We start from the raw sequence: 57,166 nt of genomic DNA, 5'->3' as shown, positions 1-57,166 counted from the left end.
GACGTGATGGACTTTCTCGCCAGGCAGGGCTATGCGTGTACTGCCTCGGAGAGCAATTGCTTTATGGTCGATGTGAAGCGCCCGGCAGCAAGCTTCAAGGATGAGATGGCCACCCACGGCGTGTTCATCGGCCGCAGCTGGCCGGTGTGGCCAACCTGGTCGCGCATTACCGTGGGCACCGATGCGGAAATGGCGCGCTTCAAACACGCGTTCGTGCAGGTGATTGCCGGCAAACGCGGCCCGTTGCCGGTGCCGGGCAGGGAGACTGCCGCGGCCGATCCGATGGACGCGTTTTTCCGTTACGCGTAAGGCCGGCATGCGACGGAGCGCTCGGTCGCAGACGGCCGAGCCATCGGCCACCTTGGTCGATGCGCCCGCTGCGCAGCTGATGCGGGCGTGATGTGCTGCTGATTGCGTATCGGCTACTCTGGCACTGTCGGCCTATCACCATTACCGCCGCATCCGTGCGCCGCATCCGCTGTGCCGCAACTTCCCAACGCAGGAGTGTTCTCTTGAAGCTGTTTTCCACGATTGCCGTGTGTGCGCTGGTGCTGATGGCGCCGACGGCATGGGCACGGATGTGCGCGGTGACCATCACCGGCAACGATCAAATGAAGTTCGACCAGAGCGCGATCAAGCTTGCGCCCGAGTGCACGCAGGTGGAGCTCACGCTCAAGCACTCCGGCAAGATGGCTGCCACCGTGATGGGGCACAACTGGGTGTTGACCAAGTCTGCCGATTTCCAGGCGGTGGCCAATGCCGGCGTACGTTCGACCATCGCCGACAGCTATCTGCCCAAGGCCGACGCGCGCGTGATTGCGCATACCAAGGTCATTGGCGGCGGCGACAGCACCACGGTGAGTTTTCCCACCAGCAAGCTGAGCAAGGGCGCCGACTACACGTTCTTCTGCTCGTTCCCCGGTCACTGGGCGATGATGAAGGGCACGCTGACGTTCGGGTGATGCATTGGGGCGGCCAATGCTGTCAGGCCTGGCCGCCACACGTGCAGCCTGTGTTGAACATGGGAGACAGGCGGATTCGGGTCAGTGACGTTGCAGCGGCTGGTCTGCATGCTGGTCGCTTCCACGCAACAACCCGCGCTGCAATGCTTGCGCAAGCGCGCTTTCGCGGCTGCGCGCGTCGAGCTTGCGGTACAGGTTTTTCAGATGGAATTTGACCGTGTTTTCCGACAGGTGCAGGCAGCGCGCGATCTGCTTGTTGGAATAGCCGCGCGCCAGTTGCGCCAGCACTTCCAGTTCGCGCTCGCTGAAGATGTCGCCGGCCGGGTCGTCGTCGCCGCTGAGGCGTTCGAGCAACGCCTGGATGGTCAACGCACGCGTGGTGCCGCCCACGGTCTGCGGGTCGTGCTGGCGTAGCGAGCGCAGCATCGCCTTGGCGGGCAAGCCCAGTTCTACGATCGCCTGCCAGCTTTGCGTGAGGGCGACATGGTCCAGCGCGCTGTACAGATACGGCAGGGCGGCGACCAGTTCGCCGCGTTGCTGCAGGACCAACGCGATACATGCGCGGGTGCGTGCCAGATGGCAGACATTGTCGTTGGCAAGGCACGCCTGCTCGATCTGCCCGAGGATGCTCAGCGCTGCGCTGCTGCGCCCGGCCAGGCGATGCCAGCGCGCCAGCGCGAAGCCCATCGCCGCGCGATCGTGCCAGCGGTGTGGCGAGCGCAAGGTGTGCGCCAAGCCGGATTCGCCGCCGGTACGTGCGATCAGCACATCGATGGCAGCGTTGCCTGGATGTTCCAGCAACAGCATCAGCCGCCATGCCGCAGCCAGTTCCGACAAGCGCGCCAGCTTGCGTCCGTGTGCGATCTGTTCGATATGCTCCAGCAACAGCAACGCACTGCGTCCACTGTGGTCGCGCACCCGTTCCAACCCCAGCGCGGTGCCGTATCCGGCGGCCAGCACGTCCATGCCGCCATCGTGTTGCTCCAGCAATTCCAGCGCCGGATGCAGCAGGTCGGCTGCGTCGTCATGGTGGCCGCGTTCGTAGTGCACCTGCGCAAGCAGGCACTGAGCGGCGGCTTCCAGCACCCGATCCGGTTGCGGGGCACGTGCGCACCAGCTCAGTGCCTGTTGATAGCAGGCTTCCGCATCGCTGAGCCGGCCGCGATAGAACAGGCTCTGCCCCAGCGACAACGTTGCCTGGCTGGCACCGATGTCGCTGCCGCCGCGCTGCATGGTGTCGCGCGCGTTGCGCGCGTAGCGCTCGGCAACCGCGAAAGCGCCTTGCGCAATCGCGGTGGTGGCGCAGATGCAGAGCAACATGCCGCGGCCGAGATGGTCGTCTTCATCCAGTGCGCCGGCCTGTGCGGCAATCTGGGTCAGGCCATGCGGATTGCCGCAGATTTCATCCAGACGGTCGCGCAGCAGCGCCACGACCACGGTGTAGTCGCGCTGCAGCGGTTCGCGTAGCGCAGCCGGAAAATCGCGGAAGCGTTCCAGCAACAGGCGCGCGTGGCTGAATTCGCCCAGCCTGATGTGCAGATGCGCCTGGGTGAGATTGAGCGCGGGCGTATCGCGGATGGTGCGGTGGTCGAAATGGCGTAGGAGTGCCCGCGCTTGGTGCGTGCCGTGAGTCAGCAGCAGCTGCCAGGTGCCGGCGCGTGCGATGTAGCTGGCGGCAAGATCGCCGCAGTCGCCGCGCCAGGCATGCCGCACCGCTTCGGCAAGATGCTGATGATCACCGAACCAGCGCGCTGCGCGTTGATGCAGCTGCACGCTCTGCCCTGGGTGTTCGCGGTCGAGCAATTGCTGCAGAAAGTCGGCAAACAGCGGGTGGTAGCGGAACCATTCGCGCTCGCCATCCAGCGGCACCAGCAGACCATGAAAATGCTCCAGCCGCGCCAGCAAGCGGCCACTGTCGGCGCGCTGGCGCACCGCGTCGGCGAGCGCGGCGTTGAAGCGTTCCAGCAGGCTGGTGCGCAACAGCAGCTCGCGGGTGTCCGGGTCCAGATCGTTGACCACCTGCTCTGCCAGGTACGCCGCAATCTGCGCGCTGCGCCCGGAGAACCGTGCGGCGACGTCCTGCTGACGTTGGGTATCGCCTTCCAGCCACAGCCGCGCCAGTTGCAGCGCCACCGGCCAGCCTTCTGTGTAGCGCCGCAGTTCGTCCGCCACTGGAGCGGGCACGTGCGGGCCCAGCAACGCCTGCGCTTCGGTGTCGTCGAGCGCCAATTGCGTGCTGCCGATGCGGCTCAGCTGCGCGTGCAGATCCAGTCGCGCCAGCGGTAGGTTGGGTACGCGGCGGGTCGCGAGCACCAAATGCAAACGCCCACCACCGTGTTCGGCCAGGCGTAGCACCAGTTCGTCCACAGCGCTGCTGCAGAGTCGGTCGTAGTCGTCGAGGATCACGCTGATGCGGCGGGGCGCCGCGCGCAGCGCGCGAATCAGCAATGCGACCGCGTCGCGCGGGTCGTGCTCGCGGTTGTGCAGCACGGTGGCGCACAGCGCGTGGTCGGCGCCTGCGTGCTGCAGCGCCAGCGCAAGATGGCCGAGAAAACGCCGGGCGTCGGCATCTTCTTCGTCCAGCGACAGCCATGCCACCGCGCCCTGCTCGCGCGTACTCAGGTGCGCGTGCCACTGCGCCAGCAGCGTGGTCTTGCCGAATCCGGGCGGGGCGAGCAAGAGCGTCAACGGACGTGCCTGTGCCTGATCCAGCGCAGCCAGCAGTGCGCCACGCACCACCGCGCCGGGGCGCGGCAACGCAGGCTCCAGCTTGCCGGCAAGCAGCCAATCGGGAATCGCAGGGTCGCGCGACGGTGACGGGCGCGGGGTGAGCAGCGCAACAGGCTTGAGCATGAGGCGAGGGCGGCCGTATCGAGCGTCGACAGCGTGCCGGCTCGACACGCTGCAGATCGGGGTGAAACAGCGGCAATGCAGCGTAATCACCTGATTCGGCGACGACGGTGCAGCGGCTGCGTCGAGGGTCCCCACCCATGCCCGTCCCTGAGCACCTTTCAGAAACATATGACAGCGACAGGACAAAAGCAAAGTGTGCTGCGCCGAGTCGAGGACTTCACCGCGGCAGATGCGCCTGCTTGTGCGCAGGTGAAGAAACGCTAGAGGTCGCCTGGTACCGGTGGCGCGCGTTCGGAGGCACCGCCACACAGCCTTGCGGGCACGCGGTCACGCGCACCGCAAACCCTCAACGCCCCGCGCTAATTGCGCACCGATTCCCAACTCCCCATTCCCGATTCCCAGCCGATCAGCGCGCCACGTCCGCAAACGCCTCGCGCGCTGCCGCCAGCGTGGCTTCGATCACCGCCTCGTCGTGCGCACTGGACATGAAGCCGGCTTCGTACGCCGAGGGCGCCAGGTAGACGCCCCGCTGCAGCATCGCGTGGAAGAATCGGTTGAAGCTGGTGATGTCGCACGCCGTGGCCTGTGCGTAGCTCTCCACGACGTCGTCGGTGAAGAACAGCCCGAACATGCCGCCAACCTGGTTGGTGGTCACGGCAATGCCGGCTGCGCGCGCGGCATCTTCAAGGCCTTCGCACAGCATGCTGGTGGCCTCGCTCAAGCGCGTGTGGAAGCCCGGCTCCTGCACCAGCTCCAGCATCGCCAGGCCTGCGGCCATGGCCACCGGGTTGCCCGACAAGGTGCCGGCCTGGTAGATCGGCCCGGCCGGAGCAACCTGCTCCATCAAGTCGCGGCGGCCGCCGTAGGCGCCCACCGGCATGCCGCCGCCGATGATCTTGCCGAAGGTGGTCAGGTCCGGGGTCACGCCGTAATGCGCCTGCGCACCACCGAGCGCGACGCGGAAGCCGGTCATCACTTCGTCGAAGATCAGCAACGCGCCGTGCCTAGTGCACAGCGTGCGCAGATGCTGCAGATAGCCGGCCTGCGGCGGAATGCAGTTGGCATTGCCGACCACCGGCTCGATGATCACCGCCGCCACCTCCGCACCGATCTCGTCGAACAGCGCGGTGGCGCCCTCGAAGTCGTTGAAGCTCAGCGTGGCGGTCAGCTCGCTCAGCCCTGCGGGTACGCCGGGCGAGGTCGGTACGCCCAGGGTCAGCATGCCGCTGCCGGCCTTGACCAGGAACGAATCGCCATGGCCGTGATAACAGCCTTCGAACTTGATGATGCGATTGCGCCCGGTGGCGCCACGCGCCAGGCGTACCGCCGACAGCGTAGCTTCGGTACCGGAGTTGACCATGCGCACCATCTCGCAGGAGGGCACCAGCCGGGCGATGGTCTGCGCCATCGTCACTTCGGCTGCGCACGGTGCACCGAACGAGAGCCCGTTGCGGATCGACTGCTCGACCGCTTCGCGCACGGCCGGGTGGTTGTGCCCGGCAATCATCGGCCCCCACGAGCCCACATAGTCGATATAGCGGTTGTCGTCGACATCGAACAGATAGGGGCCATCGGCGCGCGCCACGAAGAACGGCTCGCCGCCGACCGACTTGAACGCCCGTACCGGCGAGTTGACGCCGCCCGGTAGCAAAGTCTGCGCCTGGGCGAACAGGGCGTGGGAGCGGGAATGGTTCATGCGCAGATCCTTGAGGAGTACCGATTGGGGGCATCGACGCCCGGCAGCGGGCATCGCGTCCGCCATTGTCAGGCCTGCGGCCGCGCGCGCCTACCCGTCGGACGCCCGCCTACCCGTCGAAGTGGGCGGGTGGGGGAACTTGGCTGCCTATGATCGAACGCGACGGGATCGACAGTTTGGAATGAGCTGATGGCGCCCAGTCATTGGCATCCGGCTGTAGATGTTCAGAAAGTGTGATTTCGGTGGCCGTTGGCGCCGTTCGTTTGTCGCTTGCCGACAGTTCAAGACCTGGGGAGAGAGCATGAACCGTAGTATCCAGAAGCGTGCCTTGGCATTGGCCTTGGTCGTGGCCATGGGCAGCGTCCACGCGCAGTCCACCACCGGCAGCATCGTCGGTAGCGTGGGGCAGGGCAGTGGCACGAGCGTGCTGGTGGAAAACAACAGCGGCTTCAGTCGCGAGGTGCCGGTGGACGCGCGCGGCCGCTACACCGCCGGCAATCTGCCGCTGGGCACCTACAAAGTGACGGTCAAGCGCGAAGGCGCGGTGGTGGAAACGCGTGAGAACGTCGCCATCACCGTCGGGGCCAATACCGACGTGTCGTTTGCTGCCAGCGCCGCGGGGAGCGGCGTGCAGACCCTGGACAGCGTCACCGTCAGCGCCGCCAGCCTCACCACCATCGACGTCAGCAGCGTGGATACGCGCACCGTCGTCACCGCCGAACAGTTGCAGCAACTGCCGCTGGGCCGCACCGCCGAAGCGATTGCGCTGCTGGCACCGGGGGTGGTGGTCAACAGCGGCGGTTTCGACAACGGCCCGCTTGGCGGCTCGCTTCCCAGCTTCGGCGGCTCGGCCGCCAGCGAAAACGCGTACTACCTCAACGGTTTCAACACCACCACCATCAGCAACAACCTGGGCGGCCTGACCCTGCCGTACGGCGCCATCGACCAGCAGGAAATCTTCACCGGCGGCTACGGCGCGCAGTACGGCCGCGCCAACGGCGGCGTGATCAACCAGATCGGCAAGCGCGGCACCAATGAGTGGAAGTTCGGCGCTGCAGTGATCTGGGAGCCGAATGGCCTCAAGGCCAATCAGCGCGACATCTATTGGCGCCCGGACAGCCAGGGCAGCACCATCAACAACGCTGCCTACCGCTATGCGCGTGCGGCCAATGGCCTGTATCAGCCCGCCAGCGAGGCCGAAGCCAACCAGACCACCTACAGCGCCTATGTCGGCGGACCGATCATCCAGGACAAGCTGTTCTTCTTCCTGGCCGCCGAGCAGGTGAATTCTGACGGCGTACGCGTAGGCACCAATCGCGACACCGACAACGGCCGCACCGGTGGCCTCACCGACTACGACTACAAGCAGAAACGCTGGTACGCCAAGGTGGACTGGAACATCACCGACAACCACCTGATCGAGGTGACCGGGTAATCCCCCCACTTCTAGCGGTCGCCAGAAGTGGAGCTAAGCGGCCATCGCCAACTTCATGGCAGGCGTGATGCCGCCGAGCGCCATATTCGGACGCTCGTGGTTGTACGTCCATAGCCAGCGGGTGGCTTTGTCCTGCACCTGGTCGATGGTGTCGAACAGGGTTTGGGCGAGCCAGGCGTAGCGGATGGTGCGGTTGTAGCGTTCAACGTAGGCGTTCTGCTGTGGCTTGCCCGGCTGGATGTGCTCGACCCGGATACCATGCCGCTGCGCCCAGGACAGCAACGCGCCACTGATGTATTCAGGGCCGTTGTCGCAGCGGATCACGGCGGGCTTGCCGCGCCACTCGATGATCTGCTCCAGCGATCGGATCACACGGGCTGACGGCAGCGACAGATCCACCTCGATCCCCAGCCCCTCGCGATTGAAGTCGTCGAGCACATTGAACAGCCGGAAGCTGCGGCCGTCGGCCAACTGGTCGTGCATGAAGTCCATCGACCAGACCTGGTTGATAGCCTCCGGCACCGCCAGAGGCTCGGGCCGCTCACGCACCAGCCGCTTCCTCGGCTTGATCCGCAGGTTCAACTCCAGCTCGCGGTAGATCCGGTAGACCCGCTTGTGATTCCAGCCAAAGCCCTTCACGTTGCGCAGGTACAGGTAGCACAGGCCAAAGCCCCAGTCGCGATGGGCGGTCGTCAGGCGGATCAGCCAGTCGGCGATCCGGGCGTTCTGCTCGCTGGCCTTGGCCTGGTAGCGGAAGCAGGTCTGGCTCACCGCGAAGGCCTGGCAGGCGTGGCGGATGTTCGTACGCCCGCTCGTGACTGCCGATTGGGCCATCTCGCGTCGCTGAGATGGCCTCACCATTTTTTTGCGAGCGCTTCCTTCAGCAGGTCGGTACTGAGCTGCGCCTCGGCGTACATCTTCTTGAGCCGGCGGTTCTCCTCCTCCAGCTCCTTCATGCGCGCGACCATGGACACGTCCATGCCGCCGAACTTGCTGCGCCACTTGTAGAACGTGGCCGAGCTGATGCCGTGCTCGCGGCACAGCTCCGGCACGGGCGCACCGGCCTGGGCCTGCTTGAGCACGGCGATGATCTGGCTGTCGGTAAAGCGGGACTTCTTCATGGAACCTCCTCGAGAAAGGATACGAGAAAATTCCACTTCTGGCGTCTGCTAATGGGCGGGGGGATTACCACCGGTGCCAGCGACGTCGCCGAAACCAACGGCTCGATCTATCGCTACGACTATGTTGCGCGTGAGCGTGGTGCCTACTTCACCGACGAGTCCACCTGGAAAACCGGGCCGACGCTGTTCACCGGCAAGTACACCGGCTATCTGGGCGACAACCTCACCGTGACCGCGCTATACGGCAAGATGAGAACGCCCGACGAACTGACGCCGTTCAACTACAACGCCGCCAATGGCCCGGTGATCAACAGCGCCGCATTGCAGAATCCTGCCTACACCGGCGGCACACCGCGCATCGGCAACCAGCTGGTCACCTCGGTCAGCTCCCCGGACCGCGAGTACAAAAAAGACAACCAGCGCCTGAATCTGGAATGGCGCATCGGCCACCACACGCTCAACTTCGGTCTCGACAACCAGAAGTCAGAAGGCATCGATGTCGGCTCGATCCTCTCTGGCCCCGGGTTTGCCTGGACCTACGGACAGACCAATGACCCGTACGGGCTGGCCACCGGCGGTCTGGTCAGCCAGTCGGCCAACGAAGCCGGCGGCATCGGTGCGCCGAGCCCGGGTTTGGTGGATCCGGTCAACGGATCCAGTGGCTACTACGTGGTGCGCAACATCAACACCAGCCTGTATTCGTACGAGGCCAAGCAACGCGCCTACTACATCGAAGACAAGTGGCAGGTCACCGACAACCTGCTGCTGAGCCTGGGCCTGCGCAAGGACGAGTTCACCAACTACACCCCGTTCGGCGATCCCTACATCGAAATCGACAACGCGTGGGCGCCGCGCCTGGGCTTCAGCTGGGACGTCAACGGCGATTCCAGCTTGAAGGTGTTCGGTAATCTTGGCCGTTACTACCTCGGTCTGCCGCTATCGGCGGTGAGTCTGTTCACCCCGGCCACGACCACCGATACCTACTTCACCTACAGCGGCATCAATGCCGACGGCACGCCGATCCTGGCCCAGCAGCTGGGTTCGGCAGTGTCGGCCAATTCGCGCTTCGGCCGCATCGCCGATGTCCGCACCGCGGTGGCCAAGGACATCGAAGGCGAAAACCAGGACGAACTCATCCTCGGGTTTACCAAGCAACTCGATAGCGGCTGGGTGCTGGGCGTACGCGGCACGCATCGCCGCCTCAATGCCGGCATCGACGACCAGAACTACGATGTCTCCAACACCGCGTTGATCGATGCGGCAGCGGCGCAAGGCGTGACCATCGATTTCTCCAAGGTGGCGGGCGCATCGTTGATCAATCCGGGCCAGACCAATACCTGGGGAGTGATCGGCACCGATGGCCAGTTCCACGAAGTCTCGGTGAGCCGTGAGGCGGCGGGTTTCCCGAAGTTCAAGCGCAATTATTCGGCGATGGAATTCAATCTGGAGCGTCCGTTCGACGGCAAGTGGTATGCCAAGGTCAATTACGTCTGGTCGCACAGCTACGGCACCACCGAGGGCCAGGTGCGTTCGGATCTGTGGCGCACCGGCGGCGCGCTGGGCAGCTATCAGGGCCAGGCCTCGGTCTCGACCACGCAGAGCTGGGACCACCCTGCGTTGATGGAGCACTTCAACGGCGATCAATCCAACGATCATCGCCATCAGCTCAAGTTGTTCGGCTTCTACCAATTCACCCCGCAATGGGGCGCATCGGCCAATTTCAGCCTGATTTCCGGCGCGCCGCACAACTGCCTGGGCAACTACTACGGGACCGAATACAGCGGCCGCGATCCGGCCGGCTATGGCGGCAGTGCAATTACCGGCGGCCCGTACCACTACTGCTACAACCCGGCCACCGGCACCGGCATGGCATCGCCTCCCGGCTCGCAGGGGCGCCTGGGCTGGATCGCGCAGCTGGACATGGGCGTGACCTACAAGCCGGCATTTGCGGATGGCAAGCTGGCGTTGCGCCTGGACGTATTCAACATCACCAACGAGCAGACCGCGACCAACATCTACCCGTTCTCGCAATTGCCCGACAACACCACCAACCCGCTATGGGACCAGGTCGTCGCCTATCAGGCACCACGCTCTGGTCGGGTGACATTGAGTTACGATTTCTAATCGCGTCATTTGATAACTACAGTCCCGGCAGCGACGCGTGATGGCACGCGTCGCTGTTTTTTGTTTCGGGGATGGCGGTCGAATTGGGGCGGCTCTGCTGAGTGAAGACATACAGCCGGCTTGCTGAGCGCAGTGCACTTGATCTCGGTGTTCGGCTAGCAGGGGGCGTCATGATCGCGTGTACGCATCGCTTTCAATAAAACTGCCAGCAAACTGTCTGGCGAACGCACTGCGCACGCGACGTTCGAGGCAACGCGATGCAGCGAAAGACATGTCGCGGTCTTGAAGTGGATTGGACGGTTTGCATGGCCACGCCTAGGAGCCTTAGATCTGCTTCTTGGCTGCAGGGCCCTTGCCCGCCTACCATCGCCGGACACGCTGAAAGTACGTCCATGTAAGCTCCTACGCGGCATCCATGCCGCGTAAGGTCCCGCAACGGTAGGCCGGCAAGGGCCTGTCGCGTTGGTTGGTGTGCATGTGAGAGCAGCGCTTGAGGCGCTTTCCACATCGGGCAATCACCAGCTTCTCTTGTCATTCTCTCGTCGTGCCTGGCAAGTGCCGTAACGAAGCAATCGGCAGCAGCGTGGCCGCCGATGCAATGACCCGCTCTCGGTTGGCCGCCAGCCAACTGTCTGACGCGGTGTCCTCGCCGCTTGCGGGACCGTTGGCGGATGGATGCCGCCATCGAGCCTCCAAGGACGGATTTACGGCGTGTCCCGCAAGCGGCGAGGGCACCGCGCACTCGAGCAGCTAGCGCTTGCAAGCAAGCGAATACAGCAAGAACGCGCTGTCTGTTCAATCGGACTCAAGGCTGGACGACCAAGCGCCAGACGTCAGCTTCATTGCCTGCAACGCTGCCGCATCGCGGCGAACAAACGCCGCGAGCCGTTGTCAGGTGGGCGCGGACGGCGGAGTGAGCGCAGCGCACGGGCGCGACATGCCGATTCCAAGCATCGGCCGTGCACCTGGCGGCTGCGCAAATGTGTCGTTCGCCGCTTTTGATCAAAACACGGCGCGATACGCCTGCACCGCGGCGAGCGGATCAGGCGCCGCGTAAACGCCACTGACCACGGCAATCAAGTCCGCACCCGCACTCGCCAGCGCAGGCACATGCGCAGGCGCAATGCCACCGATCGCCACGCGCGGCAGGTCGAGTTCGGCGGCCTGCTGCAGCAATGCAGGCGCCGCACGCCGGGTGGTCTGCTTGGTGGTGGTCGGGAAAAATGCACCGAAGGCCACATAACTGGCGCCCGCTTTCGCTGCGGCGCGCGCGCGCTCGATATCGTCGTAGCACGACACCCCGATGATGGCCTGTTCGCCCAGCAGCGCGCGCGCTGCCGCCACGTCGCCATCGTCTTCGCCCAGATGCACGCCTTGCGCACCGACCTGCGCCGCCAGCTGCGCATCGTCGTTGATGATCAACGGCACGCCATGGGCCGCGCATGCCTCGCGCAAGGCGCCGGCCTGGCGCATCCGCAGCGCCGCATCCGCCTGCTTGTTGCGGTACTGCAGCCAGGTGATCGACCCCAGCAACGGCGCCGTGCGCAGCAACAAGCGCTGCGTGTTGGGCTCGTCGGGGGTGATCAGATAGACGCCGCGAACGTTAAGACGGTTGGGCATGGCAACGCTTCCGAAAGCGGTGGATGGGATGGGACAATGCAGGCCCACTGTTGCATGACCGCGATTATCCGATGAGCGAGACATCCACGACCACCTACCGCACCTGGATGTGCGTCGTCTGCGGGTTTCTCTACCACGAGGCCGACGGCATCCCCGAAGAAGGCATCGCCCCGGGCACCCGCTGGCAGGACGTGCCCGACACCTGGACCTGCCCCGATTGCGGCGTGACCAAGGAGGACTTCGAGATGGTGGAAATCGGTTGATGGAATCCTGTTAAGGAACGTTATTTATCCAATGCCTATTGAATTATATAGATAATCCTCTTGTCCAGAATGCTATTTGTTGAAATTGCAGGCCAGAGTTAAAAGGCGTAGCCTCCACGGACGGCCAGCAATGATTGCCAGGATTGCCATCATTTTTGGTTGGTTAAAGGCCAGGCGTAATTCCCGAAGCCGGAATGGCTTTAATTAAAGAAAATGAAATTTCATGTTTAAATTATCGGTATGTTCAACAATTTTGGTTTTATCATCTGCAGTTTCTTTCGGGGCAATTGGTTCTCCTTCCGATCAACAATCTCTCATCCAGGGGATGGGTGAGCGTTTGCCGGCGGGTAAGGCAAATGTCAGTTTGTCACCGCGATACAAAGTCTATGTTTTTGAAAAGAATGGGCTTAAGTTCGTCCAGATCAACGCCCTTAACAACGATGTGTTGGCCGTGCTACCCCTAGTGCCTGGCGCGACGTCCCACCTGCCTATAGCAACCAATGCAAAGAGTGCTCCGGCGCAGTCAGACGGACTGATGACAGCCCAGGCAAGCTGTCCTTGTAGTTCGCAAGTGGTCTACAGTGACGCAAATTATAATATTGTCGTCATATATGGCTCGAACGGCGAGTACATAACGTCTTATCAGGTGCCCAGATCACCCCAGGGTCAACCTCATTAAGCGATGCTGAGTTTTTGTTACAACAGTCAGTGCGCCCGCGCGCGCTGGCTGTTCAATTCCACCAGGTGTTCGTGCAGATGGGCCGCGTCCTGCGCGCCCGGGTTGAGCACCAGGTAGCGCGAGAGATCGTGGCGTGCGCCGTTGCGGTGGCCCAGATGCAGATAGGCCATGCCACGGTCGCGCAGGGCCTCGGGTTGGTCGGGCACCAGCTTCAGGATGCGGTCGGCGCTGCGGGCAGCGCGGTCCCAGTGCTCGGCATCGGCATAGACGCCGTGCAGGTTGCGCAGGATGCGGATCAAGATCGCGCGATGCGGGGCGGGGTCGAGAATCTGCGCCAGCGCGCGGTCGTCGGGAATCTCGCCACCCAGATGCGGGCGGGCACGTTCGCGCAGCTCATCCACGCCCAGCGGACGGCCGCCATTGAACGGGTCCATCACCAGTACGCCGTCATCTACCGGCAGACGCACCAGGAAATGACCGGGAAACGACACCCCGGCCAACGGGATGCCCAGCCGGCGCGCCACTTCGATCTGCACCATCGCCAGTGAAATCGGATTGCCAAGCCGGCGCTCGAACACCTGGTTGAGGTAGCTGTTGCGCGGGTCGTAATACTCGTCGTGGTTGCCCGAATAGCCCAGCTCGTCGAACAGGTAGCGATTGACCGCCGCCATCTTCAGCGGCCAAAGATCGATTGCGTCCACTTCGCGGCGCAGATGCTCGACGTGGCTCTGCACCAGCGTGTCGTACAGCTCGGCATCCAGCTGCGGATACTCGTCGCGCGCGATCAGCAGCGCGGTGGACATCAACGGCACCGCATCGTCGTCCAGGCTGGCGAGCGCGGTCCAATGGGGAAGTGGGAGCATGTCGACCATGCTGCCAAGAGTGTCGGCAAGCGGCGCAGGGTTCAAGTCCGGTACTTCCTGACAGGGACGCCGGCCGCATGAACACGTAACGCTGGAAGGCAGCTCTGCGTCCGATGGCCGCCAACGCCATCTGGGGATGTGACGCGCGGGTCTCGCCCGTCGTCAGGCCCCATGCGCCTGGCTGGTATGGCCCCGGCGCCTGGTCGCAGCCGCTTTATTTGAGCGTCGGGATGTCCGGGCTGAGGCGCAGCGTGGCGCCGTCCTGCAGGCCGAGCTTGGCGGCCTGGCCCGCGTTGAGCTCCAGCACATAGCGTGCGGGCTGCCTGCTGGGGTAGGGCGGACAGGCATCGCCGGCCGAACACGGCGGCACGTCGCGTTGCTGGGAAACCAGCCGGCGCTGTTCATCGAAATACAGGATATCCAGCGCGATCTTGGTGTTCTTCATCCAGTACGCCAGCGGCTCCTGGCGGTCGTGGATGAACAGCATGCCGCGGTCCTGGTCCATGGCATCGCGAAACATCAGCCCCTTGGCGCGATCGGCATCGTTCTGCGCCAGTTCGACCTTGTAGCGCGTACCTGCCAGTTCCACCCAGCTGTCGCCGCTGCTGGCGCAGCCGCCGAGCAGGGCCAGAAGCGCAAGGATTAGAAAACCGGGACAACGCATGCGGCATACCAACTGGCAAGGATGCCGCACCATCTGCCAAGCGGCTGCGCGCGTCAAGCTGCCGCGGTGCGTCGTGCGGTTGCTGCAAGCGCGATAGTGCGATCCGCCATCGCTTCGCAATGCGAGTCGTCACTGCGCATGCGAAGGTCCGCACGCGATCTTCAGAGCACCCGCGGTGGCTCGCCGCCCACGATCACCACATCGGCCGGCCGGCGCGCGAACAAACCCACGCAGACCACGCCGGGGATCTGGTTCAAGCTGCGCTCCAGCGCCACCGGGTCGGTGATCTGCAGGTTGTGCACGTCCAGCACCACGTTGCCGTTGTCGGTCACCACGCCGTCGCGCCACACCGGCTGGCCGCCGGTCGACGCCAGGATCTGGCGGGCGACCAGGCTGCGCGCCATCGGAATCACCTCGATCGGCAGCGGGAACTTGCCCAGCACCGGCACCTGCTTGCTGGGGTCGACGATGCAGATGAAGCGCTCGCTGGCTTCGGCGATGATCTTCTCACGCGTCAGCGCTGCGCCGCCGCCCTTGATCAGACAACGGTTCGGTTCGCATTCGTCGGCGCCGTCCACATACAGCGACAGGTTGCCGGTGTGATTGAGGTCAAGCACCTCGATGCCATGCTGGCGCAGGCGCGCGGTGCTCTGTTCGGAACTGGACACTGCGCCCTTGATGCGATGGCCGATGCGGCCCAGCGCGTCGATGAAGTAAGCCACCGTCGAGCCGGTGCCCACTCCGACGATCATGCCGTCTTCCACGTAATCGATCGCTTTTTCGGCGGCCAGGCGTTTTGCTTCGGACATGGGGAAGAGCTCGGGATGGGTGATTGGGGATTTGGGATTCGGAAGAGCCGGTCACGCGGGGGGGGGGGCAATGGGAAAATCCCAACTGCCCAATCCCCAATCACGGCGTTTCCATCGCCAACAACAGCTTCCACTGTGCGGCGGTGACCGGCAGGATCGACAGGCGGTTGCCGCGTGCGATCAGCGCAAAGCCTTCGCCCAGCGCATCGGCCTGTTGCTTGATTTCATCCAGCGAAATCGTGCGTGTGAGTTTGCGCTCGAAGGCCACGTCCACCAGCATCCAGCGCGGATCTTCGCGCGTGGACTTTGGGTCGTGGTAGTCGGAGGACGGGTCGAACTGGGTGTCGTCCGGGTAAGCCTCGCTCGCCACCTTGGCGATGCCGACGATGCCGGGCACCTTGCAGTTGGAATGATAAAAAAACACCCCATCGCCTACCCGCATGCCATCGCGCATGAAGTTGCGCGCCTGGTAATTGCGCACGCCATTCCACGGTTCGGTGCCGACGCGTTCCAGATCGTCGATGGAAAAGGTGTCCGGTTCGGACTTCATCAACCAGTAGCGCTTGCGGGCAGTCATTCGGAAACGGTGTCGTCTTTCAGGAAGGTGGCGTGTTCGGTGCAGATGGCGTCGACCGCCACATCCCATGCTTCGGAATCCAGGGCGGGCACCTGCTGCGCAGCGAAGCCAACACCGACCAACCAGGGAGGCGGCGCCTGGCGATGCCGGAACGCGAAGCTGCGATCATACCAGCCGCCTCCCATGCCCAGCCGACGGCACGCCGCATCGAAACCGGTCAGCGGCGCGACCACCAGTGCCATCTCCCCCGCTGCCAACGTGTCGGCGCGCGCCACATCCGGCTCCGGAATGCCGTAGCGATTGCTCACCAGTGGCTGGCCCGGTCGCCACGGTGCAAAGCGCAGCACGCGCCCATCCAGCACCGGCAGGCAGTAGCGCACCCCCGCCGGCAGGGTCAGCTGCCAGCGATGCAGCGCAATTTCGCCGTCCATCGCCCAGTACCCAGCCACGGCTCCGCTGTGCGGTGCGAACGGCAGCGCCAGCAAACGCTGTGCCAACGCATCGGCGGCGGCCAGGCGCTGCGCCGCCGGCAGGCTGCGGCGGTGTGCGCGCAACTGCTGGCGCAACGCATCTCGGTCCTCGGTCATCGGTTTCTCGCAGCGCAATCGGAGTTGCATTGTCGAATGCGCGCACGCGCCTGCCTAGCGTGGGTGCGCTGCGGCCCGCAGCTGCGATTGCACTGCGGGCATGCCGAGAGAGCCGTACGGGGGGCACACTGCCCGGACATCTCCGCTGCCTCTGCACGTGCATGGTCGATATGCGCATCGCCGCACGCGGCAACGCCACCGACACAGCACCAGCATCGCGAGCGAAACGGGCACTCCGTGCCACTTCAACTGCCGCACGTCAGACCTTCAGGCGCGCAAAAAGAAACGACGCCCGAAGGCGCCGTTTCAGATTTGCATTCTCCGCCGTGACGATGCGGGCGAAACGACCTTGAACCCGGGGTTCAAGTGGGGACGTTGTGAGGCCATCGGGCTTCCCGCTACAAGGCGGACTTGCACACCCGGCTTCGTCGCGCCCCCGTGGTCGTAATTAAGGGACAAGGCGAATGTTTTGCACGCTGTCGTTTACAGCAGAGAACGCAGGCGAATTATAGACCTCTGTGCCGCGATGGCTAGCCCACTCGTCGGTCAGCGGACTTGAAGATTCATATTTGCGATGGCAGTGCGAATTCCGCTCAACGCGGCGTGTCGGCAACGCTGTCGAGCCGGCGATTCAAGGTGTCCAGCGTATTTGCCAGTTCACGATCGTAGAGCGCCTGCTGTTCGCGCAGTTGCTGCAATTCGTGCGCCAGATTGAGCGCGGCCAGCACCGCGACACGATCCACTGCCGCCATGCGATTGCTGCCGCGGATCTCACGCATGCGTAGATCCAGCAGCCGCGCGGCGGCGGTGAGACTTTCGCGCTCGTCTGCCGTCACGCCCACCGTGTATTCACGATCCAGAATGCGCACGCTGACCGGTTCGTTGTTGCTCACGTGTGCTGCTCCAATGACTTCAGGCGGGCGATCATCGCTTCCACCCGCGAGCGCGCCTGCTCGTTCTTGGTCAACAGTTGCGAGCGCTCGCCGATGAGCTGCTCCTGCTGGTGACGCAGGCTGCGGTTTTCGTCGGTGAGCCGCTGGGTACGCTCCACCAACGCCTCCACGCGGGCGGCGAGTGCGCGGATCTGAGCGAGGGCGGCAGCGTTGTCCATGCGCTCACGATAGGGGCGCGTGCGCGGGGTGGTCAAGCGCCCACGCCTGCCCCGATCCCCGGCGTCGGCCCAAGCCCTGCAAGGCCTGCCACAGGATCCAGGCAGGTCGACATTGCAGGCGTGGAACGCGCGCTCAAACGAGCAGATCGCGGCCCACGCAGGCCGCCTTGGTACACTGGCAAGTCATATCGCCGGCCGTGCGCCGGCACCTTTCGCTCTTCAGCCTGGATGACCCGATGGATCTGCCCGACGTAACCGCTGTGCAAAATGAAAGCCGTCAGCTCGCGCTGGCGTCCTCTGCGGCGGAGTTGCATGGCGGGCTGTGCGGGTGGCTCTCCGGCGGCGGTGCCGACAGCGCCGACTGGCTGGCGCGCATTCTGGCCGACAGCGGGCAGGTGGCGCCCAAGCAGGGTGGAGCGCTGGATCAGCTGCGGCAGGCCACCGTAGCGCAACTGGAAGACCGCGATTTCGCCTTCGAGCTGCTGCTCGTGGAAGACGGCGCCCCGTTGCCGGCGCGCACCGATGCATTGTTCGACTGGTGCCGAGCCTTCCTGGGCGGCTTCGGCCTGGCTGCGCAGCAGCGTCCGGCACTGAGCGAAGAAGGCGAGGAAGCGCTGCAGGATCTGGCGCGTCTGGCGCAGGCCTCCAGCGAGGACTTCGACGCGGCCGACGAGGACGACACTGCCTTGGCCGAGATCGAAGAATTCGTGCGCGTGGCGGTGCTGTTGCTGCATGGCGACTGCGTGATGGGGCCGCGCTTTCGCCAACGTCTGAACTGATTGCCCGGCATGAAGAAGCTCACCGGGATTGGCGCGGCCGAATACGCGCGCCGGCGCAAGCAGCTGATGCAGATGGCGGGCGATCAGGCCATTCTGATCTTGCCGGCCGCGCCTGAGCGCGTGCGTAGCCACGACACGCATTACCCGTATCGACAGGATTCGGATTTCTGGTATCTGAGTGGGTTTCCGGAGCCCGAAGCGGTGATGGTGCTGGTGCCCGGCCGCAAGCATGGCGAGGCGATTCTGTTCTGCCGCGAACGCGATGCCGAGCGCGAAGCCTGGGATGGCCCGCGCGAGGGTCAGGAAGGTGCGGTGGAGCGCTACGGCATGGACGATGCGTACCCCATCGACGATGTCGACGAGATCCTGCCCGGCCTGCTGGAAGGGCGTAGCCGCGTGTACTACCACTTCGGGCGCGATGTCGATTTCGATCTCAAATTGATCGGCTGGCTCAAGCGCGTGCGCGAGCAGGTGCGCCACGGGGCGCAGCCGCCACATGAATTCCTCGAGCTCGGGCATCTGCTGCACGAGCAGCGCCTGTTCAAATCACGCGACGAAATCGCGCTGATGCAGCAGGCTGCCGACATCAGCGTGCGCGCGCACCGTGCAGCGATGCGGCTGGCGCGGCCGGGTGTGCACGAATACGCACTGCAGGCCGAGGTCGAGCGCGAATTCCGCGCTGCCGATGCATGGCCGGCCTACGGCAGCATCGTCGGCACCGGCAGCAACGCCTGCGTGCTGCATTACCGCGCCAACACTGCGCGCAGCCGCGACGGCGAGCTGGTGCTGATCGATGCCGGTGCCGAATATCGCGGCTATGCGGCCGATATCACCCGCACCTTTCCGGTCAACGGCCGCTTCACGCCAGCGCAGCGTGCATTGCACGATCTGGTCGGTGCTGCGCAGGCGGCTGCGCTTGCCCAGGCGCGCCCGGGCGTGGCGTACGAGGCAGGGCATCTGGCTGCAGTGGAAACCTTGACCGAAGGCCTGCTACGGCTGGGCCTGCTCAAGGGCAAGCTTGAACGCAACATCGCCGATGGACACTACAAGCGTTTTTATCGGCACAAGACCGGCCACTGGTTGGGCCTGGATGTGCACGATGTGGGCGACTATCGGCTGGCCGGCGATTCGCGGCTGCTCGAGCCCAGCATGGTGTTCACCATCGAGCCGGGGCTTTACGTGTCGGCCAACGACACCTCGGTAGAGGCCAAGTGGCGCGGCATCGGCATTCGCACCGAAGACAATGTGCTGATCACGGCCGATGGCTACCGTGTACTGACCGGTGCGCTGGCGCGCAGTGCCGACGAGATCGAAGCGGAGATGGCCGGCGGCGCATGAGCGCCGGCGCGCGGGGAATTGACAAGGAGCGACGCGCTGCAGCGGGCGTCATGACCGCAGGCGCAGCGTAAGCGCAGCCGTCGCGCTGTGGTGCAACACCGATATTGGGCATCGGCCGCGCGCACCGGGCAGCTGGGCGGACGTGTGTCGGCCGCGGTTATTGGCCCAGCTGCGGCGCCTGCGTGCGCTCGGGCTGTTGCACTGGCGCACTCTGCCCGCCGAGCTGGCGCGCGCGCTCGAACGATTGCTCTTCCGGCGTGCCCAGCGCCTGTTCGGTCTTCATGTGCGCGCGCAGATGCGCCGGGTTGGCCGGGTCGCCCTGCACCACGAACACGTTCTCGCCACCGTGCACGCCGCGATTGTTCGCTTCGCTCATCAGTACATGATCCACGCGCGAGAGCCCGCCTTCCTTGGCCAGTGGCAACAAGGCGGCGGTGAGGCGTGCGCTGGCCTGATCGGGGACGCGGCCGTGCGCCGCATCGATCGCATGCACGCCGCGTTCGATCTGTTGATACATCGCGTGGTCCGGGTGCGCGCTCTGGCGTGGGTCGTTCATGGCGGTATTCCGTGTGGTGGTTTCCAAGCGTGGCGGGGCGCGATCGGGCGGTGGATGGCGCGGCTGAGAGCCCACTTCGCAACCGTGGTGTGGTCAGTTGCGCCTGGTGCTCATGCGGCGGCAAAGACCGGGCGGGTCAGATTTTCCGCGTTGCCGTCGGTGCACACCACCTCATCTTCGATGCGAATGCCGCCGTAGGGCTTGAAGGCTTCCACGCGCTGCCAGTTGACGCTGGCGGCGTGGCCATTCTTCTTCACTTGGTCCAGCAGCATGTCGATGAAGTACACGCCAGGTTCGATGGTCACCACCATGCCCGGTTCCAGCACGCGGGTCAGGCGCAGGTACGGGTGGCCGGCCGGGCGTTCGATGCGGCCGCCGCGGTCGCTGGCGGCAAAACCGGCCACGTCGTGCACTTGCAGGCCGATCAGATGGCCCAGACCGTGCGGGAAGAACGCGGCGCTGACGCCGGTGGCCAATGCCGCTTCCGGCGAGACGGTCAGCACGCCGAACTCCTTGAGGATGCCCATCAACGCCAGATGCGCGTCGATGTGCAGTTGCTTGTAATCCGCGCCGGCGCGCACGTCCTGACCCATGCGCAGCTGGGCGGCATCCACCGCGTCGATCAGCGCCTGAAAGTCGCTGCCGGGGTCGGCGGCGTAGGTGCGGGTGATGTCGCTGGCGTAGCCGTATGCGGAGGCGCCGGCGTCGATCAGGAAGCTACGCAGCGGTTGCGGCGGTTGCTGGCCCAGTTCGGTGTAGTGCAGCACCGCGCCGTGTTCGTTGAGCGCGATGATGTTGCCGTACGGCAAGTCATTGGCGTCATGGCCCACTGCCGCGCAATACGCCATGTGGATGCCGAATTCGCTTTGTCCGGCGCGGAACGCGGCTTCCGCAGCGCGATGGCCGCGCACCGCCAGCTGCTGGGCGATGCGCAGCAATGCCAGTTCGTAGGGCGTCTTGAACGCGCGCTGGTATTCCAGGTAAGCGAGCACCGGCTGCGGGTTGTTCGGCACGTATGCACCGAGCGCGCTTTGCGGCTCGCCGAGAATCGCGCAGCGCTCAACGTGTTTGGGCAGCAGCGCCAGCGCCTGCTCCGGAGTGCGGATGATATGGATGTCGCAGTGGTCGACCCACCAGCCGCTGGGCGCGTCGGGCACCACATGCCAGTAGTCGAAGGGCTGATGGAAGATCACCGTCGGGCGCTTGCCCGGCGTGTAGACCAGCCAGCTGTTGGGGACCCGTGTCAGCGGCACCCAGGCCTTGAACTGCGGGTTCACCGCGTAGGGATAATCGCGGTCGTCGAACAGCTGGTAATGCGTGCTGCCGCTGGGAACCACCAGATGCTCGAAACCGCCGCGCTGCAGCGCTTCGTCGGCGCGCGCGGTAAGGATGCGCAGGTGGTCGGAGTACAGGCTGCTCAAGGAGGGCTGGGGCATGCGGGGCTCGATCGGCAATACAAAGGCGATGCGCAGTTTGCCGCAATCCCTGCAACGGCACTGTGTCTGATACGGCCGACAACCAAGGCGCAATTGTCCGTGGGCAACCACCGGCACAACCGAACAACAGTGAACGCATGTGCCTGCGGCGCCGCGCATCGGCAGCGCCCGCTTGGCCGTTGCGCCGCCGTGTGACGGCGCGCTTACCCGGCCATATGTTCTTCGGCAATCCAGGCGCGCAGGCGTTGCCGGTGCGGCTCGGACATGGTCAGGAAGCGGAAGCCCGCCCAGGCCTGCCCGGGTGCGTGTGCGGCTTCGGACCACAGCAGATGCACGCCGACATCGATCTCGGTCGCGCGCCCAACCCGCTCGGGCAGCGAAAAGCGCAACTGGTACAAGGCGTCGTCGTGCAGCGGCACCGAGGCCAACAACAGCATGCCGGTTTCGGACACATTGCCGACCCGGCCGATCTGCGCCTCGCTGAGCATGTCGATGACCGGCAGCAGGTCAGTTGGCTGGCGGCGCGGTGCGCGGCGGGTGTCCTGGATCATGGCTGGGCCTCGGCAACAGGCGCCTGGCCGGCCAGGCTGCGCAGCGTGCGCACGGTGGCATGCCAGGCGCGATCGATCAGACGCGATTTTTCTTCCACCACCAAACGTGCCTGCCCACCGGCCATCAACCGCGCCAGGCTGTCCAGCGAGTGCTCGCCAACCTTCTGCCCGCGCTGGTTCACGAACAGCGCGTTGCCGGTCATTGGGCTGTACCAGGACAGGCGTTGCCGGCGCAGGTCGCCTTGCTGGTTGACCACGAATTCGAACCAGGTGCCGAACGGCAAGCTGCGCACCTGCAGATAGCATTCCTCTTCGGCAGGCGTGCGTGGCGTGGCCGCCTGCTTGCGCGGAGCGTTGTCGCCCTGCTCGCCAAGCCGCGCGCGTGCCTTGAGCTTGGCGGCAAGCTCGGTGCGCGAGGTCACCTCGTCCTCGCCACCGGGCGTGGACAAGCGCCGTGCGATCGCCGCTGCTTCATCATGGTGATAGCCCACCTGCAGCAACGCGGTTTCCACGTCGGTGCCCAGTGCGATGTCGGTGGGTTGGCCCTTGCTGCGGCAGGTGACCTCGCCAATGCGTGCGGTCAGCGCCTGGCGCTCCTCCCATTCGGGCGACTGCTCGCCCTGCCGCAGCAAGGTCAGCGTGAGCACGTCCGACCAGGCCTGGCGCAGCAGCGATTGCACAAAGCGCGGCGGCGCGCTTTGTTCGCACAGCTGCTCGATGCGCGCTTCGGCCTGCTGCTTGGCAGATTCCAGCCGCTCCTTCCCGCGCGCAGCATCCACATGCCGCCGCTCGGCCACCTCGGCCTTGCGCGCGAGGGTGCGCAGATGGGTCTGGATGTCGTCGTTGGCCGCGGCGAAAACAGCCTCGTCGCCTTGATAGTCGTGGACGATCTTGTCGACCGCGCTGCCCAGCTTGTGCAGCAGTTGCGGGTCGGCATCGTCCTCGCCCAGCCACACGGCCCCGGACTCGGCGACGGTGTTGAGCAATTCGCGTACCGGGTGCTGGTCGCGCACGAAAAAATGCGCATCGGCCAACGCCGCGCGCACCACCGGCACCTGCAACTTGGCCAGCAGCGCCTGGGCGGGAGCCTGCTCGCGCACCTCGCGCTGCATCTGCGCATACAGCAGGCCGAGCAGGTCGAAGGTGTCGTTGTCCTGCGGCGATAGCGCAGCATCGGGGCCGTGCTGACGGCGCAGCACTTCCAGCACCTGCCGCTGCAGCACATCGATGCCCGATGCCTGTGGCGTTGCTGCCGCCTGCGTGGCCAGCGCACCTTGCAGGCTGGCCAAGGCATCGCCAAGCGCTGCCTTGGGCACCGCAACGGCCGCACTGTGCTGCGATGCCTGGGCCACCGCGGCGAGCGAGGTAGGAGAGGGCGCCGTGACCTCGTGATGGGCGGGCGCCCCCGCGCCTGCGTGGCTTGCGTGTGCCGCTGCCTGCGACTGCCGTGCCGACGCCATCAAGCCGCCCAGCGCCTGGACTGCGTCGCTGAGCGCCGGCGACAGCGCCTGCGCAGGTGGGGCGATTGCCATTGCTGGTGGCGCGGCAGCGGGATCCAGCAAGGCGCTCTGCCACGCCGTCGGTGCGGCTTGGCCTGCCCAGCCGGTGGCCGGTCGCGGCGTGCGCGGGCCCGCACCAGGCGTATTCGGTGCGGCAGCGTCTTTCGACCCATGCGCCGCTGCCGGTGGCGCACGCCGCGTCTGCACCTGCGTGGGTTTGACCAGATACGGGTGATAGATCAATCCCGGCAGGATGCCTTCCTGGGCCAGCGCGCTGTTGGCACTTTCGAACAGGTCGCCCAGGCGGTCCATCACCTGGCGCTCGAACACCTTGTACAGCGTCAGCTGCCCATCCAGGTTCAGTCCCAGCGTCTGACCGCACTGGCGCACGATGCGGCACAGCGCGTAGGGGCCAAGCGGCAATTCTTCCAGCTCGAATTCGGCCACCGCACCGATCACCGCCAGGCGCTGCGCCAGCAGGTGCAGGGCATCGGCGCGCCGCGAGGTTTCGCGGCGTGCGATGTCGCTCAAGACAATGTCGCGGTCGATATCGGTGTCTTCGACCAGGGTCAGCATCTGTGCTGGCGCAGGCGCATCGGTCAATGGTGTCAGCACCGGGCGCTCACGCAGGCTGGCCAGCGCTTGCGCCAGTTCCTGCAGGAATGCCTGTGGGAAGCGGTCGATGTGGTCACGCAGGCCGCGCATCTGTGCGTAGGTTTCGGCCTGGATCTGGCTATTGCGTGCATGCTCGGCCTGATGCAACAGCTCGCGTTCCAGCTCGACGACGGTCAGCCGCAGCGGTCCGCTCAACGCCTGCACGCAGTGCGCGTGCAGCATGCCGAGCAGTCGCCGGCCACGCGCGGATACCGGCGCATCGGCAATCGGACCGCTAACTGCAGGTTGCATGGGAGACACGTGCATGGACATCCGGGGGAGGCTGGCTCGGTTCGAAGCGTGAGCTATGTAGCATGTTTTTTCGCTGACCGCGCGGCATCGGCTCGCGCCGGCGCGTCCGGCCCGCGATGTGTCAGCCAGTGGTCATGCGGGCCTGCGCCAAATGCGTATGGCCGATGCCCCGGTTCTGCCGGCGCGCCCCAATCCGCTCACACCCCTCGCGCACGCGCGTCAGCCAGGCGTGGATGGCGCACGGTGCGCAAGGCGGTACATGCCGATGCCACGCGCCCGACCGCGCCACCCCGGCAGTGAACGCAGCTCTTCGCTGCGCTTAGACCAGGAACAGCTCGACCACATCATTGGTAAAACGCCGACCCAACTCGGTCGGCACCATGCGCCCGTCCTGCTGGGTCATCCAGCCCTGTGCCACCGCGCGCGCCAGCGGCGCTTCGATGGCGCTGGCCGCAAGGCCGGTGGACGCCTCGAAATCGCTTAGCCGGAAGCCCTCATGCAGGCGCAGCAGGTTGAGCATGTACTCGAACGGCAGCCGTTCGCTCGGCACGATTTCGTCCCCGCCGATGGATGCGGCGGTACCGGCGCTGGCCAGATAGCTCTGCGGATGCTTGTGCTTCCAGCGCCGCAGCACGTGCGCTTGGGCACCGGAGCTGATCTTGCCGTGCGCGCCCGCACCGATGCCCAGGTAGTCGCCGAATCGCCAGTAGTTGAGGTTGTGCGCGCACTGTCGCCCCGGCCTGGCGTACGCGCTGACTTCGTATTGGGCGTAGCCGGCGTCGGCCAGCAGGCGTTGGCAGTGCTCCTGGATATCCCAGGCGGCATCGTCGTCGGGAATGCCCTTGGGCGGCCGCGCGAAGAACACCGTGTTCGGCTCCAGCGTGAGCTGGTAATGCGACAGGTGCGCCGGCTGCAGCGCGAAGGCACGCTCCAGGTCGTGCTCGGCCTGCATCAGCGTCTGCTCGGGCAGCGCGTACATCAGGTCGATATTGAAATTATCGTAGCCGGCGTCTTGCGCCAGTTTGATCGCGCGCTCGGCTTCTGCGCTGTCGTGAATGCGGCCAAGGCGCTGCAGCGCCACGTCGTCGAAGGTCTGCACGCCGAAGCTCAGGCGGTTGACGCCCGCAGCGCGGTAGTGCTCGAAACGGCCGTGTTCTGCGGTACCCGGATTGGTTTCCAGGGTGATTTCAAGAGTCGGGGCAAAACGCAGCCGCGCCGCCGCTGCCTGCAGGAAGCGGTCGATCGCCTGCGGCGGAAACAGGCTGGGCGTGCCGCCGCCGAAGAACACCGAGTGCACCACGCGACCCCAGACCAATGGCAGGTCCGCATCCAGGTCGCGGATCAGCGCGTCCACGTACTCCTCGAACGGCAATGCGCCCTTGGCCGCATGCGAATTGAAATCGCAATACGGGCATTTGCGCACGCACCAGGGCAGATGCACGTAGAGCGACAACGGCGGCGGAATCAGCTGGGGCATTGCGCGAGGTGTGCCTTACAGCGACAGCGCATGCAGCTTGTGCTGCAGCGTGGCCAGGGCCGCCGCGCGATGGCTGAGGCGGTTCTTCAACGCGGTGTCCATCTCCGCCGCGGTCAGGCCATACACCGGATCCAGAAACACCGGGTTGTAGCCGAAACCGCCATCGCCGCGCGGTTCGGTCGTGATCACCCCTTCCCAGCTGCCTTCGGCGATCAGCGGCTGCGGATCTTCCGGATGCCGCAGCAACACGATCACCGCGTAAAACCGCGCGCTGCGGCGATCGCTCGGAACCTCGCGCATCGCGTCGAGCAACTTGGCGTTGTTGGCCAGCGCGTTGGTGGGGCTGCCGGCATAGCGCGCGCTGTACAGGCCGGGTGCGCCATCCAATGCATCCACGATCAGCCCAGAGTCATCGGCCAGCGCCGGCAAGCCGGTCACCGCGCTGGCATGGCGTGCCTTGATCAGCGCGTTCTCGACGAAGGTCAGGCCGGTTTCCGGCACATCGTCCACGCCCAGTTCGCCTTGCGCGACGATGCGCAGCGGCAGGCCGGCGAGCATGGCGCGCAGTTCTTCCAGTTTGCCGGCGTTGCCGCTGGCCAGGACCAGTTCTTTCATCGTTTGGGCTCCAGCAGATCCCACTTGGTGCCGTACAGATCGCGGAAGACTACGACCGTGCCGTACGGCTCTTCGCGCGGGGTTTCCAGAAATTCCACGCCGAACGCCTGCATGGCCGCGTGGTCGCGCCAGAAGTCATCGGTGTAGAGGAAATGATCCACCCGCCCACCGGTCTGGTCGCCGATGCGTGCGCGTTGCGCGGCGTCGGCCGGCTGCGCCAGCAGCAGGGCGGCATCGTCTGCACCGCCCGGGCCGATCACGACCCAGCGCTTGCCATCCTCGAGCGGGCGATCCTGCAGCACGTGGAAACCCAGCGCGCCGGTGTACCAGGCAATGGCCGCATCGTAGTCGGCAACCAGCAAGGTGGTCAGGGCGATGCGGCGGCTCATCCGGCCAGCGCAGCGCGTTGCAGCGCGAACAGCTCGCCCGTGCCCTTTTCGGCCAGGGCCAGCAGCGCGTTGAGTTCGTCGCGACGGAAGGCGTGGCCTTCGGCCGTGCCTTGCAGCTCGATGAAACCGCCGCCGTCGTTCATCACCACATTCATGTCGGTATCGCAGTCGCTGTCTTCCGGGTAGTCCAGGTCCAGCACCGGTTCACCACGATAGATGCCGACCGACACCGCAGCCACCGCGCCGATCAGCGGATGCTTCTTGATGTCGCCGCGCTTGATCAGCAGGTTCACCGCATCGGCCAGCGCCACGTACGCGCCGGTGATGGCCGCGGTGCGGGTGCCGCCATCGGCCTGCAGCACGTCGCAGTCCAGGGTGATGGTGCGCTCGCCCAGCGCATTGCGGTCCACGCAGGCGCGCAGTGCACGGCCGATCAGGCGCTGGATTTCCAGCGTGCGTCCGCCCTGCTTGCCGCGTGCGGCTTCGCGATCGGAACGGGTGTGGGTGGAGCGCGGCAACATGCCGTATTCGGCGGTGACCCAGCCTTCGCCCTTGCCGCGCAGGAAGCCCGGCACGCGGTTTTCCACGCTGGCGGTGCACAGCACGCGGGTGTCGCCGAAGCTGACCAGCACCGAGCCTTCGGCATGGCGGGTGAAGGCGCGTTCGATGCGCACCGGGCGCAGCTGGTCGGCCGTGCGGCCGCTGGGACGGGAAAAGGTCATGCAATGAGTCCGGAAGTCGGGAGGTGGGTCTGGCGCCACTGCGCAGCGTGCAGGCAGCCGGCGAGGGCGGCTAGGGTACCATTCGCGCTTTGACGGCACGGGATTGACGATGATCCGAAGCATGACTGCGTTCGCTGGCAGCGAACGCATCACACCCTGGGGCACGCTCGCTTGCGAGCTGCGCTCGGTCAACCACCGCTTTCTGGAAGTGGGTGTGCGTCTGCCCGAGGAATTGCGTGCGCTGGAACCGCTGCTGCGCGAGCGGGTGGCGGCGAAAAACAGCCGTGGCAAGCTGGATCTGACGCTGCGCCTGCGCGCGCCCGACAACGCGCAGACGCTGGCGGTCAACGAATCGCTGCTACAGCAGTTGGGTGCGCTGGCCATGCGGCTGGATGGCATGTTTCCCAAATTGCAGGTCGGCTTCACCGACCTGCTGCAGCTGCCCGGCGTGCTGCAGGTGCAGGATGTGGACGCCCCCGCGTTGCAGGCGCAGGCGCTGGCGTTGCTGGAGGACGTGGTGGGCAGCTTCGTGATCGCGCGCGAGCGCGAGGGCGCCAAGTTGGCCGAGTCGATCAGCGAACGGGTGGATGCCATCGAACGCATCGCCGCGCAGGTGCGCGTCCTGATTCCGGTGATTCGCGAAGGTCAGCGCGCCAAGCTGGCCGCGCGCCTGGCCGACCTGCCGCATCCGGTCGATCCGGGTCGTGCCGAGCAGGAGCTGGTGCTGTGGCTGCAGAAGCTCGATGTGGACGAGGAGCTGGACCGCCTGTCCAGCCACATCGCCGAAATCCGCCGCGTGCTCGCCCAGCGCGAGCCGGTCGGTCGCCGACTTGACTTCCTGCTGCAGGAATTCAACCGCGAAGCCAATACGCTGGGCTCCAAGTCGGTGGACAGCCGCACCTCCAATGCCGCCGTGGATCTGAAGGTGTTGATCGACCAGATCCGCGAGCAGGTGCAGAACATCGAGTAGCCGGGAGCGAAATTCGGGATTCGGGATGTGGCAGCTGCCAGTTCCGGATGTCTGCGGGCTGCGGCCAATCCCGGTAGCATGTCGACCCCGGAGGTGCCGGTCCGCAGTCTGTTCGCGAAACCCGACTCCCCAATCCCGAATCCCTGACCCTATGCGCGGCACTCTCTATATCGTTGCGGCCCCCTCCGGCGCCGGCAAGAGCAGCATCGTCAACGCCACCCTGGCGCGCGACCCCAAGATCGCCCTGTCGATCTCGTTCACCTCGCGCGCGCCGCGGCCGGGCGAACGGCATGCCGAGCACTACCATTTCGTCTCCGCCGACGAGTTCCAGGGCATGATCGAGGCGGGTGATTTCTTCGAATACGCGCTGGTGCATGGCGACTGGAAGGGCACCGCGCGGCAGTCGGTGGAGCCGCAGCTGGCCGCCGGTCACGACGTCCTGCTGGAGATCGACTGGCAGGGCGCACGCCAGGTGCGCCAGAAGGTGCCCGATGCGGTCAGCGTGTTCATCCTGCCGCCGTCGCGCCAGGCGCTGGACGAGCGCATGCGCAAGCGCGGACAGGACAGCGAGGACGTCATGGCGCAACGCCTGGCCGCCGCCCGTGAAGAGATGCTGCATTTCGAAGAGTTCGATTACGTGATCATCAACGAGACCTTCGATACGGCGGTTTCGGAGATGTGCGCCATCTTCACCGCCAGCCGGTTGCGGCGGCAGGCGCAACAGCAGCGGCACGCCGGATTGATCCAGGCGCTGCTGGACTAAGCGCCGCTGGCGGGGCAGGGCTGCTTTACCCGGCAGGCGCCGCCGCCGTGCCCATAGCATCTGCCACGCGTGGACGACGGTTCTGGACGCGCCGGCTACACCAGCGATCGCCAAAGACGGTTTCCCGTCCGCTCCAAGCGACTCAAACCGCTGATTCCAAAGGAAACTGAATGGGTGCCGGTTGCTGCGGCGCCGGCCGGGGCGTACACTCCGCCCCCTTTCCATCATTCGATGCGCGGCCGTTGCTGGTCGCCGGGAGCCCGCATGGCCCGCATTACCGTAGAAGATTGCCTGGAAGTCGTGAACAACCGTTTTGAGCTGGTCATGATGGCCTCCAAGCGCGCCCGTCAGCTCGCCAACGGCGTGCAGCCGCTGATCGAGAATGCCGACGCCAGCGACAAGCCCACCGTGATGGCACTGCGCGAGATCGCCGCACGCCGGATCGACAACGCGCTGATCGATGAAGTCGAGAAGGCCGAACGCGAACGCGCCGAGCGCGAAGCGCTGGAATGGGCCGCCGCTGAAGTGGTCGCCGACGAAGACATGTCCAAGAACGACGATTGATTTCCAGCATCGCTGCGATAGATCAGAACAGCCCGCCTCGATGCGGGCTGTTTTCGTTTTCGGTCCCGGCAATACGCCTGCGTGTGCAAATGTTTGCCGAGACTGCACGGCTGGCATAGTCTTCCGGCATGAACCCAGGCCCCACTGCCCAGGCGACCGTCGTGACGTCTCCGTCTTCCGACCAGGCCATCCCCGACTACGTCCTGCATCTCGAGCGCGCGGCCAGCTACCTGCCCAAGGAGCAACTGCCGATCCTGCGCCGTGCCTGGGAAGTGGGCGCCAGCGCGCATGCCGGGCAGACCCGCAAGTCGGGCGAGCCGTACATCACCCACCCGGTGGCGGTGGCTGGCGTGCTGGCCGAGCTGGGCCTGGACATGGAATCGCTGATCGCGGCGATCCTGCACGACACGATTGAAGATACGCCGCTGACGCGCGAAGAACTGGCGTCCGAGTTCGGCGAGGCGGTGGCCGAGCTGGTCGATGGCGTGACCAAGCTGGACAAGCTCAAGTTCCGCGACCGCCAGGAAGCGGCGGCGGAAAGTTTCCGCAAGATGCTGCTGGCGATGTCGCGCGATCTGCGCGTGATCATGATCAAGCTGGCCGACCGCCTGCACAACATGCGCACGCTCGGCGCCCAGAGCACCGAGGCGCGCGGCCGCATCGCCCGCGAGACGCTGGAGATCTACGCGCCCATCGCGCAGCGGCTGGGCATGAGCCTGATCAAGTCCGAATTGCAGAACCTGGGCTTCCGCGCGTTGTATCCGTGGCGCCACGCCATCATCGAGAAACACATCCGCAGCCAGCCGGTGGTGCGGCGCGAATCGATGGCGCAGGTGGAAGTGCAGCTGTCCCAGCGCCTGGCCAAGGAAGGGCTGGAGCATAGGTTGGTCAGCCGCATCAAAACGCCCTGGAGCATCTATTCCAAGATGCACGAAGAGAACAAGTCCTTCGACCAGGTGATGGACGTGTTCGGCTTTCGCCTGGTGGTGCGCACGGTGGCCGATTGCTATCACGCACTCGGCGCGGTGCATGCCAGCTTCAAGCCGCTGGACGGGCGCTTCCGCGATTTCATTGCGATCCCCAAGGCCAACGGCTACCAGTCGCTGCACACCGTGCTGTTCGGCCCGTACGGCTCGCCGATCGAAGTGCAGATCCGCACCGAAGAGATGGATCTGATCGCCGAACGCGGCGTGGCGGCGCACTGGACCTACAAGGTGGGTTCGGCCTCGCCCAACAGCGCGCAGAGCCGTGCGCACGACTGGATCGTGGAACTGATCGATTCGCAGCGCGCCGCCGGCTCGTCGCTGGAATTCCTCGACAACGTCAAGGTCGACCTGTTCCCCGACGAGGTCTATCTGTTCACGCCCAAGGGCAAGATCCTGGCGTTGCCGCGCAATTCCACCGCGCTGGATTTTGCCTACGCGGTGCATACCGACGTGGGCAATCGCGCCGTGGCCTCGCGCGTGGACAAGAAGCTGGTGCCGCTGCGCACCAAGCTGGTCAGCGGGCAGGCGGTGGAGATCATCACCGCACGCTCGGCCACGCCCAAGCCGCAGTGGCTGGAATTTGTGGTCAGCAGCAAGGCGCGCACCGCCATCCGGCATCAGCTCAAGCAACTCGAGCACGAAGATGCCGTGCAGTTGGGCCACCGCATGCTGGACCGCGCGCTGGAAGCGATGGACTCCTCGCTGGAACGGCTGCCCAAGGGTCGCCTGGATGCCTTCCTTGCCGAGCACCGCTACCCGCGCTTGGAAGCGCTGCTGGCCGATGTGGCGCTTGGCAACTGGATGCCCAATCAGGCCGCACAGGCACTGATGGCTTACGCAGAATTGCGTGGCGGTGGCCTGTCCAAGCATTCGCACGAGAAGATCCTGATCGACGGCAGCGAGCGCGGCGTGATCAGTTTCGCCAATTGCTGCCAGCCGATTCCCGGCGACGAAATCATGGGCTACCACACTGCCGGCAAGGGCATCGTGGTGCACCGCCTGGACTGCCCGAACCTGGCGGAACTGCGCAAATCGCCCGAACGTTGGGTGCCGATCGACTGGGACTCCAACGTGACCGGCGACTACGACACCGCGCTGGTGGTCGAAGTGGAAAACCGTACCGGCGTGCTGGCGCAGCTGGCGGCCGCCATCGCGCAGAGTCAGTCCAATATCGAGCGCGTGGACTATCTGGACCGCGACTTCAACGCCGCCGTGCTGCGCTTCAACATCCAGGTGCGCGACCGCCGCCACCTGGCCGAGGTGATGCGTCGGCTGCGCCGCCTGCATGTGGTGCAGAGCGTCGGACGCCAGTAGCGTCTGGCGCGCTCGCGCAACAGTCGAGCAAATCCGCACAAAGGCCTAAACTGCAGCAACCCTTTGCAGTGGAGCGTCCATGTCCCAGATCATCCATACCGACCAGGCGCCTGCCGCCATCGGCCCGTATTCGCAGGCCGTGCGTGCCGGCAACACCGTGTATTTCTCCGGGCAGATCCCGCTGGACCCGGCCACCGGCGAGATCGTGCCGGGCGACATCGGTGCGCAGGCGCGCCGTGCATTCGACAACCTCAAGGCGGTGGCCGAAGCGGCTGGCGGCTCGCTCGACAAGATCGTGCGTCTGGGCCTGTATCTGACCGACCTGGGGCAGTTCGCCGCCGTCAACGCGGTGATGCAGGAATATTTCCAGGCGCCGTTCCCGGCGCGTTCGACCATCGAAGTCTCCGGCCTGCCCAAGGGCGCTGGCTTCGAAGTGGATGCAGTGATGGTGATCGAGTGATCCTGCGCCGCTGATCGGCCGTGTCGCGCACGCGCGTCGTCACGCCCAGCCTGGCCGTCGCCGGCCAGGCCCGGCTGTCCAGCCTGCCCGGTGTCGGCCTGAAAGTGGCCGACAAGTTCGCTGCGCGCGGCATCCTCAGCGTGCAGGACCTGTGGCTGCATCTGCCGCTGCGTTACGAAGACCGCACGCGCTTGACCACCATCGCGCAGCTGCAAGGTGGCGTGCCGGCGCAGATCGAAGGACGTGTGGAGGCTGTCGAGCGCGGCTTCCGCTTCCGGCCGGTGCTGCGCGTGGCAGTGTCCGACGCATCGCACGGTACGCTGGTGCTGCGCTTCTTTCATTTTCGTGCGGCGCAGGTGGCGCAGTTTGCGGTCGGCACGCGGGTGCGCGTGTTCGGCACACCCAAGCCCGGCCAGCACGGCTGGGAAATCGTGCACCCCAGTTACCGCGTGCTCGCGCCGGACGAGGATGCCGGGTTGGGCGACAGCCTGGATCCGGTGTATCCGGTGCTCGAAGGCGTCGGCCCGGCGACGTTGCGCAAGCTCATCGGCCAGGCGCTGGAGCGTCTGCCGCCCGAAAGTGCGCTGGAATTGTTGCCGCCGCACTGGCTGCAGGACGAGCGACTGCCCTCGTTGCGCGCGGCGTTGCTCAGCATGCATCGGCCGCCGGTCGGTACGGATCCACAGCAGCTGCTCGCCGGAGGCCATCCGGCCCAGCAGCGACTGGCGATCGAGGAACTGTTGGCACATCAGCTCAGCCTACGCCGGCAACGCATCGCGTTGCAGCGTCTGCACGCGCCCAGCCTGCCCGGCGACGGCACGTTGGTGCAGCAGTTGCGCAAGGCGCTGCCGTTCCAGCTGACCGGCGCGCAACAACGCGTGTTCGAGCAGATCGCGCACGACCTTGCGCAGCAATCGCCGATGCTGCGGCTGGTGCAGGGCGATGTTGGCAGCGGCAAGACCGTGGTTGCTGCGCTGGCGGCGATGCTGGCGGTGGAGCAGGGCAAGCAGGTCGCACTCGCCGCGCCCACCGAACTGCTGGCCGAGCAGCACCTCGCCAATCTGCGCGGCTGGTTGGAACCGTTGGGCATTCGCATCGTCTGGCTGGCAGGCAAGGTCACCGGCAAGGCGCGCGCTGCCGTGATGGCCGAGGTCGCCTCCGGTCAGGCGCAGGTCGTGGTCGGCACGCATGCGTTGATGCAGGAAGCGGTGGTCTTCCACGACCTGGCGTTGGCCATCATCGACGAGCAACACCGCTTCGGCGTGCATCAGCGCCTTGCGTTGCGCGACAAGGGAGCGGCGGCGGGCAGCGTGCCGCATCAGCTGGTGATGACCGCCACGCCCATTCCGCGCACGTTGGCGATGTCGGCTTACGCAGATCTGGATGTTTCGGCCATCGACGAACTGCCGCCTGGCCGCACGCCGGTGCAGACGATCGTGCTGAGCGCAGAGCGCCGCCCCGACTTGGTCGAACGCATCCGCGCCGCCTGCGCCGAAGGGCGGCAGGCGTACTGGGTGTGCACGCTGATCGAAGAAAGCGAAGAACCCGGCAAGGGCGCGCAAGGCCAGCAAGGCGGTCCGCCACGCATCGAAGCGCAGGCCGCCGAAGTTACCTTCGAGACCTTGTCGGCGCAGTTGCCGGGCGTGCGGGTGGCGCTGGTGCACGGCCGCATGAAGCCGGCCGAAAAGCAGAAGGCCATGCTGGATTTCAAGCAAGGCCGCAGCGACCTGCTGGTGGCCACCACCGTGATCGAAGTCGGCGTGGACGTGCCTAACGCATCGTTGATGATCATCGAAAACGCCGAGCGGCTGGGTCTGGCCCAGTTGCACCAGTTGCGCGGTCGGGTCGGGCGTGGTGCAGCTGCCTCCAGTTGCGTGCTGCTGTACCAGGGGCCGTTGTCGATGATGGCGCGCCAGCGCCTGGAGACCATGCGCCAGACCAACGATGGTTTCGTGATCGCGGAGAAGGATCTGGAGTTACGTGGCCCGGGCGAATTGCTGGGCACCCGGCAAACCGGTCTGGCCAGTTTCCGCATCGCCGATCTGGCACGCGACGCCGGCCTGTTGCCGCGCGTGCAGGTATTGGCCGAGCGGCTGCTGGACGAAGCGCCGGAAATCGCCGACCGCGTGGTCGAACGCTGGATCGGCGGTGCGGTGCGGTATGCGGCCGCTTGAGCGGCGGGGATTCGGGAGTGGGGATTGGGGATTGGTCAAAGCGGGGTTGCTGCGACCTGCACGTTCCCGGAATTCGCGCGGCTCGCTAATCCTTGCGAAGATGCCGCAACGAATCCCGAATGCCCAATTCCGAATCTCATGACAAAAAGAATACCGCTGCTGATCGACACCGACCCTGGCGTGGATGACGCATTGGCGCTGCTGATGGCCTTCAACGACACCCGCCATGAGGTGGTCGGCCTGACCATCGCCGCCGGTAACGTGGGCTTGCAGCACACCGTGCGCAATGCCTTGAAGGTCTGCGAGATCGCTGGCCGTACCGATGTGCCGGTCTACGCCGGCTGCCCGCAGCCGTTGCTGCACCCCTCGGTGGATGCGGCGCACGTGCACGGTCTCGACGGATTCGGCGATGTGGGCCTGGCACCGGCCAAGCGCACTGCCGAGGCCGAACACGCCGCGCTCGCCATCCTGCGTCTGTCGCACGAGCACGCCGGCAAGCTGCTGCTGGTGGCGCTCGGCCCACTGACCAATCTTGCCCTGGCACTCACCCTGGACCCGACCTTGCCGCAGCGCGTCGCACGGCTGGTGGTGATGGGCGGGGCGTTGACCGGGCACGGCAATATCACCGCTGCGGCCGAGTTCAATATCGGGTTCGACCCGGAAGCGGCGCATATCGTGTTCGGCGGCTTTCCGCAGTTCGACGTGGCCGATTGGGAAGCCACCATCGCGCACGGCCTGCTGCACCGGGATGTGGAGCAATGGCTGGCGGCCGATTCTGGCCGCGCCCGGTTCTACGAGGAAATCTCGCGCAAGACCCGGCTGTGGTCCGAAGACAGCCGCGGCGAGTACTGGTATGCCGCCGACGCGCTGGCGATGGCGTTCGCACTGCACCCGGAAGGCGCGCAGCGGCTGGAGCAGCGCCCGGTACACATCGAACTGTCCGGTGCGCATACCCGTGGCATGACCTTGGTGGACTGGAACCGGCAGGGCGGGGCGCCCGACAATGCCAATCTGCTGCTGGCCTATGACCTCCAGCAGTTCTATGGGCTGGTAGGGGCCGCCCTGGCGGCGAACTGAGGCGACCTTGCGCCGGCTGCCTGGGCGCAGCTATAATGCCCGGCTTATCCAGGCAGCCCGGCGCCAAGTCCATGAAAGATAACGTTCATCCCAACTACAAAGACGTCGTCTTTCACGACGTGACGTCCGATTTCAAGATTCTGACCCGTTCCACCATGACCTCGAAAGAGACCGTGAAGTGGGAAGACGGCCAGGAATACCCGCTGATCAAGGTGGAAATTTCCTCGTCCTCGCACCCGTTCTATACCGGCAAGCACAAGGTGATCGACACCGGCGGCCGTATCGACAAGTTCCAGAAGCGCTACGCGCGCTGAACTTGCAGGACGGGCTGTACCGGCAGCGGCCGCGCATTGCGCGGCCGTTGTTTTTTGGGGCGCTGAACGCCCCGCCTGTATGCCTGGCGCAACGCGTCTACGACTTCTGTCCAAGCGACGGCCAAAATGCTGCTGTGCGATAATGGCCTGATCCGAGGCGATGCCTTGGACTTCCATCACGTGCCTGCCCATGTGGGATCAGGCGCCTTCCACTGAAGGAGCGTACACAGTGTCCGATCTTGATCAGGTCACGCTCAACGCCGGCGACAAGTCGGTCGTTCTGCCGGTTCTCAAGCCCACGCTTGGCAATGATTGCGTCGATATCTCAAAGCTGACCAAAGAAACCGGTCTGTTCACCTACGACTCGGGCTTCACCGCCACCGCCAGCTGCAAGTCCGCCATCACCTATATCGATGGCGACAATGGCGTGTTGCTGTATCGCGGTTACCCGATCGAACAGCTGGCCGAAAAGTCCAGCTTCCTTGAGGTCTCGTACCTGCTGATGAACGGCGAACTGCCGACGGCGGACGAATTCAAGAAGTTCGACCACGAAGTGACGCATCACACGATGATGCACGAGTCGCTGAAGAACTTCCTCGGTGGTTTCCGTCATGACGCGCACCCGATGGCCATGCTGGCCGGCTCGGTCGCCTCGCTGTCGGCGTTTTATCACGACACCTTGGACCTCAACGATCCGGAGCAGCGCCGTCAGGCCGCCATCCGTCTGATCGCCAAGGTGCCGACCCTGGCAGCTGCGGCGTACCGTTATTCGATCGGCTGGCCGATCCGCTACCCGCGCAACAACCTGAACTACGTCGACCGCTTCCTGCACATGATGTTCGAGGTGCCGAGCGAGCCGCTGGAGATCAATCCGGTCGTTGCCAAGGCCCTGGACCTGCTGTTCATCCTGCACGCCGACCACGAGCAGAACGCCTCGACCTCGACCGTGCGTCTGGTCGGTTCGACCGGCGCCAATCCGTATGCGTCGGTCGCCGCCGGCATCACCGCGCTGTGGGGCCCGGCACACGGCGGCGCCAACGAAGCGGTGCTGAAGATGCTCGAGGAAATCGGCACCGCCGACAACGTCGAATCTGCCGTGGCCAAGGCCAAGGACAAGAATTCCTCGTTCCGTCTGATGGGCTTCGGTCACCGCGTCTACAAGAACTTCGACCCGCGCGCCAAGATCATCCGTGAGATGACCCACAAGGTGCTGGGCGAGCTGGGCGTCAACGACCCGCTGCTGGAAGTGGCGTTGAAGCTGGAAGAGGCCGCGCTGAAGGACGACTACTTCGTGCAGCGCAAGCTGTACCCGAACGTCGACTTCTACTCGGGCATCATCTACAAGGCGCTCAATATCCCGGTGGAAATGTTCACCGTGATGTTCGCCATCGCACGCACCGCAGGTTGGGTGTCGCATTGGCTGGAGCAGCAGGTCGACCCGGAGATGAAGATCGGCCGTCCGCGCCAGATCTACACCGGTTACGACAAGCGCGATTACACCGACAGCGCCAAGCGCTGATCGGTCCACGCGTACCTGCGTAAACAAACGCCCCGCATTGCGGGGCGTTTGCATTTGAACAGTTGCGCGGCGGTCGATCTTCCAACAACGCTTGCCGCTGCCGCTGCCGCTGCCGCTGCGATTGGCAACCGGCAACCGGCAACCGGCGACCGGCGACCGGCGACCGGCGGCGCATGGCACAACGGTTCGTCCGGCAGTGGCGAGGTCCGAATAAAACGACCGCGGCGCAGTGGCTTGGTGACGCCGGTTTAAATGAAGCCCATAGCTCGCCCGCACAGGCGAGCCGCGTCACATGATCGACTCAGCGTAGCAGTGGTGAGCCGCCGGAACCGTCGCCGTCTGTCAGCAACTGTCGCACCTGCGCGGCCGACGCCCGCGGCATCGGCTTTTCGTCCAGCTGCGATAGCGGCGCCTGCCGCAGCGCGTCGTAGGGCAGCACGGTGAGATCGAAGGTGAGGTCTTCGGCGCTGAACAGCCACACCGGAAACTCGCCGTTGCGCTCGCGATCCAGGCGCAGCCGGCGCGTGCGCGACTCGGCCGGGATGCGGTGTTCTTCCAGAAACCGCTGCACGGCATCGGCATCGTCGCTGTGCAACTGCAGGTGCACCGGCGCATTGGCGTCGGCGGTGCCGTCCAGCACCGGGCCGGTTAGTCGTGGCTGGAAGGGGCTGAGAAACTCAAGCGCCCGCAACGCGGCTTCGCGGCGTTGGCGCAGACGCGCGCCATGCGCAGGTCCGGCGAACAGGCGCTGGTACTCGCGCAACGCATCTTCGATCTCGCGATTGCGTGGTAGCGAAGCATCGTCATGAATGCCGAGCCGGCTGGCAGCCTTGAGCTTGGCTTGATGAAAATCGCGGATGCCGCCTTCAGCCATCAGGCGTGCGGCTTCGTGCGCCAGACGATGGCGACGTTCCCGGGTGCGTGTATCGGCGTGCGCGCGTGCGTGATGCATGACCGGGCTCCCCTAATGAACCTGATCTGGACTCTACAACAGCTGCATGAAGACATGGCGAATGCGTCATGTCATTGCAAAGGAACGATCACGTAGCGGTGACCGGATGGTCCAGGTGCGGAGATGCGCAGGCGAAGCGCACTGCGCGTGCAATCTCGGTGGCGGGCAGGTGGGCACTGCGCCGAACCGGCAACGATGCCGCCAGCGATCCACCAGGCTTGCCATGGCCGGCGCGCATTCAATCGGCGGCCAAAAAATTGGGGAACCGAACAGCCACGCCGTTCCGATTCCCCAATCCCAAGTCCTGAATCCCGGCTCTCAGAAAATGTCGAACGCCTTCTCGTCCTGCTGTTCCTGCAGGCCGTAGTCGTAATCCTGCAGGCGGTCCAGATCTTCGTTCTTCACCCATTCGACCGCGCCATTGATGGTGGCCTGGGTCATGCCGTCGGGCGGGTCGTTGGCGGCGATCGGCTTGTCCTTGAGCGCCACGCGCATATAGTCGATCCAGATCGGCAGCGCCGCCTTGCCACCGTATTCGCGATAGCCAAGCGAGCGGAAGTCGTCGCGGCCCACCCACACGGTGGTGACGTAGGGGCCGCCAAAGCCGGAGAACCACGCGTCGCGGTGCTCGTTGGTGGAGCCGGTTTTGCCGCCCACGTCCTCGCGGCCGAGTACCTTGGCCGCGGTGCCAGTGCCGCGCTGGACCACGTCGCGCATCATCGACACCAGCTGGTAGGCGGTGCGCTCGTCGATCGCACGCGGCGCGATCTTGGTCTGCGCGGTTGCCGCAGGGGCGGTCTGTGCCGGCGCCGCGGTGGCCGTGGCCGGTGCGGCAGGCGGCGTTTCCGGTGCCTGTGCGCCGAAGTTGAAGCCATCCACGACCTGGCTCACGGGCGCCACATTGCCGCCTTGCAGGGCGCAGGTGCGGCACGCCACCGCCGGCACTTCCTTGAAGATGACATTGCCCTCGCGGTCTTTGACCTCATCCACGATCCAGGTGTCCACGCGTGAGCCGCCATTGGCAAACACCGCATAACCGCGTGCCACAGACAGCGGCGTCAGCGAGGCGGTGCCCAGCGACATCGACAGGTTGGGCGGCAACTCGGCCTCCTGGAACCCGAATTGACTGATGTATTTGCGTGCGAAATCGACGCTGATCGCATCCAGTAGGCGTACCGACACCAGGTTTCGCGACTGCACCAGCGCCTCGCGCAGACGCATCGGCCCGCGGAAGCCGCCGCCATCGTTCTGCGGCGACCAGGTCTTGCCGCGCCGGTCGCGGAACACCACCGGCGCGTCCAGCACGATCGAGGCCGGGTTGAAGCCCTTTTCGAATGCGGCGGCGTAGACGAACGGCTTGAAGCTCGATCCTGGCTGGCGCCGTGCCTGGGTGGCGCGGTTGAACTTGTTGCCCGCAAAGCTGAAGCCGCCGACCAGCGCACGCAGGGCGCCGCTATTGGCGTCCAGCGACACCAGCGCCGCCTGGCCGCGCGGCAACTGGTCGATGATCCACTCGCCGTCCTTTTCGCCGGCGCGAATACGGGTCAGGTCACCGCGGGTCAGCAGCTTGGCCGGGGTCTTGCCGGTCCAGCGGCTGGCACTGGCTGGCAGGGTCAGTTCGGTCTTGTCGCTCTGCACGACCGTGACTCCGCCATCGGGATTGGTGCGCGCCACGATCACCGCACGCAGTCCGCCCTGGGTAAACGCGCCTGCCAGGTGCTTGGCCAGCGCGGGCGCGTCCGCATTGGCGGCCACGTCGAAGTGCTGCTCGACGCCATGCCAGCCATGGCGATGATCGTAGACCCGCAAGCCGTCGGCGACCGCCACGTCCGCACCGGTCTGCAGGGTCGCATCGATGGTCGTGGTGACGTGGTAGCCCTTGTTGAGCACATCGCCGCCGTACTTGGCGATCATTTCCTGGCGCACCAGCTCGGCCACGTAAGGGGCGTACACCTCCACCGGCGGCTCATGCGGCTTGGCATGCATCGGAACCGCCTTGGCGGCGTCGGCTTCGGCCTGGCTGACAAAGCCCAGGTCGGCCATGCGCTGCAGGACGTAATAGTCGCGACGCTCCTGCGCACGCTCAGGGTTGCTGATCGGGTTGCCGCTGGACGGGAACTTGGGGATGCCGGCCAGCGAGGCCATCTCGTCCAGGCTCAATTCGCTCATCTTCTTGCCGTAGTAGTACTCGGCAGCGGCCCCGACGCCATAGGCGCGGTTGCCGAAGAAACTCTTGTTGAGATACAGCTCGAAGATCTCGTCCTTGCTCAGCTCACTTTCGATCTTGCGGGCCAGCAGGATCTCCGCCAGCTTGCGGGTGTAGCTGTACTCCGAACTCAGGAAGAACTGCCGCGCCACCTGCTGGGTGATGGTCGAACCCCCCGGCACGCGCTTGGCGTCGGTGGTTGTCAGCAGCCATACCGCGCGGGCGATGCCCTTGTAGTCCACACCGCCATGCTCGTAGAAGCGCGCGTCCTCGGTGGCCAGGAAGGCCTGCTTCAGGCGCAGCGGCACGTCCTTCATCTGGATGGGGTAGCGCCGGGTCTCGCCATACACGGCCATGAGCCGGCCATCGCTGGAATAGACGTACATCGGCTCCTGCAGCTCTACCTGCTTGAGCGATTGAACGTCCGGCAACTTCGAGGAAATGGCGTAATACAGGCCGCCGGCAGCAATAGCGCCAAGCAGTGCGAGCACGACGATCGTGGCCAGGATCCAGCCCAGCCAACGGCGAATACGGGGCATGTAAGAGAGATTCCGATTGCAGATTTCTTGGTCACAGAGTATAGATGACGCCGAGTTTGGCTGGGGCCGAACTCTGGGGATCGCAGAAGACAGCACTGGGGTCGCGTCGCCGGGTCATTGCCTAGCGCGTGAAGGGCTTGTCAACTGTTAAAATTTGATTATTAATACGAGGGCGCACATGCGTCCAAGTGCCCGTCGGCAGGGGAGTTACCGTGGGGCTTTTACCCAAGAGTCAGTCGCCACTGATTGGTGTCGACATTAGTTCTACTGCCGTGAAGCTCTTGCAGCTATCGCGCAGCGGGAACCGTTTTTGCGTGGAACATTACGCGGTGGAACCATTGCCGCCGAATGCGGTCGTGGAAAAGAACATCGTCGAAGTGGAGGCGGTGGGCGAAGCCATTCGCCGCGCCATCAACCGTTCCGGCAGCAAGGCCAAGAACGCGGCAGCTGCTGTAGCCGGGTCGGCGGTGATCACCAAGTTGATCCCGATGCCGGCCGATCTGGACGATAGCGACCTGGAAGCCCAGGTCGAACTGGAAGCCACCAATTACATTCCGTATCCGATCGAGGAAGTAAATCTCGATTTCGAGGTGCTGGGCCCGATGCCCAACAGCCCGGACATGGTGCAGGTGCTGCTGGCCGCCTCGCGTTCGGAGAACGTGGAACTGCGCCAGTCGGCGCTGGAACTCGGTGGCTTGACCGCCAAGGTGATGGACGTGGAGGCCTTTGCGGTCGAAAACGCCTTCGCACTGGTTGCCAGCGAATTGCCGGTGGCCGCCGATGCGGTGGTGGCGCTGGTGGATATCGGCGCGACCATGACCACACTGAGCGTGCTGCGCTCCGGCCGCAGTCTGTATAGCCGCGAGCAGGTGTTCGGCGGCAAGCAGCTCACCGACGAAGTGATGCGCCGTTACGGGCTGACCTATGAAGAGGCTGGCCTTGCCAAGCGTCAGGGCGGCCTGCCGGAAAGCTACGAGGTCGAGGTGCTGGAGCCGTTCAAGGAAGCCACGGTGCAGCAGATCAGCCGTCTGCTGCAGTTCTTCTATGCGGGCAGTGAATTTAACCGCGTCGATTGCATCGTGCTGGCCGGCGGTTGCGCTGCGCTGGCGCGCCTGCCGGAGATGGTGGAAGAGCAACTGGGCGTGACCACGGTCGTTGCAAATCCGCTTGCCCAGATGACGCTTGGCCCGAAAGTCCAGGCCCATGCGCTGGCGCTGGATGCGCCTGCTTTGATGATCGCCACCGGCCTGGCCCTGAGGAGCTTCGACTGATGGCAAGAATCAATCTATTGCCCTGGCGCGCGGAGCGCCGAAAGGCCCGCGAGCGCGAGTTCTATTCGATGCTGGGCTTCGCCGCATTGGGCGGCGTGCTGTTGTCGGCGCTGATCTGGTTCTATTACGACGCGCAGATCAGCGGCCAGACCGAGCGCAATGCGTTTCTGACCACCGAGATCGACAAGGTCAAGGCGCAGAACGAAGAGATCAAGGAACTCGACAAGAAGAAGGACCGCCTGCTTGCCCGCAAGAAGGTGATCGAGGAACTGCAAGCCAACCGCTCGCAGATGGTGCACCTGTTCGATTCGCTGGTACGCACCATTCCCGATGGCGTGGCGCTGACCAACATCAAGCAGGATGGCGACATCCTCACGCTGGAAGGTCGCTCGCAATCGAATGCGCGGGTCAGTGCGTACATGCGCAACCTGGAAAGCTCGGGCTGGATGACCAATCCGGACCTGTCGATCATCGAGGCCAAGAGTCAGGACAAGGCCGGTCAACCTGCCGCGTCGTCGATGGACACCAAGACGCTGCCATACGTGTTCACGCTCAAGGTCAAGCTGGCCAATCCGAACGAGGCTGACAAGAACGGCACCGCGCCGGGCGCAGTGGACCCGGCTGCGCCGGGCACCGCAGCACCGGGTGCTGCACCTGCCGGCGCAACGCCCGCTGCTCCGGCAGCGGCGCCGGCGCCCGCAACGCCGCCGGCCGCTGCTCCTGCACCGACGCAGGCAGCACCGGCGCCAGCCAATCGGCCGCAGGAGGGGGCGGCGTCATGAGTAAGAAATCATTCAAGCTCAGCGATCTGGATTTCAACAACATCGGCGGTTGGCCGCAGCAGGCACGTATCGTGTTCTGCGTGATGGTCGGCTTGTTCATCATGGTGCTGGCCTGGTTCCTGTTGATCAGCAGCAAGCGCGATGAACTGGAAAGCCTGGAAAGCACCGAATCCCAGCTGCGCACCGAGTTCGAGACCCAACAGGGCCGCGCGGTGAACCTGGAGCCGCTCAAGCAGCAGCTCGCGCAGATGGAGCAGGTGCTGCAGCAGATGCTGCGTCAGCTTCCCAGCAAGACCGAGATGCCGGATTTGATCATCGACATCTCGCAGACCGCGTTGTCCAGCGGCCTGTCCAACGAGCTGTTCCAGCCCGGTCCGGAATCGCCGAAGGAGTTTTACGCCGAGAAGCCGATCGCTCTGCGCATGGTGGGCAGCTACCACCAGTTCGGTGCCTTCGTCAGCGGTGTGGCCTCGCTGCCGCGCGTGGTGATCCTGACCATGCACGACATCAACCTCAAGCCCAAGGATCCCAAGGCCGGCATCGGCCCGCGCGGTGCGCTGGAGCTGTCCGGAACGGTCAAGACCTATCGTTATCTGGACGATGAGGAAATGGCCGAGCAGGAAAAGGCTGCGGCCAACGCTGCGAAGAAGGGCGGCCAATGACCATGAAATTGCTCAAGATTCTGTCCTGTGTGGCGTTAATTGCAGTATTGCCGGCGTGCACGCGCGGTGTGACCAGCACACCGGGCGATGCGCCGAATCTGGAAGCCTGGGTTGCCGAGGTGCGCGCGCGTCCTGCGCCGCCGCTGGAGCCATTGCCGGTGATGCAGCAGTTCGAGACCTTCGAATATGCAGCGCAGGCGATGCGCGACCCGTTCAGCGATGCCTGGGTCAGCGCGGAAGGTGGCAACGGCACACGCCCGGATCCGAACCGGCGCAAGGAACCGTTGGAAGCCTTTCCGCTCGACGCCCTCGACATGGTGGGGACCATTGGCGGCGGTTCGGGCCTGATCGCGTTGGTGATGGCGCCTGACAAGGTGACCTACCGGGTGCGGCCGGGTGTGTATCTGGGACAGAGCGATGGCCGGGTGACCGGGGTCTACGAAGACCGCATCGAGCTGATTGAACTTGTGCCGGACGGTGCGGGTGGATGGCTTGAACGGCCGGCCGCACTCGCATTGGATGATCAATAAAGTGATAGGGGATAGCACGATGACGTTTTCCAATGCCCAGCGGCTGCGTCCGGTACGACGCCACGCGATCTTCCAGGCCTGCGCGTTGGGGTTCGCGCTGGCGCTGGCGAGCGGCAGCGCGTTCGCCGCCGCGGCGCTGACTCAGCCCGCGCAGGATCCGGCCAAGGTCGCTCCGGCGAGCCTGGCGGTGTCCAAAATCGATTTCAAGCGCGGCGAAGACGGCGCTGGCCGTCTGATCCTGCAGTTCGACGGCCAGGGCGCTAGCCCGGACCTGCGGACGCAGGGCGACAACGTGCTGGTGGACATCAGCAATGCCAAGCTGCCTGCCGAGCTGCAACGCCCGCTCAATGTCACCGACTTCGCCACGCCGGTGCAGCGCGTTGAAGTGAAGCCGTCCGGCTCCGGTTCGCAGCTGGTGCTGTCGACCAAGGGTGCCTTCGACTCGCTGGCCTACCAGACCGGCAACGAATACGTGGTGGAAATCACCCCGCGCAAGGGCCAGCCGGCGGTGGGCGGCGTGAGCCCGGCGGCGGTCACGCAGGCTGCCGCGCAGATCGCCGCGCGCGGCTATAGCGGTCGCCCGGTGACGTTCAACTTCCAGGACGTGCCGGTGCGCACGGTGCTGCAGCTGATCGCCGAGGAGTCCAACCTCAATATCGTCGCTTCCGACACCGTGCAGGGCAACGTCACGCTGCGCCTGATGAACGTGCCGTGGGACCAGGCGCTGGACATCGTGCTGCGTGCCAAGGGCCTGGACAAGCGTCGCGATGGCGGCGTGGTGTGGGTCGCCCCGCAACCGGAGCTGGCCAAGTTCGAGCAGGACAAGGAAGACGCCCGCATCGCGATCGAGAACCGCGAGGACTTGATCACCGATTATGTGCAGATCAATTACCACAACGCGTCCGCCATTTTTAAGGCGTTGACCGAGGCCAAAGGAATTGGTGGCGGTGGCGGCGGCGGCGGCGGCGGGCAGGGCGGACAAGGTGGCGGCGCAGGACAGGACAATGGTTTCTTGTCCCCGCGTGGTCGCCTGGTAGCCGACGAGCGCACAAATACTTTGATGATCAGCGATATCCCGAAAAAAGTTGCGCAGATGCGCGAGCTGATTTCGCATATCGATCGCCCGGTGGATCAGGTGCTGATTGAAAGCCGGATTGTGATCGCAACCGATACCTTTGCAAGAGACTTGGGTGCAAGATTTGGTATCGCTGGGCGGCAGCAGTATGGCGGAAATACGGGTGTCATTAGTGGAAGCACCTCTAATAACGTCTCTATTATCAATGACGGGATACATAACGTTCCTGCGGGCCTCAATTTCAATCTTCCAGCGGGTACCTTCACGACAAATACTGCCGGCTCGATTGCCTATACGCTACTTGGCCGTAACTTTGCTCTTGACATGGAGTTGTCTGCCATGCAGGAAGAGGGGCGCGGTGAGGTGGTCTCTAATCCGCGCATTGTGACTGCCAATCAACGTGAAGGCGTCATCAAGCAAGGTCGCGAGATCGGCTATGTCACTATTACCGCAGCAAGCGGTGGCGGGCAGGCCCAGGCAAATGTCCAATTTAAAGAAGTGCTGCTCGAGCTCAAGGTGACCCCGACTATCACCAATGACAACCGCGTTTTCTTGAACATGAACGTCAAGAAGGACGAAGTTGCGCGGTTCATTGTTCTCGACGGCTACGGGACCGTTCCGGAAATCAATCGGCGCGAAGTCAATACCGCAGTGCTTGTTGGCGATGGTGAAACGGTGGTGATCGGTGGGGTATACGAATTCAATGACCGCGAGAGTATTTCCAAAGTCCCGTTCCTGGGTGACATACCCTTCCTCGGGAATTTGTTCAAGAAGCGCGGTCGCAGTAAGGAAAAGGCAGAACTGCTGGTCTTTGTAACGCCAAAGGTGCTGCGTGTCGCAAGTGCGACTCCTTGAGCAATGATCGAATCGGAAGGGCCGCGGAAGCGGCCCTTTCCTTTTGCTACATCCAGATTGAGTAATCAGTCACTCCCCGCATCATTTCGGCGCTAGTGCTTACGAGCCCGAGCGCAGTGACGGGCGGGATCTGGGACTTGTAGAGTCCGAAAGTTCCAGCGTTCGCCCGTCGACAAGCGTCAAGTTTTGCATCGTTCACTGAACATTCCAACGCTGCCAAGTGAACCAATCGCGTTCGAATCGGTCACACTGGACCTATGAACGCACCGCCACTGCTCCCCCCCGAAGCCGTTGCCGCGCCCGCCGAGGACCGGCTGCACCGTCAATTCACCTCGCTGCGCGAGTCGCTTGCGCAGCGCATCGTTGGCCAGGCAGCGCTCGTGGAGCGACTGCTGATCGCCTTGCTGGCCGATGGCCATCTGCTGGTCGAGGGCGCGCCGGGGTTGGCCAAGACCACCGCCATCCGTGCGCTGGTCTCGCGGCTGGAAGCGGATTTTGCGCGGGTGCAGTTCACCCCGGACCTGCTGCCCGCCGATCTGACCGGTACCGAAATCTGGCGGCCGCAGGACAGCCGATTCGAGTTCATGCCCGGGCCGATCTTCCACCCGATCCTGCTGGCCGACGAAATCAACCGCGCACCGGCCAAGGTGCAATCCGCGCTGCTGGAGGCGATGGGCGAGCGGCAGGTGACGGTCGGCCGGCATACCTATGCGCTGCCGCAGTTGTTCCTGGTGATGGCCACGCAGAACCCGATCGAGCAGGAGGGCACGTTCCCGCTGCCCGAAGCACAGTTGGATCGCTTCCTGATGCATGTGCGCATCGGCTATCCCCAGGCCGACGCCGAGGCGGAAATCCTGCGCCTGGCACGCGAGGCCGCCCGCGATACGCTGGAAAAGCACGAGACCGCGCCCGACAAGATTCCGTTGGAAGATGTCTTCGCCGCGCGCCGTGTGGTGCTTGACGTGCATTTGGCGCCGCAGCTGGAACGCTATCTGATCGAGATCGTGCTGGCCTCGCGCGATGCCAAACGTTACGACCCGATATTGGCGCGGCGGATCCCCTGGGGCGCCAGCCCGCGTGGTTCGATCGCACTGGAACGGTGCGCACGCGCACGTGCATGGTTGGCCGGGCGCGACTACGTGACGCCGGACGATATCCGCGCCATCGCCCCGGATGTATTGCGGCATCGCGTGCTGCCCAGCTACGAGGCCACCGCCGAGGGTTGGGACGGCGAACGCCTGGTCGCTGCATTGCTAGAAAAGATTCCGCTGCCCTGATCGGGCAGCGTCGCCGAGGTATGCCGCACTCTCGCCAGACGCCGATGTCTTCGATGCCGTTCTCGTCCCCTGCAACCGCCTCCTCGCCCGTCGCTGGCGATGGGGTGCGGCCAATGCTTGCAGAATTGATTGCGCTGCGCGGTACCGCAATCCATCGCGGTCAACCGGGACGTGGCCGGCACGGGGTGGTGGGGCCGGTGCCGGCCGCCACGCGCGGGCGCGGCATGGAATATGCCGAGTCGCGTGAGTACGTGGCCGGCGATGACGCGCGGCATATCGATTGGCGCGTCACTGCGCGAACCGGACGGGCGCACACCAAGTTGTTCCAGGCAGAGCGCGAGCGCTTGAGCCTGATCGTGGCCGATACCTCGCCTGCGCTCTTTTTTGGTACGCGCGTACGCTACAAATCGGTGCAGGCCGCACGCGCCGGCGCGGTTGCCGCATGGCTGGCGCAGCGCCAGGGCGATCGAATCGCAGCCTTGCGCGGCACCGCGAGCGAGGCGCCGATTGCGCCGCGGTCCGGTCAGCGTGGTGTACTGCCGGTGTTGGATGCCCTGGCGCGTTGGTATGCCCAACCGCCGTCCGGCGATGCGGGACTGGAGGTGGCGCTGGATCACGCGGCGCGCCTGTTACGTCCCGGCGCGCGCCTGACCGTGCTGGCCGATGCGCGTAGTGCCAGCCGGATTTCTGCCACGCGCTGGTCGGGCTTGGCGCTGCATCACGAGGTGGTGGTGATCGTGCTGGTCGATCCGCTGGAACTGGCGCCGCCGGTACGTCCAGTCACCTTCGACGTGCGTGGCGAGCGCATCGCGATCGATCTGTCCACCCAGGCCGGGCGTGCGCGCTGGCAGGCCGAATTTGTCGCGCCGCTGGAGCACTTGGGCGCGCTCTTGCAGGCACGCGGCGTGCGCTTGCATCGCCTGTCCACCGACGATGCCAGCGATGCCTGGCTGGGCGGCAGCCCTGCCGCCCGGAGTCGCTGACGGTGTCCCCGCAGTCGCTGCCGCTGCGTGATGTGCACCTGCCGCCGTCGCCGTCGTGGTGGCCGCTGGCGCCGGGCTGGTGGCTGGTGATCGCGATGGTCGTGCTGGTGGTGGGGAGTGCATTTTTTTGGTGGTGGCGCCGGCGACAGCGCCAGCGTCGCTGGCTGGCTGCTTTCGATGCGGAACTCGCGCACGCCACGACGCCGGCGCAGCGCTTGGCGGCCGTGTCGGTCCTGCTGCGACGTGCCGCGCGTCGCGTCGATCCGCAGGCCGACCGCTTGCAGGGCGATGCGTGGTTGCAGTTTCTGGATGGGCGCAAGCGCAAGGACCAGGTGTTCTCGCAGGGGCCGGGCCGGGCTGTGTTGGAAGGCGGCTTCCAGCGCGCACCCGCAGTCAGCGATCTGCCCGCGGTAGAAGCGTTGGCGCGGCAGCGCTTTGTGACGCTGATGCGAGGCCGGCGATGAACTGGTTGCAGTGGTCGCAATGGCAGGATGCGTTGGCGCACTGCGCCTGGCCGTGGGCGTGGTGGTTGATGCCCTTGCCGTTGCTGATGTGGTTCTGGCCGCAACGCCGCGCCGATGCGGCTGCACTCCGCGTGCCGTACGCAGAGCAGTTGCAGGCGGTGGCGCAGGCAAAAAGCGCGCCGGTGCTGCGGATGCCGCGTTGGCTGGCGTGGCTGGCGTGGTTTTTGTTGTGCGCCGCGCTGGCACGTCCGCAGCAACTGGGCGAGGTGATTCAACCGCCACGCGAGGCGCGCCAGATGATGCTGGCGGTGGATCTTTCGGGCAGCATGAGCGAGCCCGACATGGTGCTCGGCGGCAAGGTGGTGGACCGGCTTACCGCGGCCAAGGCCGTGCTGTCGGACTTTCTGGATCGGCGCGACGGCGACCGCGTCGGTCTGCTGGTGTTCGGCCAACGTGCGTATGCGCTGACCCCGTTGACCGCAGATCTGACCTCCGTGCGCGATCAGTTGAGCGACAGCGTGGTGGGCCTGGCCGGGCGCGAAACCGCGATTGGCGATGCGATCGCCTTGTCGGTCAAGCGCCTGCGCGAACAGAAGCAGGGCCAGCGTGTGGTGGTGTTGCTCACCGATGGCGTCAACACCGCTGGCGTGCTCAATCCCTTGAAGGCCGCCGAACTGGCCAAGGCCGAAGGCGTACGCGTGCACACCATTGCGTTCGGCGGCAGTGGTGGCTATTCCTTGTTCGGGGTACCGATTCCGGCCGGCGGCAACGACGACATCGACGAAGACGGGCTGCGCAAGATTGCCCAGCAGACCGGCGGACGCTTCTTCCGCGCCCGCGATACCGAGGAACTTGCCGGCATCTATGCCGAGCTGGATCGGCTGGAGCCGGTCAAGGGACTGGGGCCCTCGGTGCAGCCGCGCGTCGAGCGTTACTACTGGCCATTGGGCGCGGCAATCGTCATTGCCCTGGTGGCCTATGCGCTGCCGCGGAGGTGGCAATGGACGCGCTGACCGAGCTGGCGGGGTGGCTGCAGTCGCTACATCTGTTGCGCCCGATGCTGTTGTGCGCGCTGCTGGCGATCTTACCGGCGGCAGCGCTGTGGCAATGGCGTCGCCGCGACGCCGACGTCTGGCGGCAAAGTGTGGATGCCCATCTGCTGCCGAAGCTGTTGGCCTCCGGCGGTCGGCGCGGATGGCTGGGATTCGTGCTGGCTGCGCTGACCTATGCGTTGGCCGTGATTGCGATGAGCGGGCCGAGTTGGCGGCAGACCGAGCGTCCGGTGTTTCAGTCGAGCATGCCGCTGGTGGTGGTGCTGGATCTGTCGTCCAGTGCCAACGCCACCGACCTGCCGCCGTCGCGCCTGCTGCAGGCGCGCGCCAAGCTGGCGACGCTGCTGCGCAAACGTGCCGGTGGCGAGGTGGCATTGCTGGTCTATGCAGGCGAGAGTTTCACGGTTGCACCATTGACCGAAGACAGCGCCAACGTGGCCTTGTTTCTGGATGCGCTGTCGCCGTCGGTCATGCCGGTCGATGGCAAGCGTGCGGACCGGGCGATCGATGCGGCCGCGCAGCTGTTTCAGCAGGCCGGCTTCAAGCAAGGCGAGATCCTGCTTGTCAGCGATAGCGCAGATAGCTCCGCCGAAAGTTCGGCACGGGTGGCACGTTCGCGCGGTTTCAACGTCTCTGCGCTTGGCGTGGGCGGCGAGCGCGGTGCGGCGTATCGCATGGCCAGCGGTGAAATTGCCCAGGCCAAGCTCGACGAAGGCAGTCTGCGCAGCCTGGCCGCGCAGGGCGGCGGGCGGTATGCGCGCATTGCTCCGGACGATGCGGATCTGCGGGTGTTGGGCGTGCTCGATCCATCGCAACAGCCGTTGGCAGATGAAACCGCCGAGTCCGATGGCGGCAAGAGCTGGCTCGACGAAGGCTATTGGCTGGTGCTGCCAGTGATGCTGCTGTCCCTGCTGGCGTTTCGCCGCCGCGCGGTGGTGGCCGTGCTGGCGATGGTGTGTGTGCTGCCGCTGGCGCAGCCCGCGCACGCGGCCGATGGCACCTTGTGGCAGCGTGCCGATCAGGTGCAACAACAGCGCCTGGATGCCGGCGTGCAGGCGTATCGCAGGGGCGATTTTGCGTCGGCGCAGAAGGCCTTTGAGGCGGTGCCCACCGATGAGGGGCTGTACAACCTCGGCAACGCGCTGGCGCGACAAGGCCAGTACGACGCGGCGATCGCGGCCTACGACCGTGCGCTCAAGCAACATCCCAATCAGCAGGATGCCATCGCCAATCGCGCGGCGGTCGACGCGGCGCGCAAGCGTCAGCAGCAGAACAACAAGGATGGCAAGGGTCAGTCCAAGGAACAGAAGCCATCCGGTCAGGATGGAAAGGGGCAACAGCAGGCCGGCCAGAACCAGCAGGACAAGCAATCCGGCCAGGATGGGCAGAACCAGCAGGACAGCAAGAGCCAGCCCTCCGAGGCGCAGCCGCCACAGGACAGTCGTTCGCAAGACGCGCAGTCCAAGAACGGGCAGGGCGAGCAACGCAAGCAAGACACGCCGCCGCAATCTGCCGATGCCAAGGCGCAGCAGCAGGCCGATGAGGCACAGCGTCGCAAGATGCAGCAGGCCATGGCGCAGGCAGGCGACAAGCAGGCCGATGGCAGCGACAAGCAGGAGGCCGCCGTCGCCGGTGAGACGCCGGAACAACGCGAGCAACGTCAGGCGGTGGACGCGTGGCTGCGGCGGGTACCGGACGATCCGGGCAGTCTGCTGCGTACCAAATTCAGGCTGGAATACGAACGCAGGCAACGGGACGGACGATGATCGGCAGACAGCACTTACGTCGTGCGGCAATCGGCATGCTGGCCAGCGTGGCACTGTTGGCGTGCGCGCCGGTGGGTTCGGTCACGCGCGCGTGGCTGGATCGCGACAGCGTCAATGCCGGCGATGTGGCGATGTTGAATATCGAAACCGACCAACGCGGCGTCGACCCGGATTACACGCCGTTGCGCACCGACTTCGTGCTGGGCGCCAAGAGCGCCAATCAGCAGATGCAGGTGGCCAGTGGATCGGTGACGGTGCGCGCCCTGTTCGGCGTGGTGCTGACGCCGCGCAAGAGCGGCGAACTGATCGTACCGGCGATCCGCGTGGGCAATGAACGCACCGAACCGCTGCGCCTGCAGGTGGTTGGGGCGGCAAACGATCCCGCAAGCAGTCCCGGCAACGCTGCCGGCGCGCCGAGTGCGGCGCAGGGCAATGAGGAAGCGTTCGTCCAAACCCAGGTGGACGACGCGCAGCCCTACGTGCAGCAAAGCGTGGGCGTGGTGGTGCGGTTGTACTTCGCCACCCAGCTGGCATCGGGCGAGTTGGATCTTGAGGCCCCCGACGGGGCATCGATGCAGCGCGTCGGCGACGACGTCAGCTCGGTCAAGGTCGTCAATGGACGCCAATACAACGTGGTGGAGCGGCGCTACCTGCTGGTGCCCGAGCGCAGCGGTCGCCTGCTGCTGCCGCCGGCACGTTTCAATGGGCGTTCGGTGGGCGGGTTTTTCGACGATTATTTCGGACGCGGCAACGGTGAGCTGAGTGCGCGCAGTGCAAGCATTCCGCTGCAGGTGCGCGCGCAACCGGCCAATGCGCCGCAGCCGTGGCTGCCGTTGCGCAGCCTGCAGTTGCGCTACACGACCACGCCACAGCGAGCGAGAGCCGGTGAGGCGGTCCAATTCGTGGTGGAAGCCAGTGCGCGCGGCGCGACCCAGGCGCAGTTTCCCGAATTGCCGACGCCAAGCGTGCCCGATGCGCAGGTATTTGCCGAGCCGCCGCAATTCGAGGAGCGCTTCGTGGACGGCTCGCCGCAACTGCGACTGACCCGGCGCTATTCGATCGTGCCTAACCGTGCCGGTCCGTTGGTGGTGCCCGGGCTGCAGATGGCATGGTGGGATGTCGGGGCAGGCGCAGCCAAGACCGCGTCACTGCCCGATCTGACGCTCGATGTGGCGGCAGGTAGCGGTGCGTTTGCGACACCTGCGCCGACACCGGCGCCGAATCCGACACCCGATCAATCGGCACCGACACCGGATCGCACGCTCAACCTGCAAGCACCATCGCCCGCGCGACCGCCGTGGGCATGGATCGCGGCGGCGATCGGATTTGCGCTGTTGTGGATCGCCACGCTGGTGTGGGCGTTAGCGCGTCGGCGCGGTGTTCCGCGCGGTGCATCAGGCGGCAATGAGGGCAACGGCAGCAGTGTGCCAGCCGAGGGTAGGCGTGCGACCCACGGCGTGGCCGAGCTGCGCCGCGCGCTCGACACCGGCGGCATGGACGATGTGGCGGCGGTGCTCTGCGGCATGGCCGGCGTTGCCGATATCGATGCAGTCATGGCGGCATTGGCAGACCCGGCGCAGCGTGCAGCCGTGGCGCGCATGCAGCGCGCACGCTGGGGCGGCGATGGCGATGTGACCGGCGCACGCGCCGCCTTGCGCGAAGCGTTCGCCAAGGGGCCGCGGTGGCACCATGCAAGCGCAGCCGAACCGGAGGTGCTGGCGCCGCTGTATCCGCCTACGCCTTAATTGAGAGTTGTGTGGGTACCGGCCTGGAACGACTGACATAGTGGTTGCGCAGTTGCCGCGCGGCCGCAGCCGGTGTGACGAGGGGCCTGTAACAACGGTACTTCGATTCCGCGTGTGAGATCTGCACTCGGTTAAGTGGCTCGTTAGATGTCGTTGGCCGTTCACTTGCTCCGAGCGGCGACACTGCCTTGCCGCGCTGATATCGCATTGATTTTGATTGCGCGTGATCTGCCACTGTGCAGAAAAGTGCGAAGCGCGATAGCGCTGCGGCCACCCTTGCCGGCCACGCTGCAAGTACATCCTTGTAAGCGCCTCGGCGGCATTCATGCCGCCAAGGGTCCCGCCACGGTGAGCGGGCAAGGACCAGTCGAGAGAGTCGGTAGTTGGTGCAGGCGCTGCATTACATGTTCCTGGTTCGCTAGCGCGCACGTGTTCTGCGAATTGCACCACCATGAGCGCTTAGCTACGAGTCGCTAAGCCTTTTACTAAGCGGCCTGACAGCGTGCTGGTGCGCTGTCTTGGCCGCATGGACGTGTTCACGGCGTGTCCGGCGAGCGGCGAGGGCACCGCGCACTCGATAGACCAGGCTGCGACCAATAGCATCGGATGTCACTGAGCGTCGCGACGACTCGAAATGCCGGCTGCACTGTCTTCGTCGCTAAAAAGCGAAGCCTCCAGCCAGCCGTAAAATGCTTGCTGCCTCCGACATCGAGAACCTCACCTCCCCGCAGCAGCTGCGCAGGAGCATCCCGGGTAGGTGGCCGCATCCATGGCGTTTGTTAAGCTCCGGTCTTTGTGTCCACCAAGGCCTGACCAGATGACAGCATCCCCAGCCACGCGCCGCCCGGGCCTGCCCCTGCATTGGAAGATGGGAATTGGCTTCGCCGTTGGCCTGTTGTTGGGCCTGGCTGTCTATTACCTGGCCGGCAGCGACGCTGAGTGGGTGCGCCTGGCGACCAAGTACGTCACCACGCCGTTTTCGCAGGTCTTCCTCAATCTGATCTTCATGCTGATCGTGCCGCTGCTGTTCTCGGCGCTGGTCATGGGGATTTCCGAGATGGGCGACATCCGCGCGCTCGGGCGGGTGGGGTGGCGCACCCTGGGCTATACCGTGGTGCTGTCCGGGGTGGCGGTGTTGCTGGGGCTGGTGCTGGTCAACGTGCTCAAGCCCGGCGCGGGCGTGGACCCGCAACTGGCCAGTCAGCTGATCCAGGAAAACGCCGAGCGCACCCGCGAGATTATTTCCAGCTCCGGCACCCAGCCGCAGGGCATGGACATGCTGTTGTCGATCGTGCCCAGCAACGTGATTGCCGCCGCGTCGAGCAATGGCGCGATTCTGTCGCTGATGTTTTTCGCGGTGATGTTCGGCGTGGGCATGGTGCTGACCGAAGACGAAAAGGTTGCCACGTTGCGGCGCGGCATCGAGGGGATCTTCGAAATCTCGATGACCTTGATCGGACTGGTGATCCGTCTGGCGCCATATGCGGTGGCGTGTTTCATGTTCAACCTGGCCGCGCTGTTCGGCTTCGATCTGCTGATTCGTCTGGGCGCCTACGTGGGCGTGGTGGTGCTGGCGCTGGGCCTGCACATGGTGGTCAGTTACGGCATTGCGGTGAAATTCGCCGGGCGCTCGCCGCTGGGCTTTTTCCGCCAGACCCAGGAAGCGACAGTGATGGCGTTCTCGACCGCTTCCAGCAACGCGACCCTGCCCACCGCTCTGCGCGTGGCCGATGAGATGGGCTTGCCGTCGCGGGTGTCGCGCTTCGTGCTGACCGTGGGCGCCACCGCCAACCAGAACGGCACCGCACTCTTCGAAGGCGTCACGGTGATCTTCCTGGCGCAGTTCTTCAACGTGGACCTGAGCTTGGGCCAGCAGTTCATGGTGATGCTGGTCTGCATCCTCGGCGGGATCGGCACGGCCGGCGTGCCCTCCGGCTCGCTACCGGTGGTGGCGCTGATCTGCGCGATGGTCGGGGTCAACCCGGTGGGGATCGGCATGATCCTGGGCGTCAACCACTTCCTGGACATGTGCCGCACGGCGCTGAACGTAACCGGGGATCTGGCGCTGACGACCTTGGTCGCCAAGGGCGAGGAATAGGGAATCGGGAATCGGGAATGGGTAAAGCGGGCTGTTGCGATCGGGACGTGCGATTGGGGGTCATGCCGTACCGCGGCAGCGGTGCGAGCGGCGTTAGCGACCAATTCGCAACGCTGCATCCGATTCCCGATTCCCAATTCGCGACCCCGATTCCCATAACGCTGTGTATGGGAGAATAGGCATCTCCGCTTCCAGCGGTGTTCCCCTCCGCTTCCATAGACGCCCATGACCCAGCCCACCCGCCGCCAGCTGGCCAACGCCATCCGTTTTCTTGCCGCAGACGCGGTCGAAGCCGCCAAGTCCGGTCACCCCGGCATGCCGATGGGCATGGCCGATATCGCAGAAGTGCTGTGGAACGACTTCTACCGGCACAACCCCAACAACCCGCAGTGGTTCAACCGCGACCGTTTCGTGCTGTCCAACGGGCATGGGTCGATGCTGCAGTACGCCTTGCTGCATCTGTCCGGCTACGACCTGCCGATCGAACAGCTCAAGCAGTTCCGCCAGCTGCACAGCAAGACCGCCGGTCACCCCGAGCGCAGCGAAACTCCCGGCGTGGAGACCACCACCGGCCCGCTCGGGCAGGGGTTTGCCAATGCGGTGGGCTTTGCGCTGGCCGAGAAGTTGCTGGCGCAGCGCTACAACCGCCCGGAACTGGAAATCGTCGATCACCGCACCTGGGTGTTCATGGGCGACGGCTGCCTGATGGAAGGCATTTCGCACGAAGCCGCATCGCTGGCCGGCACCTGGGGCCTGGGCAAGCTGGTGGCATTCTGGGACAACAACCAGATCTCCATCGACGGCAATACGGCCGGTTGGTTCAGCGACGACACCCCGGCGCGTTTCGAGGCCTATGGCTGGCACGTGATCCGCGATGTTGACGGGCATGATGCCGACAAGATCAAGGCCGCCATCGAGACAGCGCTGGAAAACACCGACAAGCCCACGCTGATCTGCTGCCGCACCAAGATCGGCTTCGGTGCGCCGACCAAGGCCGGCAAGGAATCCTCGCACGGCGCACCGCTGGGCAAGGACGAGCTGGAAGGCGCGCGCAAGGCACTGGAATGGCCGTATGGCCCGTTCGAGATTCCCGAAGAGATCTACGCCGGCTGGCGCGCCGGCGGCACCGGCACGCT

Annotated in this window: 48 protein-coding genes, 1 other RNA gene and 2 pseudogenes (2 of these 51 running past the window's edge); 29 read left to right on the top strand and 22 right to left on the bottom strand. The window is 65.1% G+C overall.

The features are described from left to right. Together ACCQ00_RS16750 and azu are read left to right on the top strand one after the other, a co-directional pair. Nucleotides 1–309 carry the 3' portion of a pyridoxal phosphate-dependent aminotransferase gene (locus ACCQ00_RS16750; protein WP_039572716.1) on the top strand. The gene continues 894 nt to the left of window position 1, outside the view, so only the last 309 of its 1,203 coding nucleotides appear in the window; the start codon falls outside the window, past its left edge; its stop codon occupies nucleotides 307–309. Between the two features lie 203 nt (nucleotides 310–512). Beyond that, the gene (gene azu / locus ACCQ00_RS16745; protein WP_039572718.1) at nucleotides 513–962 is read left to right on the top strand and encodes an azurin; all 450 of its coding nucleotides are present in this window, start codon (nucleotides 513–515) and stop codon (nucleotides 960–962) included. Between the two features lie 81 nt (nucleotides 963–1,043). Here the strand turns inward: azu and ACCQ00_RS16740 are convergent, their stop codons facing one another. Further along, on the bottom strand, nucleotides 1,044–3,815 hold the full coding sequence (locus ACCQ00_RS16740) for a winged helix-turn-helix domain-containing protein (protein ID WP_039583369.1): 2,772 nt from the start codon (nucleotides 3,813–3,815) through the stop codon (nucleotides 1,044–1,046). Between the two features lie 406 nt (nucleotides 3,816–4,221). Continuing rightward, entirely contained in the window at nucleotides 4,222–5,511 is a 1,290-nt protein-coding gene (hemL, locus tag ACCQ00_RS16735) for a glutamate-1-semialdehyde 2,1-aminomutase (protein WP_022558547.1), read from the bottom strand. A 301-nt stretch (nucleotides 5,512–5,812) separates the two neighbouring features. On the opposite strand from hemL, the pseudogene ACCQ00_RS16730 reads away from it, so the two are divergent. Then, nucleotides 5,813–6,943, top strand: a pseudogene (locus ACCQ00_RS16730) (TonB-dependent receptor); the annotation flags it as partial. A 36-nt stretch (nucleotides 6,944–6,979) separates the two neighbouring features. Here the strand turns inward: ACCQ00_RS16730 and ACCQ00_RS16725 are convergent. After that, nucleotides 6,980–8,067, bottom strand: a protein-coding gene (locus tag ACCQ00_RS16725; protein ID WP_099770620.1) for an IS3-like element ISXac2 family transposase whose coding sequence is annotated in 2 segments (ribosomal slippage) — nucleotides 6,980–7,815 and nucleotides 7,815–8,067 — 1,089 coding nt in all. Because the reading frame shifts where the segments join, the coding sequence is not laid out codon by codon here. Nucleotides 8,068–8,136: 69 nt separating this feature from the next. Here ACCQ00_RS16725 and ACCQ00_RS16720 point away from each other — a divergent pair. Then, nucleotides 8,137–10,191 (top strand): annotated as a pseudogene (locus ACCQ00_RS16720) (TonB-dependent receptor domain-containing protein); the annotation flags it as partial. Between the two features lie 1,002 nt (nucleotides 10,192–11,193). Here ACCQ00_RS16720 and thiE read toward each other — a convergent pair. Next, nucleotides 11,194–11,811, bottom strand: a complete 618-nt coding sequence (thiE, locus tag ACCQ00_RS16715) for a thiamine phosphate synthase (RefSeq protein ID WP_039575771.1) — start codon at nucleotides 11,809–11,811, stop codon at nucleotides 11,194–11,196. Nucleotides 11,812–11,834: 23 nt separating this feature from the next. Between thiE and ACCQ00_RS16710 the strand changes: the two genes are divergently transcribed. Further along, nucleotides 11,835–12,074, top strand: a complete 240-nt coding sequence (locus tag ACCQ00_RS16710; RefSeq protein ID WP_017156850.1) for a rubredoxin — start codon at nucleotides 11,835–11,837, stop codon at nucleotides 12,072–12,074. A gap of 705 nt (nucleotides 12,075–12,779) precedes the next feature. Here the strand turns inward: ACCQ00_RS16710 and ACCQ00_RS16705 are convergent. The 8 genes from ACCQ00_RS16705 to ACCQ00_RS16670 form a co-directional block, all read right to left on the bottom strand. Next, on the bottom strand, nucleotides 12,780–13,661 hold the full coding sequence (locus tag ACCQ00_RS16705; protein WP_014090972.1) for a SirB1 family protein: 882 nt from the start codon (nucleotides 13,659–13,661) through the stop codon (nucleotides 12,780–12,782). A 169-nt stretch (nucleotides 13,662–13,830) separates the two neighbouring features. Beyond that, the gene (locus ACCQ00_RS16700; protein WP_017156851.1) at nucleotides 13,831–14,280 is read right to left on the bottom strand and encodes a DUF192 domain-containing protein; all 450 of its coding nucleotides are present in this window, start codon (nucleotides 14,278–14,280) and stop codon (nucleotides 13,831–13,833) included. A 161-nt stretch (nucleotides 14,281–14,441) separates the two neighbouring features. Continuing rightward, complete coding sequence (rpiA, locus tag ACCQ00_RS16695) at nucleotides 14,442–15,089, bottom strand: ribose-5-phosphate isomerase RpiA (RefSeq protein WP_039575773.1); 648 nt, start codon at nucleotides 15,087–15,089, stop codon at nucleotides 14,442–14,444. A 100-nt stretch (nucleotides 15,090–15,189) separates the two neighbouring features. Continuing rightward, nucleotides 15,190–15,666, bottom strand: a complete 477-nt coding sequence (locus ACCQ00_RS16690; protein WP_039572009.1) for an EVE domain-containing protein — start codon at nucleotides 15,664–15,666, stop codon at nucleotides 15,190–15,192. After that, nucleotides 15,663–16,253, bottom strand: coding sequence for a 5-formyltetrahydrofolate cyclo-ligase (locus ACCQ00_RS16685; protein WP_039572012.1), 591 nt, complete (start codon nucleotides 16,251–16,253; stop codon nucleotides 15,663–15,665). The genes ACCQ00_RS16690 and ACCQ00_RS16685 overlap by 4 nt, the downstream gene beginning before the upstream one ends. 314 nt (nucleotides 16,254–16,567) lie before the next feature. Further along, a non-coding RNA gene (gene ssrS / locus ACCQ00_RS16680) (6S RNA) lies at nucleotides 16,568–16,751 on the bottom strand. Nucleotides 16,752–16,846: 95 nt separating this feature from the next. Next, on the bottom strand, nucleotides 16,847–17,146 hold the full coding sequence (locus ACCQ00_RS16675; RefSeq protein ID WP_003486119.1) for a cell division protein ZapA: 300 nt from the start codon (nucleotides 17,144–17,146) through the stop codon (nucleotides 16,847–16,849). Continuing rightward, the gene (locus tag ACCQ00_RS16670) at nucleotides 17,143–17,364 is read right to left on the bottom strand and encodes a TIGR02449 family protein (protein ID WP_003486122.1); all 222 of its coding nucleotides are present in this window, start codon (nucleotides 17,362–17,364) and stop codon (nucleotides 17,143–17,145) included. The genes ACCQ00_RS16675 and ACCQ00_RS16670 overlap by 4 nt, the downstream gene beginning before the upstream one ends. A 236-nt stretch (nucleotides 17,365–17,600) precedes the next feature. Here ACCQ00_RS16670 and ACCQ00_RS16665 point away from each other — a divergent pair, with 236 nt between their 5' ends. Continuing rightward, nucleotides 17,601–18,143 (top strand): YecA/YgfB family protein, encoded by a 543-nt coding sequence (locus tag ACCQ00_RS16665; RefSeq protein WP_017156855.1) that lies wholly within the window; start codon nucleotides 17,601–17,603, stop codon nucleotides 18,141–18,143. A gap of 9 nt (nucleotides 18,144–18,152) precedes the next feature. Next, nucleotides 18,153–19,481 (top strand): aminopeptidase P N-terminal domain-containing protein, encoded by a 1,329-nt coding sequence (locus ACCQ00_RS16660; protein ID WP_039572016.1) that lies wholly within the window; start codon nucleotides 18,153–18,155, stop codon nucleotides 19,479–19,481. 157 nt (nucleotides 19,482–19,638) lie between these two features. Here the strand turns inward: ACCQ00_RS16660 and ACCQ00_RS16655 are convergent, their stop codons facing one another. The 8 genes from ACCQ00_RS16655 to rph form a co-directional block, all read right to left on the bottom strand. Further along, entirely contained in the window at nucleotides 19,639–20,037 is a 399-nt protein-coding gene (locus ACCQ00_RS16655; protein ID WP_017156857.1) for an XVIPCD domain-containing protein, read from the bottom strand. Between the two features lie 110 nt (nucleotides 20,038–20,147). After that, complete coding sequence (gene pepQ / locus ACCQ00_RS16650; RefSeq protein WP_039572019.1) at nucleotides 20,148–21,473, bottom strand: Xaa-Pro dipeptidase; 1,326 nt, start codon at nucleotides 21,471–21,473, stop codon at nucleotides 20,148–20,150. A gap of 203 nt (nucleotides 21,474–21,676) precedes the next feature. Beyond that, nucleotides 21,677–22,024 carry a PilZ domain-containing protein gene (locus ACCQ00_RS16645; protein ID WP_017156859.1) on the bottom strand — a complete coding sequence of 116 codons (348 nt, stop codon included), beginning with the start codon at nucleotides 22,022–22,024 and terminating at the stop codon, nucleotides 21,677–21,679. Then, nucleotides 22,021–24,450 carry a DUF1631 domain-containing protein gene (locus tag ACCQ00_RS16640; protein WP_039572022.1) on the bottom strand — a complete coding sequence of 810 codons (2,430 nt, stop codon included), beginning with the start codon at nucleotides 24,448–24,450 and terminating at the stop codon, nucleotides 22,021–22,023. The genes ACCQ00_RS16645 and ACCQ00_RS16640 overlap by 4 nt, the downstream gene beginning before the upstream one ends. A gap of 298 nt (nucleotides 24,451–24,748) precedes the next feature. Next, nucleotides 24,749–25,906: a radical SAM family heme chaperone HemW gene (hemW, locus tag ACCQ00_RS16635; RefSeq protein ID WP_039572025.1), complete on the bottom strand. Its 1,158-nt coding sequence runs from the start codon at nucleotides 25,904–25,906 to the stop codon at nucleotides 24,749–24,751. 15 nt (nucleotides 25,907–25,921) lie between these two features. After that, on the bottom strand, nucleotides 25,922–26,521 hold the full coding sequence (gene rdgB, locus ACCQ00_RS16630; RefSeq protein ID WP_017156862.1) for an RdgB/HAM1 family non-canonical purine NTP pyrophosphatase: 600 nt from the start codon (nucleotides 26,519–26,521) through the stop codon (nucleotides 25,922–25,924). Continuing rightward, a complete protein-coding gene (locus tag ACCQ00_RS16625; protein ID WP_039572029.1) occupies nucleotides 26,518–26,910 on the bottom strand; it encodes a VOC family protein in 393 nt (130 codons plus the stop codon). Before ACCQ00_RS16625 ends, rdgB begins: the two co-directional genes overlap by 4 nt. Continuing rightward, nucleotides 26,907–27,632 carry a ribonuclease PH gene (gene rph / locus ACCQ00_RS16620; RefSeq protein WP_039572031.1) on the bottom strand — a complete coding sequence of 242 codons (726 nt, stop codon included), beginning with the start codon at nucleotides 27,630–27,632 and terminating at the stop codon, nucleotides 26,907–26,909. The genes ACCQ00_RS16625 and rph overlap by 4 nt, the downstream gene beginning before the upstream one ends. Before the next feature lie 109 nt (nucleotides 27,633–27,741). Here rph and ACCQ00_RS16615 point away from each other — a divergent pair, with 109 nt between their 5' ends. From ACCQ00_RS16615 to ACCQ00_RS16575, 9 genes are all read left to right on the top strand, one after another. Then, nucleotides 27,742–28,602 carry a YicC/YloC family endoribonuclease gene (locus ACCQ00_RS16615; RefSeq protein WP_039572035.1) on the top strand — a complete coding sequence of 287 codons (861 nt, stop codon included), beginning with the start codon at nucleotides 27,742–27,744 and terminating at the stop codon, nucleotides 28,600–28,602. 151 nt (nucleotides 28,603–28,753) lie between these two features. Beyond that, complete coding sequence (gene gmk / locus ACCQ00_RS16610; RefSeq protein ID WP_005996765.1) at nucleotides 28,754–29,365, top strand: guanylate kinase; 612 nt, start codon at nucleotides 28,754–28,756, stop codon at nucleotides 29,363–29,365. Between the two features lie 264 nt (nucleotides 29,366–29,629). Beyond that, complete coding sequence (gene rpoZ / locus ACCQ00_RS16605) at nucleotides 29,630–29,929, top strand: DNA-directed RNA polymerase subunit omega (RefSeq protein WP_002812428.1); 300 nt, start codon at nucleotides 29,630–29,632, stop codon at nucleotides 29,927–29,929. Nucleotides 29,930–30,057: 128 nt separating this feature from the next. Next, on the top strand, nucleotides 30,058–32,229 hold the full coding sequence (locus ACCQ00_RS16600) for a RelA/SpoT family protein (protein WP_008575831.1): 2,172 nt from the start codon (nucleotides 30,058–30,060) through the stop codon (nucleotides 32,227–32,229). Nucleotides 32,230–32,308: 79 nt separating this feature from the next. Then, nucleotides 32,309–32,689 carry a RidA family protein gene (locus ACCQ00_RS16595; RefSeq protein ID WP_005911914.1) on the top strand — a complete coding sequence of 127 codons (381 nt, stop codon included), beginning with the start codon at nucleotides 32,309–32,311 and terminating at the stop codon, nucleotides 32,687–32,689. Between the two features lie 20 nt (nucleotides 32,690–32,709). Next, entirely contained in the window at nucleotides 32,710–34,863 is a 2,154-nt protein-coding gene (gene recG / locus ACCQ00_RS16590) for an ATP-dependent DNA helicase RecG (protein WP_039572040.1), read from the top strand. Between the two features lie 138 nt (nucleotides 34,864–35,001). Next, entirely contained in the window at nucleotides 35,002–35,940 is a 939-nt protein-coding gene (locus tag ACCQ00_RS16585; RefSeq protein ID WP_017156868.1) for a nucleoside hydrolase, read from the top strand. 71 nt (nucleotides 35,941–36,011) lie between these two features. Further along, nucleotides 36,012–36,254 (top strand): type B 50S ribosomal protein L31, encoded by a 243-nt coding sequence (locus tag ACCQ00_RS16580; RefSeq protein WP_005911911.1) that lies wholly within the window; start codon nucleotides 36,012–36,014, stop codon nucleotides 36,252–36,254. A 229-nt stretch (nucleotides 36,255–36,483) separates the two neighbouring features. Then, nucleotides 36,484–37,773 carry a citrate synthase gene (locus ACCQ00_RS16575; protein ID WP_003486167.1) on the top strand — a complete coding sequence of 430 codons (1,290 nt, stop codon included), beginning with the start codon at nucleotides 36,484–36,486 and terminating at the stop codon, nucleotides 37,771–37,773. Nucleotides 37,774–38,074: 301 nt separating this feature from the next. Here ACCQ00_RS16575 and ACCQ00_RS16570 read toward each other — a convergent pair whose 3' ends face one another. Together ACCQ00_RS16570 and ACCQ00_RS16565 are read right to left on the bottom strand one after the other, a co-directional pair. After that, nucleotides 38,075–38,725: a hypothetical protein gene (locus ACCQ00_RS16570; protein WP_017156871.1), complete on the bottom strand. Its 651-nt coding sequence runs from the start codon at nucleotides 38,723–38,725 to the stop codon at nucleotides 38,075–38,077. A 318-nt stretch (nucleotides 38,726–39,043) separates the two neighbouring features. Beyond that, complete coding sequence (locus tag ACCQ00_RS16565; RefSeq protein ID WP_033473311.1) at nucleotides 39,044–41,470, bottom strand: penicillin-binding protein 1A; 2,427 nt, start codon at nucleotides 41,468–41,470, stop codon at nucleotides 39,044–39,046. Nucleotides 41,471–41,682: 212 nt separating this feature from the next. Between ACCQ00_RS16565 and ACCQ00_RS16560 the strand changes: the two genes are divergently transcribed. From ACCQ00_RS16560 to tkt, 13 genes are all read left to right on the top strand, one after another. Continuing rightward, nucleotides 41,683–42,741 carry a pilus assembly protein PilM gene (locus tag ACCQ00_RS16560; protein ID WP_372353989.1) on the top strand — a complete coding sequence of 353 codons (1,059 nt, stop codon included), beginning with the start codon at nucleotides 41,683–41,685 and terminating at the stop codon, nucleotides 42,739–42,741. Beyond that, the gene (locus ACCQ00_RS16555; protein ID WP_017156874.1) at nucleotides 42,741–43,523 is read left to right on the top strand and encodes a PilN domain-containing protein; all 783 of its coding nucleotides are present in this window, start codon (nucleotides 42,741–42,743) and stop codon (nucleotides 43,521–43,523) included. Before ACCQ00_RS16560 ends, ACCQ00_RS16555 begins: the two co-directional genes overlap by 1 nt. Beyond that, nucleotides 43,520–44,185 carry a type IV pilus inner membrane component PilO gene (locus ACCQ00_RS16550; RefSeq protein WP_039572047.1) on the top strand — a complete coding sequence of 222 codons (666 nt, stop codon included), beginning with the start codon at nucleotides 43,520–43,522 and terminating at the stop codon, nucleotides 44,183–44,185. Before ACCQ00_RS16555 ends, ACCQ00_RS16550 begins: the two co-directional genes overlap by 4 nt. Continuing rightward, nucleotides 44,182–44,715: a pilus assembly protein PilP gene (locus ACCQ00_RS16545; RefSeq protein WP_007974439.1), complete on the top strand. Its 534-nt coding sequence runs from the start codon at nucleotides 44,182–44,184 to the stop codon at nucleotides 44,713–44,715. Before ACCQ00_RS16550 ends, ACCQ00_RS16545 begins: the two co-directional genes overlap by 4 nt. A 19-nt stretch (nucleotides 44,716–44,734) precedes the next feature. Beyond that, nucleotides 44,735–46,645 (top strand): type IV pilus secretin PilQ, encoded by a 1,911-nt coding sequence (locus ACCQ00_RS16540; protein WP_372353988.1) that lies wholly within the window; start codon nucleotides 44,735–44,737, stop codon nucleotides 46,643–46,645. Between the two features lie 257 nt (nucleotides 46,646–46,902). After that, on the top strand, nucleotides 46,903–47,922 hold the full coding sequence (locus tag ACCQ00_RS16535) for an AAA family ATPase (RefSeq protein WP_372353987.1): 1,020 nt from the start codon (nucleotides 46,903–46,905) through the stop codon (nucleotides 47,920–47,922). A 20-nt stretch (nucleotides 47,923–47,942) separates the two neighbouring features. Beyond that, entirely contained in the window at nucleotides 47,943–48,905 is a 963-nt protein-coding gene (locus ACCQ00_RS16530; RefSeq protein WP_039572054.1) for a DUF58 domain-containing protein, read from the top strand. 2 nt (nucleotides 48,906–48,907) lie between these two features. Beyond that, nucleotides 48,908–49,369 (top strand): DUF4381 domain-containing protein, encoded by a 462-nt coding sequence (locus ACCQ00_RS16525; RefSeq protein ID WP_039572057.1) that lies wholly within the window; start codon nucleotides 48,908–48,910, stop codon nucleotides 49,367–49,369. Next, nucleotides 49,366–50,382, top strand: coding sequence for a vWA domain-containing protein (locus ACCQ00_RS16520; protein ID WP_039572060.1), 1,017 nt, complete (start codon nucleotides 49,366–49,368; stop codon nucleotides 50,380–50,382). Before ACCQ00_RS16525 ends, ACCQ00_RS16520 begins: the two co-directional genes overlap by 4 nt. Next, the gene (locus tag ACCQ00_RS16515) at nucleotides 50,370–52,187 is read left to right on the top strand and encodes a VWA domain-containing protein (RefSeq protein WP_039572065.1); all 1,818 of its coding nucleotides are present in this window, start codon (nucleotides 50,370–50,372) and stop codon (nucleotides 52,185–52,187) included. Before ACCQ00_RS16520 ends, ACCQ00_RS16515 begins: the two co-directional genes overlap by 13 nt. Beyond that, the gene (locus tag ACCQ00_RS16510) at nucleotides 52,184–53,932 is read left to right on the top strand and encodes a BatD family protein (RefSeq protein WP_372353986.1); all 1,749 of its coding nucleotides are present in this window, start codon (nucleotides 52,184–52,186) and stop codon (nucleotides 53,930–53,932) included. Before ACCQ00_RS16515 ends, ACCQ00_RS16510 begins: the two co-directional genes overlap by 4 nt. Nucleotides 53,933–54,749: 817 nt before the next feature. Beyond that, entirely contained in the window at nucleotides 54,750–56,030 is a 1,281-nt protein-coding gene (locus ACCQ00_RS16505; protein WP_080948847.1) for a dicarboxylate/amino acid:cation symporter, read from the top strand. Nucleotides 56,031–56,255: 225 nt separating this feature from the next. Further along, nucleotides 56,256–57,166: the beginning of a transketolase gene (gene tkt, locus ACCQ00_RS16500; RefSeq protein ID WP_039572075.1), read on the top strand. Its footprint extends 1,090 nt past the window's final position; only the first 911 of its 2,001 coding nucleotides appear in the window; the start codon lies at nucleotides 56,256–56,258; its stop codon lies off the right edge, out of view.

The organism is Xanthomonas sp. NCPPB 3761 (genome assembly GCF_041475705.2).
Lineage (GTDB): Bacteria > Pseudomonadota > Gammaproteobacteria > Xanthomonadales > Xanthomonadaceae > Xanthomonas > Xanthomonas phaseoli.
Note: the sequence above shows the minus strand (reverse complement) of the source record. Positions and strands in the feature narration are given on the sequence as shown.

Excerpts from the sequence above, each read along its gene's own strand:
- ACCQ00_RS16510 (WP_372353986.1), top strand. The coding sequence starts at position 52,184 with ATGATCGGCAGACAGCACTTACGTCGTGCGGCAATCGGCATGCTGGCC.
- rpoZ (WP_002812428.1), top strand. The coding sequence starts at position 29,630 with ATGGCCCGCATTACCGTAGAAGATTGCCTGGAAGTCGTGAACAACCGT.
- ACCQ00_RS16615 (WP_039572035.1), top strand. The coding sequence starts at position 27,742 with ATGATCCGAAGCATGACTGCGTTCGCTGGCAGCGAACGCATCACACCC.
- ACCQ00_RS16570 (WP_017156871.1), bottom strand. The coding sequence starts at position 38,725 with ATGCATCACGCACGCGCGCACGCCGATACACGCACCCGGGAACGTCGC.
- pepQ (WP_039572019.1), bottom strand. The coding sequence starts at position 21,473 with ATGCCCCAGCCCTCCTTGAGCAGCCTGTACTCCGACCACCTGCGCATC.
- ACCQ00_RS16640 (WP_039572022.1), bottom strand. The coding sequence starts at position 24,450 with ATGTCCATGCACGTGTCTCCCATGCAACCTGCAGTTAGCGGTCCGATT.
- ACCQ00_RS16690 (WP_039572009.1), bottom strand. The coding sequence starts at position 15,666 with ATGACTGCCCGCAAGCGCTACTGGTTGATGAAGTCCGAACCGGACACC.
- hemL (WP_022558547.1), bottom strand. The coding sequence starts at position 5,511 with ATGAACCATTCCCGCTCCCACGCCCTGTTCGCCCAGGCGCAGACTTTG.
- ACCQ00_RS16545 (WP_007974439.1), top strand. The coding sequence starts at position 44,182 with ATGACCATGAAATTGCTCAAGATTCTGTCCTGTGTGGCGTTAATTGCA.
- ACCQ00_RS16565 (WP_033473311.1), bottom strand. The coding sequence starts at position 41,470 with ATGCCCCGTATTCGCCGTTGGCTGGGCTGGATCCTGGCCACGATCGTC.
- ACCQ00_RS16600 (WP_008575831.1), top strand. The coding sequence starts at position 30,058 with ATGAACCCAGGCCCCACTGCCCAGGCGACCGTCGTGACGTCTCCGTCT.
- ACCQ00_RS16550 (WP_039572047.1), top strand. The coding sequence starts at position 43,520 with ATGAGTAAGAAATCATTCAAGCTCAGCGATCTGGATTTCAACAACATC.
- ACCQ00_RS16530 (WP_039572054.1), top strand. The coding sequence starts at position 47,943 with ATGCCGCACTCTCGCCAGACGCCGATGTCTTCGATGCCGTTCTCGTCC.
- ACCQ00_RS16685 (WP_039572012.1), bottom strand. The coding sequence starts at position 16,253 with ATGACCGAGGACCGAGATGCGTTGCGCCAGCAGTTGCGCGCACACCGC.
- ACCQ00_RS16520 (WP_039572060.1), top strand. The coding sequence starts at position 49,366 with ATGAACTGGTTGCAGTGGTCGCAATGGCAGGATGCGTTGGCGCACTGC.
- ACCQ00_RS16660 (WP_039572016.1), top strand. The coding sequence starts at position 18,153 with ATGAAGAAGCTCACCGGGATTGGCGCGGCCGAATACGCGCGCCGGCGC.
- thiE (WP_039575771.1), bottom strand. The coding sequence starts at position 11,811 with ATGCCCAACCGTCTTAACGTTCGCGGCGTCTATCTGATCACCCCCGAC.
- ACCQ00_RS16655 (WP_017156857.1), bottom strand. The coding sequence starts at position 20,037 with ATGAACGACCCACGCCAGAGCGCGCACCCGGACCACGCGATGTATCAA.
- ACCQ00_RS16670 (WP_003486122.1), bottom strand. The coding sequence starts at position 17,364 with ATGGACAACGCTGCCGCCCTCGCTCAGATCCGCGCACTCGCCGCCCGC.
- ACCQ00_RS16580 (WP_005911911.1), top strand. The coding sequence starts at position 36,012 with ATGAAAGATAACGTTCATCCCAACTACAAAGACGTCGTCTTTCACGAC.
- ACCQ00_RS16665 (WP_017156855.1), top strand. The coding sequence starts at position 17,601 with ATGGATCTGCCCGACGTAACCGCTGTGCAAAATGAAAGCCGTCAGCTC.
- ACCQ00_RS16505 (WP_080948847.1), top strand. The coding sequence starts at position 54,750 with ATGACAGCATCCCCAGCCACGCGCCGCCCGGGCCTGCCCCTGCATTGG.
- ACCQ00_RS16595 (WP_005911914.1), top strand. The coding sequence starts at position 32,309 with ATGTCCCAGATCATCCATACCGACCAGGCGCCTGCCGCCATCGGCCCG.
- ACCQ00_RS16585 (WP_017156868.1), top strand. The coding sequence starts at position 35,002 with ATGACAAAAAGAATACCGCTGCTGATCGACACCGACCCTGGCGTGGAT.
- ACCQ00_RS16740 (WP_039583369.1), bottom strand. The coding sequence starts at position 3,815 with ATGCTCAAGCCTGTTGCGCTGCTCACCCCGCGCCCGTCACCGTCGCGC.
- ACCQ00_RS16700 (WP_017156851.1), bottom strand. The coding sequence starts at position 14,280 with ATGCGTTGTCCCGGTTTTCTAATCCTTGCGCTTCTGGCCCTGCTCGGC.
- gmk (WP_005996765.1), top strand. The coding sequence starts at position 28,754 with ATGCGCGGCACTCTCTATATCGTTGCGGCCCCCTCCGGCGCCGGCAAG.
- ACCQ00_RS16515 (WP_039572065.1), top strand. The coding sequence starts at position 50,370 with ATGGACGCGCTGACCGAGCTGGCGGGGTGGCTGCAGTCGCTACATCTG.
- ACCQ00_RS16555 (WP_017156874.1), top strand. The coding sequence starts at position 42,741 with ATGGCAAGAATCAATCTATTGCCCTGGCGCGCGGAGCGCCGAAAGGCC.
- rpiA (WP_039575773.1), bottom strand. The coding sequence starts at position 15,089 with ATGTCCGAAGCAAAACGCCTGGCCGCCGAAAAAGCGATCGATTACGTG.
- ACCQ00_RS16645 (WP_017156859.1), bottom strand. The coding sequence starts at position 22,024 with ATGATCCAGGACACCCGCCGCGCACCGCGCCGCCAGCCAACTGACCTG.
- hemW (WP_039572025.1), bottom strand. The coding sequence starts at position 25,906 with ATGCCCCAGCTGATTCCGCCGCCGTTGTCGCTCTACGTGCATCTGCCC.
- ACCQ00_RS16710 (WP_017156850.1), top strand. The coding sequence starts at position 11,835 with ATGGGATGGGACAATGCAGGCCCACTGTTGCATGACCGCGATTATCCG.
- rdgB (WP_017156862.1), bottom strand. The coding sequence starts at position 26,521 with ATGAAAGAACTGGTCCTGGCCAGCGGCAACGCCGGCAAACTGGAAGAA.
- ACCQ00_RS16540 (WP_372353988.1), top strand. The coding sequence starts at position 44,735 with ATGACGTTTTCCAATGCCCAGCGGCTGCGTCCGGTACGACGCCACGCG.
- ACCQ00_RS16625 (WP_039572029.1), bottom strand. The coding sequence starts at position 26,910 with ATGAGCCGCCGCATCGCCCTGACCACCTTGCTGGTTGCCGACTACGAT.
- rph (WP_039572031.1), bottom strand. The coding sequence starts at position 27,632 with ATGACCTTTTCCCGTCCCAGCGGCCGCACGGCCGACCAGCTGCGCCCG.
- ACCQ00_RS16535 (WP_372353987.1), top strand. The coding sequence starts at position 46,903 with ATGAACGCACCGCCACTGCTCCCCCCCGAAGCCGTTGCCGCGCCCGCC.